This is a genomic window from Flagellimonas flava, assembly GCF_900129665.1.
In the GTDB taxonomy this organism is placed as follows: domain Bacteria; phylum Bacteroidota; class Bacteroidia; order Flavobacteriales; family Flavobacteriaceae; genus Flagellimonas; species Flagellimonas flava.
In genome coordinates this window covers 1210140-1267810 of record NZ_FQWL01000001.1, presented here as the reverse complement: position 1 = coordinate 1267810, position 57671 = coordinate 1210140, and the positions used below count along the sequence as shown (strand labels likewise).

The window sequence follows — 57671 nt, the reverse complement described above, 5'->3', positions numbered from 1 at the left end:
ATCCAAAAATGATGTACTTGTTTTTCTGGAATCCAAAAGAATGGTGGTTTTGCACTTGTCAAAGCCGTATAATCTCACCAGATTTTTAAAATTTTCCAGGTATTCTTGCTCCATATCAGGAGTTATCTCGTACTCATCTTCTGGTTCTGGGTCTTCGGAAGTATTTTCAGAGCCTTGACCTGTAATCAATTTCTTAACAGGTTCAAGAATTCCAATTTTAGAACCGTAAGCCAATAACTTGATATTATCCCGTATTTTAAACACGGTTGATGATAGCATGGTTATTCTTCCAAAGTTTGGCTCGTATTCAGCTCGCTCCAGGTCGCTTTCATAATTTAGGTAAACTATGATTTCGTCAATGAGCTCAAATTCATCTTTATAGGAGTGCATCAAATGCAGTTGGTTAGCCAGATCGTACCCCGCGTAGCCATATTCATAAACTTCAACGCCATTCAGTTGTTGCTCTATTTTCTTTCCGGTAGAGTCATAGTAGTCTTGATGGAACCCTTCGATAAACGAATCGCCGATAAGGGCAATTTCATATTTGACTTTTGAGGGAGTAAATTCCCGGTGGGAATTAAATCCGGCCTCATTGATATTGAATTCGGAAAAATTCTGATTTCGATTTCCAGTTACGGCATAACCCTTATGCCCTGGAACACGTTTTTCAACATCAAGTTTATCAATGAATCTTGGAGGATCTTCGGTATATAAATGAAAGACCCTGACCAAAACCTCTATCACCACCAAAATAAGGAAGATATACGCTACTATTCTTATCAAAAACTTTTTCATATCCTAAAATTGGAAGTAGATAAATGACCGGTTTACACCATCATCAAAGAATAAGAGCATGGTCAAAATAACTGCGGTATATAATAAAAAGCGAACAATTTTTGATTTGAATTTGAACGGATTTCGCTCATCTTTTCGAATCAAATATTCGTAAACAACAAAAAGGGCCAATAAGATATAAAAATCCAACATTCTATAGCCCATGGGATGAGCATAGGGTTCATAGGTAAAGTTGGTTGCAATTCTGTTCATATATTGAAACGAATCTGTAAGCGAGGGAGATCTAAAGAATATTCTAGAAAAAGTTACCAGCGCAAACGTTAAGAGCACTTGTAAGATTTCAACGGGGGTAGGGAAGAGGCTTTTTTCCCCAACAACATTATTCGCATACATTCGGTTTCTCCCCATTAAAAAAACTGGGATATAGAATAAGGCGTGCAGCCCACCCCAAAAAATAAATGTCCAGTTGGCCCCATGCCAAAAACCACTCACTAAAAAAATCACAATAATGTTTCTTACCGACTTGGCTTTACTAACCCTCGAACCTCCCATGGGTATGTATAGGTAATGTCTGAACCAAGTGGATAGTGATACATGCCATCTTTGCCAATATTCCGCTACATTTCTTGAAAAGTTTGGAAACTTAAAATTGGACATGAGCTCTATCCCAAAAAGTTTTGCTGTACCGATTGCTATATCTGAATATCCACTGAAATCCCCATAGACCTGAAAACTGAAAAGGCAAACACCAAGAATAAGGGTAGAAGCCGGATAAGTACCGTAATTGGCAAAAATATCGTCGACAATAGGTGCCAGGGAATCGGCTATGACCATCTTTTTAAAAAGACCCCATAAAATAAGTTTAATGCCTCCCGAAGCCTGGACATAGCTAAAAGAACGTCTATTGATAATTTGAGACAATAGATTGGAAGCTCTTTCTATTGGTCCCGCCACCAATTGTGGAAAGAAAGAAACAAAAGCGGTAAATGCTATAAAATTCTTACTTGGGGTTAATTTTTTATAGTAAATGTCGAAGGAGTAGGACATGGTCTGGAAGGTATAAAAGGAAATACCCACCGGTAAGATCACCTTTAAGGTCCATGTGCTTTTTATGTCATAGCCAATGGCATGGAACATATCGATAAAGGAATCAACGAAGAAATTACTGTACTTGAAAAAACCAAGCATGCCAATATTGAACGCCATACTTGCCCATAACCAATATCTCGCTTTCTTTCTGTCATCTATATTTTTATAAATCCTCTGGCCTACAAAAAAATCGACAAGGGTACTGAGGAAAATCAACAATAGAAACCGCCAATCCCACCAACCATAAAAAAGATAACTGGCAAAAATCAGGAAGATGTTTTGTACTCTAACATTCTGTTTGAATACAAACCAATACAGTCCAAAAACCAGTGGAAGAAAAAAAAGAAATTCTATGGAATTAAAAAGCATGTGCTAATCGTTTTCTGGATTTATAAGAATAGCTTTTGTTTTGTTTTTGCCTTTTAAGACATACAAGTTTTTGCTTTTTAAATAGTGTAGTGTTACATTTTTTGAATGTTCCTTGGTCAAGAAAAGAAAATCATTGATCATTTGATCTGTTACTGGTAGTTGGTTCCTTTGGTTTAAATAAGTTTCTTTCAATGCATCCATTTCTGAAATTGACATGTCTTCGAGTCTATAAGTCGGGGTCCGCATCAATATTTTTGTATCTCCTTTTAACTTCAGCTTGAATTTGTTCCAATGATCATTGACCCCTTTGGAAATAAGAAACGCCAAAACTCGAGATGTGTTGCCTTTCCAGAAGGCATATAGAAAACCGGGAAAGGAATGTTTGGGGTAAATTATACGATGGTTAAAGCGGTATATTTTATTGGACCACCACCTTTTGTATTCCATGTCGCCCCAACCCATATCAAATTGGGAATAATTATTTTCTATGCACCACTGAAGCTGTTTATATATTAAGAGCTGACCCAGGCTAAATTTACTATAGGCAATATCATAAGAAGATATATAGCCAAATAATAAAGAAGGAAAATTGTAATTAAATGAAATGGCTATTGGATGATTGTTGTTATAAATTGCAAATATTGAAGCCTTTCCTTTTTTGATTAGCTCCAAGGAGGTGGAAAGTATTTTATCCCAGTTGGCAATGTTTTCACTTTTTTTACCCTTCTGTTGAAATCTTTTTACGATCAAACCCTTCATTTCACCCATTAAAAATAGGTACTCATCTTCCCTTATGTCATTTTGGAACATTTTGTAAGTAATGTCAAAACAAGTTTCTAATCTTTTGGCCGCACGTTTAATGTTTTCGCGCCTTTTTTTAAGATGCTTTTTTAGGTAATCGTCCACGTCTGTGAAGTCATCTAGTTCAATAGCGTATCCCTTAACGGAGGGAAAAACCTTTTCTGTCCATAATGCAGGTTCTGAAACAATAGTTTCCATGTACTCAGGGACATAACTGAAAGAGAAAAACTTGTTACCGGGGCTTTTCTTGTCTGTTGTTTTAATTAGGCCCTCTGAACTGGTCCGATGCCCCACATACGAATATACCTGCGATATAAGCTCTTGTTTGAGGTAAATTTCAGTGAACAGAGTGATATTTGCAGTGTCCATAAAGGCCATTACATATGAATTTAGAGTTTGTTCCTTGAGATGGAAATTGCATCATTTTTACCGATGACAACATAATTCCCTGTCTTATTTGTCAACTCATATACCGCAACGTCGTTTGAATGCTGAACATTCAGATACTGGAAATCGTACACCAGTGGTATTAACCAATGGTTTGAATCATGATGAATGTTGGTTTCTTTTAGAAGTGAACCTTGTATATGATCCTTATTTATTTGAAGTATTTCAATATGCTGTTTCGTATTTGTAGTTCCCAGTTTTTTTCTTCCTTTGGCTCTATTCTTTCTAGCGGTATAATAATCTTTAAGACCATACAAATAGACTCTGATTGGAACCAGTAATCTATGGAAAATTGATTTCCGATTGTAAAAAATTTGGTGGTTGTATCGGAATACCCCGTTGCACCAAGTATGTTTATAGGGAAGATCTCCCCACATTAGATCGTAAATTTGATAACCGTTTTCAAGACACCATTCCAAATGTTTTATTATTTCAAGGTTACCCAAACCAAATTTGGAATAGTTAATGTCGTAAGAACCAATTGCGCTATTCAGAACATCTTGAAAATGATATGCAATGCCGACATTGATAGGTGTGGTCCCATTGTAAATAACATGTAATGAGGCTTTTTTTTCCAATATCATGGAAAATGTTCTTTTCCTGATAGCGTCTAGATCAATGGTTGGGTCAAAGGGCACTCCTTTTTGCTCAAATCGAGTGTTTATAAATTCCTGCATTTTGCCAAACAGAAATTCATAATTGTCTTTTTTGATTTCACCAAAATACACCTTGTAGTTTATGTCAAAACAACTTTCAAGTCGTCTGAGTTGTCTTTTTAAGGATTTTCGTTTGGAGCCAAGTTCTGTCCGCATGTAGTCGTCCACTGATGTGTATCCTGTTAAATCAATATAATACCCATTAAATCTTTGGATATTTCGCATTTTGATTTGCTGATCTATTTGATGGGTAACGGGAGTTAGGAATTCTGGAATACACTTAACCTCTATGATTCCTGAAAAGTCGAACTTTCCTTTGTTGGCAATAATATTTGAATCTTGCTGCGGAGTGCGTTCATTTTGCACAGCGCAGTATATCGGTGGCACTCTCCCTTCTTCGAAAAGATCAAGGACGAAATTGTAGTTTCTGATTTTCAAAGTTCCCATACCGGCTTGGTTAAGTGGTTAATTTGACACAGGTTTTAGCTTTTTGGCCCACCAAAAAGAAAATGTTTTCAGGACCATCGACTTTAAAAACTTTAAGATCTTTTTGTTGCTCTTGGTACAGATACAGAAAGTCAAAGCATATACCTTTTAATGTGCAGAATTCAGATTTGCATATATCCACTTGATTCATAATAGTCTCGGGGCTTACCGATTCATGCTCTACAAATGAATAATTAGTCGGGTTCTCTTTATTGTTTTTAAGGGCATACGTAAACCGGTGAAAACTGTCATTAAGCTTTTTCTCCCGTAAATACTGCTTAAATGTCAAAAGATTTTTTAATGTGAAAGACAACAGTTGAGCTCTGGGAGATTTTTTGTCGTATAGAATGTGATACGCAAAGTCAAATTTTTCGTTGGACCATCTGGTTTTGTAATCAAAGTAGCCTTTTGAGAAATCAAGTATGGGCCAATTGTTTGAAATACACCATTCTATGAGGTACATTATTTTTATACTTCCCAAATGGAATTTAGCATAATCAATATCAAAAACGGTAATGGCATCAAAAACCCTGTCTTCCGATAAATATGCCAAAGTTAAGCTTATGGGCTCATTGTTGTTTTTTAGGACAAACAAGGCGGCTTTCTTTTCCAATATCATTGGATACGCAACATCCTTGTAAAAATTCCATTCCTCAATATCTAAGTTGTTATTGCTTATTTTCTTTTCTGCAAAGCGTTTTTCTAGTAGCAATCGGAATTGGTCAAAAGTGGTACCGAACTCTTCTTCGGACATTTCCCCGTGATAGACCTTAAATGAGATAGGAAAACATTCTTCAAGCCTCTTTTTGTATTTACGCAGCTTATACCGACTACTTTTTTTAAATGACCGCGTCATAAAATCCTCCAAGGAACCAAAGGAGTCGAGTTTTATCATGAATCCAGGATACTGCTTCACAGTATAAAGACCCAAAGCCTTATTTTTACTGCTTTCCTCGGTTCTTGAAAAATCAATGACATCATGAATAAGCAAAGTTTTGCCTTTCTCCTCACCATCACATGGAGGGTTCAGCTCATAGTCAATCCCCTTGGTTAGGTTTTTACCGGCATTCAAATAAAGCCCTGGGATTTTTGATTGATAAAATGAAAGGTTTTTGGCAAAATTGAAAGTATGCTTTTCTTTACCATGCAAGAAATGCTTGGACCAATAAGAGATAAAAGTCTCGGATGTAAAAGGGTTGGATTTTATCATACCATGTTATTGGTTATACTCCATTACATCTATAGAGTGGAAAATAGTCCCCTTTTGTACCGTTGTTGTTTTTCGCAATGAGTTGCTTATAAATCTCTGGTCGGACAACCAGTTTCCAAACACAAAAATCTACCATTTCTTTAGAGAAGGAGGATTTAAACTGAAGCAATGTATCGTTGGCACCGGCAAGCCCGCCACCAAGGTTAAACCAAGATAGGCCAAGTTGGGTTGCTTTTATTCTCATCTCATCAATAAGCAGTTTAGTAGGCATCAAAGGCAGGAATTCATTTCTGGTTCCTGAAAGATGATAATGCACCACCGAATTTTTATAAACAAAGAGGCTAGCGCCAATTACTTCATTTGTTTCATTGTGAACTGCTAGTAGTGTTTCGGTACTAAAATCGTTGCTTTCAACCAAAGTTTTAAAATAGCTATCGTTGAAGTAGTACATGGGTTTGGCATTTACACGATCCATATTTTCATGGTAGATTTTGACAAATTCCTGAAAATCTTCATCGCTACTTACCTTTTTAACGGTACAATGTCTTCTGGCCTTATTCAGTTGCCCCTTTAATCTTCTCCCAAATTCTTTTCGTTGTAATTCTATGTTCTTTTTCAGGTCTATTGTGACAACCGGCCCGGTTTTTTCAATAGTACCTATTAGTTCTAGCACTTTATGTTGTAGAGGCAAAAATGGATTTAGTCTCGAAAATACCGCTACAATATTTTTTTCCACAAAATAGTCGAACAGTTCATGCGCAAAATGTTTGTTATCAAAACTGAGGGAAATATTCTTGTACAATGGTCCTGGATAACCATATACCGATGTGGCGTCGTAAAAGGGGGAATCGGGAATCTTTCTAATTAACAATGGTAGACCAATACAGACATCACCATTTGAGTATTTTAGAAGCAAAGGCTTTCCCTCGCCCTTCTCTATCATATGGTAGTCAAAGGAGTGATAAAAGTCTGAGTCGTTAAAGGTTGAAACGAACTCATCCCAACCTTCTTTTTCTTCTATTACTTCAATCATTTATTGCATGGTAATTATCACTTGAACCTTATAAACTGAAAAAATGTGGATACATATACTTTTAAGGGCCATAATCTAAATTTTAGCTGGTTTTGTTTAAGCGGCGTACTATGCAAAATTATTGGATATGAAAGAATGACTAAAGAAAAATAGGCTTGGTGCAGTTTTAATGGATAAAATACTTCTTATCAAACTTTAAGAAAAAGTTTTTAAATTTTCATCGGATAAAGTATGTGACTCATCTTCCTAAATAGCCCCCGTCCACCGGTATATTGGTGCCAGTTACATAATCACTGGCCGACGAGGCTAAAAAAACGGTTAATCCTTTTAAATCCTCCGCAGTTCCCCATCTTTTCATTGGAACTCGAATAAAAACCTCATCTGTTCTTTTTTTATCATTAATTAATGCGGTGTTTAATTGTGTATCCATGTAACCGGGGGCAATTGCATTGACACAAATGCCTTTGGCGGCCCAATCATTGGAAAGAGCCTTGGTCAATTGGCCTACACCACCTTTGGAAGCCGCATATGCTGGTATGGTTATTCCACCTAAATAACTCATAATGGAGGCGACGTTTATTATTTTCCCTCCACCATTTTCCAACATAGTGTTACCCGCATATTTACAATAATAAAATGTTGCGTCTAAGTTTATTGCAATGACTTTTTGCCATTCTTCATCAGGAAAATCTTCACTTGGATATCTTCGTTGAATACCCGCCGCGTTTATTAAAATATCTACGGTACCTCCCAAAAACTCTAGAGCAGCCTTATAAGAGCTTTTAATCTCTGAAATTTTACTAATATCCGCTTTTATCGGATTTACGCTAAATCCATTGTTTTTAAAGTCTTCACAAATTTTAAATAAACGATCGTCGATGTCAATTACAACCGTCTGTGCCCCGGCTTGGAGGATGGCTTCTACCATTGCCTTGCCCAGATCACCTGCACCTCCCACAACAATTGCCTTTTTACCCGCCAAGCTGAATTTTTCTAAAATGCTGTCCATCATAAAATTATTTTGTCTAATGGTTGTTACTCTGCGTATGTAACGCTGTTCCAAATCATTACATTATTGTTCAAATCAATCGGATTTTAGTTAGGAGTACTATCTTAAGCATCCCATGGTTCCAACCATTCAATAATCATGTTCTCCCCTTTATTGTCGGTAACTTTTAAAGTATCCTTTATATCCTCGATTGTTTCATTGATTTCGGAAATGGAATCTGCTGCGGTATAAATTCTACATAATATTTGCCTTTCCGTTCCTACCCATTCATCCTTAACGGTATCCCCGGTTTTAAATCGTTCAACAACAAAATGGACATTCTTATGGGACTTAATTGTTTCCAGCCCTTCAATGTTGGCAATTGTACCACCATGGAGTAAAACCCACACTGAGCTGGCAACTTTTCCCTTCATCATGTAGTCATTTTTGTTGGCAAAATCATCTTCCCCAAATACACCGGTAAGTGCATAGTTTATTAGCATTTTTCTATGGTCAAAACCATTGATGTGCACTAAGTGTAAATGAGGGGCTTCACCTTGTAACCGAAAACCGGGATCATAACTGTAAAACTCACCATTCTCAACAAAAAACTGAATATTGATAACTCCCGTTTGTACATTGGTGCTTTTAAACAATTGTGATAATTTGGGATGGACCTTGTCTATAAAGCTTTTGGTATATTTTGAAGGGTATTTGGTGCCTAGAGCAATCGGACTCGAATCACCTTGTTTTCTGGTTAAGGTTCTATCAAAAGTGGCTGAAAGATGAGGAACACCATCTTTAAAGGTGTAGTAGGCGCACATATCATCGCAATTCTCATCCATATATTTTTCTACAAGAACTACTCCTTTTTTAGAAAATTTTAGTGCTTTTTCTATCGTTGCGTTATAGTCCTCTTCATCACGACATATTTTCATTCCTACTCCACCTCCACGGTCTACAGGTTTCACCATCAATGGTAGTTCCAGGCCTTTTGGCTTTCTAATCTTGTCATCTTTAGTTATATAAATACCAGGAATGTCTTGAACTCCATTTTCCGCACAGTATTTCTTATAACCATCTTTGCTGCAAAAGGCTTCAACGGCATTTTCAGTTGCATAGCAGGGCAAACCTAGTTTGAGACAAATTTCCCTATAGGGTTTTACCAATATATCTACAACTCCGACCAGAACTCCATCTACTTCTTTTTCCCTCGCAAGATTTACAATGGAATCCACATCAAAGCCATCTATGTCGTAAGATTCAGTGGCATTTTTTTTTGCTGGCTCGTTTGGGTTTGGCCCAACAACAATGGTATGGATTCCCATAGATACCGCGATATCTACTAGAACAGCGGTCTCTGGATTTCCACCCAGAATAATAAGCTTTTTGGCCATAGTTTGTATTTAAATAATTTCGGTCCTCTTTGAGGAAACGTTTAAGTTCCGTGAAAAATCGCTGTTAAAGCCTAAATTGTCAAGTAGTTTTAGAACTTCGGTTTCATCGTGACCTATTTGAACAATTTTATTTGCGTTTATACCAACAAGTTCCAAATTTGATTTTATTTGCTCGTAATAGGTAGGGTTAGTTGTACCAATGATCAAAAAATCAAATTCGTTATTATCTATTGCGCCGATAGGTTGCACAGAATTACCATCGATTGTCATACTATGAAAGTCGATATCTATCCATCGGACTATTTGAAAAAATTTCAATCTGGCGTTTGTGCTCAAAATGTGCTGTCCAAAAGAACCAGAACTGTATACCACAATCCTTGATTTTTTTTCTGTACCCAAAAACGGATTGAAAACCGTATTGTTGGAGTTATTTGCTATCAATCCTCCGGATCGCACCAGTATAAGTGAATAGAGATAATAAGTGAGTTGGGACTTCAGGTTTTCTTCACTTAAATAAGGACTAAGTCGTTCTCTCAAAAAGACCAAAAGAAGACTTAAGCGCCTGTATTCCATCTCTGGATCTTCAATGGATTTAACAATGGAATCTGGTCTTTGTCTATAGTAGTAAATGGGAATGTCACAAATGGTAATACGCTTGCTTAGTGTAAGGTAGGTATAAGTAATGGCCGCATCCTCACCCATTATAATATCGTTTGGAATATCCAGAACATATGTAATAAGTAGCTCCCTTTTAAAGAGTTTGTTCCATACGTAGGTGGAGATGTTGTGTTCACAAAACCTACCATTATAAATGGCATTGGGTAAGATTGAAGATTCAATATCGGATTGATCAAAATTACCCGTAAATAAAGGTTTGATGGTCTCTATTTTTCCGTCAAACTCCCTAAAATGACCCGTTACCACCATATCCGAATCGTTGGCCTTTGCCATTTTATACAAGGTGTCCAAATAGAAAATATCTACCCAGTCATCACCATCGACATAAGCTATATACTTACCTTGTGCCTTTTCTAATCCAGCTTTTCTAGCACTTAGAAGACCTTCATTTACTTTATGTATTACTTTAATTCTATCATCGGTAGAAGCATATCTGTCGCAAATCTCAGGGCAATTATCAGGACTGCCATTGTCTACCAAGATTAACTCAAAATTAGTAAAGGATTGAACCAATAAGCTATCGATACACTTGGGTAAATAAGGTTCTATATTGTGAATAGGGACTATTACACTAATCTCAACTTCTTTCATTCGCTTAATTTTTGACCAAATTAACATAAAACAGGCCTCCCCCAAGAATATCTTGCGGGCTATCCGATTTTGCTGTAGTTACAAAAAGATTGCCCAAGTTGTCCAAACAGCAAGAACTGACATTTCTACAGGGTAATTCTATTTGATTGATTATTTTTCCATTTTTTGGATCCCATTTTGATACTTGACCTCCACCCCATTCCGCAATCCACAACATTCCTTCTTCATCCATACACATACCGTCAGGCATTCCATCTCCATTGAACTCAATTACGTTAGAATCAAATGTGGCACTTCCGCTCTTGATGTCGTACTTGTATTTGGCTACTTTTTTGGTTGGTGTGTCGATGAAGTAAAGGGTGTTGCCATCTTTTGAAAAGGCCAATCCGTTGGAGATGGTGGTACCCTCAATAAGGACATTATAATTTCCCCTATGGTAAGAATACACCTTTCCAATACGGTCCTTTACCTGAGGATAGCCCATGGTACCTATGAGATACCTCCCCAATGGATCTAGTGTACCATCGTTGTACCGTACGGTGTCTGGTATGTCCAATTGGAAGGCAAAGTTGTTTTTTCCCGTGTTGAAATCAATCTGATAAAATCCATTTTTAGAGGCAGCCAATACTGTTTTTTTGCCCGATACAAAAATACACCCAACTGGTGAATTCAGTTTTATGCTTACAATTTCTTTGGTGTTAAGGTCCATGCAATAGGCCATTCCATCAAGAATAGATACAAAATAGAGGAAATTGTGTATAGTATCGTACACGGGGCCCTCTAGAAGTTCTGAGTTGTTGTGAAATATGAGCTTCCAATCCATGTTTCCTAAATATAGTGTCCTCCCGTAATTCGGATTGTCGATCCAGTTGTCATGGCGGAGTCCTCGGAAATGAGGTACATAATGGCAGCGACCGGGTCCGTAGGGCTTAGCATACGGCCCATTGGAATAACTTTGGAAGCAATATCCATTAATTCTCCTTCATCTGTTCCTTCGCTTGCCCTTAAATTAAGTTCGCCCTCTGTATTGGTCCATCCCATGACCACATAATTAGATCGTATCTTGAATTTTGAGTAATGGTGGGCTATATGGGTGGAAAGTGTATAAAGACTCGCTTTTGTAAGGGCATATGCGGCCCTATCCTCGTGTCCATAATCCATGTGGGGAGAACCAATAAAAACAATAGATCCGGATTGGTTTTCTTTCATATGACTTAGCACATGCTGCATTAAAAAATAAGGGGCTTTAAGGTTAATGTTAAATACATTATCAAACACTTCCTCAGAGGTGTCCAGGAGAGAAGCGACTGGAGTAATACCGGCATATAGTATTAGCGCATTAATTTTTTTGAACCTTTTAATGGTTTCTAAGTAGTAATTCTCAAGACCAGCTATGTTGCTTAAATCCAAATTGTGGAAATAAAGGTTTTTTTCTCCCTTTAAGTCATTGATTATTTTATCACCCAGCTCACTATTTCGGCCACAAAATGCAACTTGGTACCCTTTTCGGTGACAAGCTTTTAAAACTTCCAGCCCGACTCCCTTCGCCCCGCCAAGTATCATAACGGTATACATGGAAAACTACTTTTTTGCATTGATATTTCAGTTAAAGTATTTAGCATTGAATGGCCATTTATTTTATTGATAATTCGAACAGGCTCTATACTGATTATCTAGCAACGCCATTCGGGTATATTTATTTCTTAGAATGTACTTGGGATTTTATATGTTTATTCGAGCAATATAAACAGAAAAGTTACAGGATAATTGAATTTTAGGTCTAAGTAAAGTTTTTGTCGTTAATCGAAATAATTTAATAACAATCTGCCAGTATATTTATCTCCAAACGAGGTTTTGGAATAAGAGAATTTTATGCTCTTCAATAAATGTTAATGACATTGCCCATTACCAAGAAATAGTTAAAAGGTCTTTGTCGATGGTTTGGTCCACACGGGCACATTCATAGGCACTTTGGAAGGATTGGAACCGACATTATGGATTCTTTTCATTTTCGTAAACATATCAATAAATTTTCACTCTTAATGCTTCTCTTTTTTCTTATTGAAGAATATTTTGAAATAAGTTAATCAACTAACATTCAAATACTTATAGAGTACTTAGTTGATAGGCTTCTACTAAGAAAAAAAATCTCCTGAGCATTTTTCAATTCTCAACCCGCATATTATGTTAATTAATGCGTTTATCTTTGTATTAAACTCAAAGATATTATGAAAGTTGTTTTGTTGGCCGGAGGTTTTGGAACAAGACTCAGTGAAGAGACCCAAAATATACCTAAACCAATGGTGCCCATTGGAAATAAACCTATCCTGTGGCATATTATGAAAATTTATTCCACCTATGGATACAATGATTTTGTTGTTTTATTGGGGTATAAGGGATATGTAATAAAAGAATACTTTTCAAATTATTTCCTACATCAATGCGATGTAAGTATTGATATTCAGAATAACAAGTTGGAGATAATAAACAATGAGGCAGAGCCATGGAAGGTAACCCTTGTTGATACCGGACTGCATACCATGACCGGTGGAAGAATCAAGAGGATACAGGAACTTATAGGTGACAATAGATTTATGCTGACTTATGGGGATGGTGTAGCCAATGTTAATATAGACGAATTGGTTCAAAGTCATGAGAAACATGGAAAAGCGCTTACCATGACCGCAGTACAACCGGAAGGTAGGTTTGGCTCCCTAAAATTTGTCGGGGACGAACAGATTGCCTCCTTCCAAGAAAAGCCTAAGGGTGACGGGTCATGGATCAATGGAGGTTTTTTTGTCTGTGAGCCTAAGGTTTTTGACTATTTAAATGACGGAGATTCAACAATATTTGAAAGGAGTCCACTAGAAAATATGGCCAAAGAAGGAGAGTTATTTTCCTATAAACATTATGGATTTTGGAAACCAATGGACACACTTCGGGACAATAAAACGCTTAACGAAATGTGGCAAGAAGGGAAAGCTGACTGGAAAATATGGAAATAAGTGAACTATTTAGCGGTGCCTACAAAGGCAGAAAGTGTTTAGTAACCGGAGATAGTGGTTTCAAGGGATCTTGGTTGGTGGCATGGCTTACCCAAATGGGCGCAGAGGTAAAGGGATATGCCCTAGCTCCTGTCACCACTAAAAACCATAAAGAATTACTGCAGACCGATTATGAGTTCGTTGAAGACAATATTTTGAACTATGATTCTTTAAAGTCGGTCTTCGAGGAATTTCAACCGGAAATTGTTTTCCATCTGGCTGCCCAGGCTCTAGTGAAATATTCTTATGACAACCCTATAGAGACCTACCAAACCAATGTGATTGGTACGCTCAATATATTTGAAATATCCAGGCAGACAGCATCGGTCAAAGCGATTGTTAATGTTACTAGTGACAAGTGTTACGAAAATAGGGAATGGATTTGGGGATACAGGGAAAATGACGCAATGGGCGGACATGATCCCTATAGTTCATCAAAGGGCTGTGCAGAACTTTTAACACAATCTTATCGAAAATCCTTTTTTGATGGAAAAGGGAAAACCTTATTGGCCAGTGGAAGGGCTGGTAATGTTATTGGTGGAGGAGACTGGTCCCAAGATAGATTGATTCCTGACCTTGTCAAAGCAGCTGCCATTGAGGGCACAACCGAGATTCGGAACCCTTTGGCAACAAGGCCATGGCAACATGTTCTGGATCCCATATCCGGTTATCTCATGTTAGGATGGAAATTACTTCGTGGAGAAAAAGAATTTGCGGAAGGTTGGAATTTTGGCCCCGATCTTTCCAGTAATCTATCAGTCAGGGAGATTGCAGATGAAGCTAGGTCGGTTTGGTCGAAAATCGAGTATACCGTAAGCTCAGATAAAAATAATCACCATGAAGCAAACCTCTTGATGTTGGATTGTTCCAAATCCAATAAATTACTGAAGTGGACACCGGTTTGGGATAGGTCAGAAACAATTCGGAAAACCATCATGTGGTATAAGGACTTTTATGAGAGTGGGGTAGTCAACACCGAAGAAGATATTACTCAGTATGTAAGGGATGCAGTAACAAAAAATAAGGTGTGGACCCTGTGATAGCCCTTAAGGAAGCTAGGGTCTTGGTGACCGGCGGAGCCGGGTATTTGGGGAGAAACCTTATTTCCGAATTGATACGACTCGGTTGTAAAGAAGTACATTCCATTGATTTACAAAACACGCAGGAAAATAGTCCAAATATTACTTTCCATCAAGCAAACCTCTTGGATGCTTCCTCCCTTTCAGATTTGATTGAAAAGATTAAACCCACATTGATATATCATCTGGCTGCAAATTTGAATCGTTCTAGGGATTTTTCCAATGTAAAGCAGCTAATGGATGTAAATTTTACGGGGACAGTAAACCTGTTGACAGCTTTAGAGGACATATCCTATGATAATTTTGTTTATACTAGCACCAGCGAGGTTTATGGTGGTAAAAGCATGATTCCCCCCTTTAAGGAAACGGATGATTTTACCCCAGCTTCCCCATATTCAATGTCAAAGTATTGTGCGGAGGTTGCGCTAAAAACCTTTTCAGAAATAAAAGAAAAAAAGTATACGATACTTCGTATGTTTAATTTCTTAGGGGCCAATATGCCAACAAATTTTTTTCCTTCTCAACTCAAGGAAAAACTAAGCCGCAATGAAGATTTTCCCATGACTTTGGGAGAACAGGTTAGAGATTATCTTTATTTGAGTGATGTCATCGAAGCCCTATTACTAGCAGGTGTTACAGAAAAAGCCAACCAACTCTATAATGTCTGTTCAGGCCAGGGTATTTCAATTCGTGAATTGGCCGAGAAAGCTAAGATTAAATTGGAGAGTAAATCAAATATTCAATTTGGTGCCATACCCTACAGGAGCAATGAAGTCTGGAATATGGTGGGTGATAACTCCAAAATCAAAACTAATTTAGGCTGGAGCCAAAAGGATTCGATTTGGAAATATTTTGAGGAAAAGTAGGCATAAAAGTGGCTTTGGATCAGTAATTTGTACTTTCCTTATACCTTGATGAACGAACTTGGTTTTGTTTGAATAGGCAGAATGAGGATTTTTATTTTCCAATCTACCTTATTGGTTATTTCCATCCCAAAGTGCAAACGAAGCTTGTTCAATAGAGGACATGGCCTCTCGATTGAATAATTTTTGAACGGTTTTCAACAAGATTCTTACATCGTTCTTGAAACTTAAATGGTCAACATACCATACATCATGCTCAAATTTTTCTTGCCATGATATGGCTGTACGGCCATTTACCTGTGCCCATCCGGTAATACCTGGCTTGACCAAGTGTCTTCTTGCCTGTTCTTCATTATATAACGGAAGATATTCAATTAATAGGGGTCTTGGACCTATAAGCGACATATCGCCTTTCAAAACATTGACCAATTGTAATAGTTCATCTAATGAGGTCTTTCTGATAATTGCACCAACTTTTGTAATACGTTGTTCTTGATTAATTAGCTCACTTTCATTTTTTTTGGGGTCTTTCATGGTTTTGAACTTTATGATGGTAAATATTTTTGTGTTCTTTCCAGGTCTTTTTTGGAAGAAGAATGGTTGACCCTTATTCGACCACATCAACAGAATGATCAATGTAATAATCAATGGGGAAAATAAGATCAACGCCACTAGCGATATTGAAAAGTCCAAAAATCTTTTGAAAAACGTCCTATACATAATCAGTTCATCATTTTGGCAACATTTTTTATAAAACCTTCAAGGTTTAGGTTCTAAAAGTCTTGAAGATTAGTTTTGCCCCCCACTAAAAGGTGAGCATACAATCCTATGAAAAAACAAAAAGCTAGGTAAATTATCTCCAGTCTTAAGTTGAGCATATCATAAATTATACGGAGCCAATTGCATGTCAAAGGAGATTTAACAGATTAATCTAAGTTAGTTTGTTCCCTAGTATATTGAAAAAGATGAAATCGAATCACCGTAGAGAAGTTAGTTGGATCCCAAATAATGCTCCGGAATGGGAAACTCTGGAGAAACACCATGCCAAAACATGTTAATAATCCACCATCTGTCCCTGTAATAGGCCAATTGGATACTTTTTACATCTTGCTTATATGGTTTGTTATTTGCCATATCTTCCTTGCTTGGAAAAGCCTCGCAGACACTTAGCACGTGAGCCATATTCCCATAAATCTCCTGAACTCTGCCGATTTCTCTTTCATAAAAAGCTGTTTCACGCTTCGAGTCCAACCAGTACCCCGTTCTTTCCACATATTCATTAGGCGAAATGAATTGAGGTCTTATGTTGCCATTTATATCTTTTTCATATCCAATCTTATTCGCTTGAGGATGAAATAGGAATCTAAAAAAATCCCAATCTCTTGGTTCGCCTGGTTCACCACCAAGACAATCATAAAATGACTTTATTAAAGTATCTACAGATTGTACTCTTTTCAAATATTCCTTTTTCATTTAAACTTGTTATTTGGGTTATCGTTTTGTTAAGACCAGTGGATACTATTTCTCTGAGGTCAGAGGAATTCAGTAGCCTAAATTAAAGATATTAATTTTAAGATTTTAGTTACTAAAGTTCATATTCGACATATTGCCGCTTTATTGGATGGGTGGCTAATTTCCCTTTTTATAATGATTTACATGATTTTTACAGAAAAACCGATTTTTGAGAACTGCTGCTAGAACATACCTTTACAAATACATTATGAAAAGTCTAACGCTCCTGGATTCAAAGTATGTACAATTGATGGTATAAAGTAGACTGCAACTAGTAGTATACCGTTAAAACTGAACTAGGTCGCGAGTTTGACTACGTAACCGAATAGGAAAATTTGTTTTACATCCCTTTTATTATTAGGATATCCTACATTACGATTTGATAAAAAAGCATTAGATTCGCTGCTTAAAAATTTGTTATTTAACCAAATCGGTGAATTTTATCGAAACCTACGGACCTAGGCATGCGAATTATGGTCTTCATCGAACACCGACAAACTAAGCCCTAACGAGTTTGGTTATAAATTTTAAGAAAATTGGGATGAAGAATCATATTTCAAATTTATCTGGCACCTTTACCTTGATTAATGGAGTAGAAATGCCTTATTTGGGTCTAGGAGTGTACCTTTCCAAGAATGGACAAGAAGTTGCCAATGCTGTGCGGTGGGCCCTAGAAACCGGATATCGCCATATAGATACGGCAGCAATATATCGAAACGAAAGTGGTGTTGGTCAAGGTATCAAGACCAGTAGCGTACCGAGAGAGGATATTTTTGTGGTGAATAAGGTATGGAATAGTGATCATGGCTATGATCGGACCTTAAGAGCTTTTGATAGAAGCCTAGAACAACTTCAACTGGATTATTTGGACCTTTATTTAGTGCATTGGCCGGTGCCTGGGGAATACAGGGATACTTGGCGGGCGCTGGAGGAGCTGTACAAACAGAAAAAAGTACGGGCCATAGGTGTAAGCAATTTCCTAAAGCATCAACTAGAGGACCTGATGGAGAGTGCTGAGATCAACCCAATGGTAAACCAGATGGAATTTCATCCCTATCTGGTTCAACAAGACTTGATTGATTTTTGCCAGCAGCACCAAATCCAATATGAGGCTTGGTCACCTTTAATGCAAGGAAAAGTCTTTGAGCTGCCGGAATTTCAACAATTGGCTGACAAATACCATAAGAGCATTGCCCAAATAGTGCTAAGGTATGATCTGCAGAAAGGGGTAATCACAATTCCCAAATCGGCAAAAAGAGAACGTATTATTTCGAATGCCGATATATTTGATTTTGAACTGTCTGCATCAGATATGGACTTCCTTGATGCCATGGATCGGAACCATCGTTATGGGCCTGACCCTGATAACTTTGAGTGGTCAGTTGTTCTATAGGAAAAGTTTAGAATTTCGTCATTTCCCAACGCCAAGACAGCTGCCAGACTTTATATCATCGTGTTCTGCCAAAATTAGCTCATGGAAGAATCACATCGATTTTAGGTTTTAAAACGGAATTTCTTAGACTTTTTAAGAAAACTAACCGTCGATTTAACCGTTCCGCATTTAAAATCCAAATAACCACAATCTTGGCTTATAGACTTTTAAGGATTATACACCAGGAAAATCAATGGGATAGCTGTTTCTCCATGAATCAAGACATACTCTTAAACCATAAGCTGTTCTTTTTATATCATTTGTCCATTGCAGATGTATTTTCAAAAATTGTGAAATGACTTAAAGGTTGTGATATATCTTATAAATAGGCATCTTATCGTCTAAACTGGTACTGAAGAAATTATTTCTTTTTTTTTGTATAAAGGATCAAGGCTAACTTATTGTTAAATCTATTACTTGATGTCCAACAATTTATACCATACCTATTTCAAACGCTTTTTTGACTTCAGTGCTTCTTTGTTAGGAGTTATAGCACTGTCTCCAGTATTTATTATCCTAACTATAGTTCTTTGGATTGATTTTAAGGGATCTCCATTTTTCTTTCAAGAACGGCCGGGAAAGGATGAAAAGATTTTTAAGATCATCAAGTTCAAATCCATGAACAATAAAAAGGATGCCAATGGTAATTTACTCTCAAACAGAGTTCGCACAACAAAGGCCGGCAGGTTTATTCGGAAGTATTCCTTGGATGAGATTCCTCAGTTGCTGAATGTCATCAAAGGGGATATGAGTTTAGTAGGCCCTAGGCCGCTTGCCGTTCAATATCTCCCATACTACAATGAAATAGAACGAAAAAGACACATGGTTAGGCCTGGTATCACTGGCGCAGCGCAAGTAGCTGGCCGTAATAGTCTAGTATGGGAAGAGCGGTTTTCATTGGATGTCGATTATGTTGAGAACTCCAGTCTAGCACTAGATGTAAAAATCCTATATAAGACGGTACTGAAAATAATATCAAAATCAGAAGTTGCAATTGATCAAGATGAATTCTTGGACATTTTTGATGTTTACCGTAAAAAACAATGGGAACGTGCCAATGCTTCCTAAAAGTTAGTTCAAACTGGAACGAAACCATCGGAAAGTTCAGCTTTAAATAGCTGTTTAAACCGTACCTCACCATACTTTTTTAGACAAGCAAAAACACAAGATGGTGTTCCTCCGACACAAAAAATACTGGAGTTGATAGCCGAAGCGATTGCTTTTCCTCGGGAATATTATTCTTGGAGTTTCAAAGAGGTCCTGCGAGGAATATTTTAAGGACTAAAAGCTTTTGTAGTGCCATATTTATCCAGTTGCCCCTATCACTTAAATTTTGCAAATCCCTTAAAATTAAACACTCCAGGTCAGTAATGTTTTATCTGATTCAAAACAGTTCTAAAGGCCTGATCGGTTGATAGTTCACTTTTCATATACTCATAACCATTTTCCCCCATTTCCTTTCTTAGATCTGGATCATTATAAAGCACCAACAATTGTTCTTTAAGGGCATTAACATCTCCAGCTTTTGCCCAAACACCCGTACGATTCTCTTCAAGAATATTTCCAAAGTCCGTATTTAAATCAATGGAGGCCAGAATGGGTATCTTGGCATTATAATAGGATAATGATTTTGAAGGTATATTGGGAATGGTAAAATCCTCGCTTAAAGAGATTAAACCAACCTGACAAAGACTAAGAACCTTAATAAATTCGTTATAAGGAAGTTCTTTACCAAATTGGACGTTTTTTGCACCACGCTGTTTAGTGTACGCCTTTAAGTTTTTGTATTCGGCTCCATAACCGTAAATTAAAAAAAGAACATCGTCCATGTCCTCGCAGGCGATAGCGAGTTCAATAATATTCTCCATTTTTTGAGGCCTGCCAATGTTTCCACCAAAAATGATTACAAATTTATCTTTAATGGCCTCTCGTTGAACAATATTGAATATTTCTTGCTTGTTCATTTCCAAGGGCAACATATCCGACCAGTTGGGGAGAAGATGTAATTTTGAAGTGTCGACTTCGGGATTATGTTTCTTTACATACTCCATGTTTCCAGGTGACATACAGCCTATAGCATCAGAAATCTTATATAGTTTTCGTTCTTGGTTACGGAAAAAATGATAAAAAGGACCATTTTTTTTCATAATGCCTAAATCCACTGCATTTTGAGGAAAAATATCGCGAAGAATAAGGTATATTTTACCGTTGGACTTCTTTTTGAGCCAATAGGCCAGATTGTATAGAGTAATGGGAGGGGTAGGCATAAAGATAAGGTCAAAATTGGAATCCTCCTCCAATGCCCTTAACGCTTTTTTGTATTGGTATGGCAGCAACAAGTTTGCTAGTCCCTTCTTGACAAAGTTTACTCCAAACTGCGGTAACGTCTTTACACGAAGTACCCTGAAATTGTTCTCTTGTTGAAGACCAGGAACGGTTCCTTTGTGGGCAGGGGCAATTATTGTAACCTCATGTCCCTCGCTATGGAACCTGTCCATCAAGGTCATATAAAAGTTTCCAGGTTCTTTTTTATGCGGGAAACCCAATGCCAAAAAGACTACCTTCATATGTTTATTTTTGTTGTTTTCAAAGATTCTTGGTTGTTGGGTGTCGATAAAAACTACTTTTCTGGAAATTAATGCTTAGACCAAACTACCCTGTTCACGTAATCCACATATGAGATTATGATCCGTACCACTTTTTCACTTACATTCGGCATGGAATAGTCTCCAACTTCCCTAAAGTTTCTCTCCGGGTTTCTTTTTTGCAAATCTAGAGCCTCAAGGGCCTGTAAAATTCTTTCGGGACTTAGTCCAACCATCATTACCGAAGCCTCTTCCATGGCTTCAGGTCGTTCATGGGCCTCTCTTATATTTAAAGCCCTAAAGTTGAGAATAGATGACTCTTCTGAAATAGTGCCGCTATCAGAAAGAACAGCGAAGGAGTGATATTGCAGGGCATTATAGTCTGAAAAGCCCAAAGGTTTTAAAAACTGAATGTTTTTGTGTGCTTTGACTTTTTTTGAATTCAGCATATTCCGAGTCCGTGGATGTGTGGATACGATTACTGGATACTCATATTTTTCGGCAATTTGATTTAGAGAATCCATCAGACCCTCAAAATTTTTCGGATTGTTGATGTTCTCTTCTCGATGGGAGGAAACCACAAAATATTTTTGTTTTTCTAAATTAAGGTCTTTTAATACCGTTGAAGCCTCTATTTTGGCCTTGAACTGTCCCAATACCTCAAACATGGGGCTTCCTGTTTTGATAATCCTATCGGGTGGTAACCCCTCCCTTAATAAATATTCGCGAGCAATGTCACTGTAAGTCAGATTAATATCGGCGACATGGTCAACAATCTTCCTATTGGTTTCTTCAGGAACTCTCTGGTCAAAGCAACGGTTACCGGCTTCCATATGGAAAACAGGAATTTTACGTTTTTTTGCAGGAATAGCACAAAGACAGGAATTGGTATCTCCCAGTACCAAAAAAGCGTCTGGTTGAATTTGCTCTAACAGTGGGTCAATTTTAATAAGTATCTGACCCACAGTTTCGGAAGCATTTTTTCCAGCGGCATTCAAAAAGTGGTCGGGTCGGCGTATGCCCATATCTTCAAAGAAAATCTCATTTAGCTCATAGTCATAGTTCTGACCAGTATGAACCAAGGTATGTGCAATGGCTGGATTTGCATCCAATGCTTTTAGGACGCAGGCCAATCGAATGATCTCAGGGCGCGTACCCACAACTGTCAATACTTTTAGTTTCTTCAACATATGGTTTATCAGGTTAGTGGTTCAACATCTTGAAAATAGGTGTCAGCATCTTCGGGATTATAGGGTTCATTGATCCAAAATAATGTGATCAACTCATTGTCCCCAATATTGGTAATATTATGGGTATACCAAATAGGCATATCAACATATGAAGGTTCGTTCCCATCCAGTGTATAATTGATGATTTCATCCGAACCTATTTTACGCAGCTGTATACGGGCTTTTCCTTGGATGACCGCAAATCGTTCCGCCTTCCGAGTATGGAAATGATTACCTCTGGTAATACCTGGAACGGTAGTGGAGAAAGAGAATTGTCCACTGGTTTGGGTTCTGGCAATTTCCACAAAACTTCCTCTTGGATCCACATGTTTAGTATACTTAACAGGGTAGTGCGAGCTTGGTACGTAACATCTAAAGGTATTGAATAAGGCTTTTTCAAATTGATTTTCAAGATTAGGAAAAACACCATCTTCCATATAATCTTCGCGGTACTTTTTAAGCAGACGCAAAAGCTCTGAGACCTTTACGTGGTGATTGGGAGGGATAAATACTTCAGTGCTGATTTTATTGCTTTTATCTTCGTTGATACCATTAAAAATAGTATGAACAAAAATTTCAACTAATTCGTTAATATAGATTAGCCCAACCTCACCATCATTGATAATCTTAGTTTCCTCGTCCCGAGATACTTTATGACAGAATGTGGCAACCACTGAATTGTAGTTTGGCTTTCCAAAGGGCCCAAAAACATTAGGTATGGTTAAGGACGTAAACCGTCCACCATTACTTTTGCTCCACTCCATAAATAGTTCTTTACCCTCTTTTTTTGACTTACCGTAAAGATTGTCTTTAAGTTCTTGGGAAGATGAGGAAAAAATAATGTGCGGAGTGACCTTTTGTGATTCGCATGCGGCAATGATTTTTTTTACAAGCCCTATGTTCGTCTGATATATCACATTTGGATCGTCATGACGATTCATAGCTGCCAAATGAACTATGGTATCGCATGAGGTCACGAAGTCTTCCAATTTTTCACTATCATCAAAATATGAGCGCTCAAAATTGATGAGTTCGATTTGCTCATCAAGTGAAAGCGTGGTGTAAAGGTGATATCCTACGAAACCAGCTTGACCGGTAATTCCTATCTTTAATTTCTGTTTTTCCATAGTTTATGTTTTCCAATCAGCGGGCCATTCTTCCAAATCAAACCTATAGTCATCGTTTTTTGATTCTTCTAAGGTAAAATTTGAATAAACCTGAAGTCTGGCATTTTTCTCCATAGCCCTAATAGCAGTTGCATGTCCTTGGGGAACAAGAAGCACCTCGGGAAAGGTATCATTGAGGATATACTTGGAGGTCACCAAGCTTTTGGAAGGTTTATCAAAATTATCTATTAAAACCGTATTGATGATAAAGCTGCCCTTTGTGCAATAGAACCATTTTTTTTCTGTGCGATGCCCCTGCCATCCTCGAATCAGTTTGGGATCTGAAGGGAAAATTTCGTAAAATCGCACAATTTCACGCATATCTAGCTGGTTGAAAAAAAGTAAGCTTCCGCGGTGGTCCTTAAAATATTCGCCATTAATTCTCTGAATTTCAGCCATTCAAAGATTCTTTTATAAAATCTAAGTTCAGTAAAGTTTGCTTAAGTTCATCATTTGTCAATTGATCTGTATTATGGGAATGGTAGTCTTCAATCTCGCTCATGTCTGTTTCACCTTCTGAAAAATACCGATTGTAGTTTAAGTCCCTATTATCCGCTGGAATCCTGTAAAATTCACCCATATCCTGAGCTTTTTGCATTTCTTCTCGGGTGCAAAGTGTCTCATACAGTTTTTCACCATGTCTGGTTCCAATGACCTTTATTTCATTATCGGCGTTGAAGATATCTTTAATTGCCTCTGCCAGGTCACCAATTGTGCTAGCTGGCGCTTTGTTTACAAAAAGATCCCCCTGATTACCATGCTGAAAGGCAAAGAGTACCAAATCGACAGCATCTTCCAATGACATCAGAAAGCGAGTCATCTTCGGATCCGTAACTGTCAACGGGGCGCTCTCTGTAATTTGTTTTACAAATAATGGTATAACTGAACCTCTGGAAGCCATTACGTTGCCATATCTAGTAAGGCACACTATAGTTTCATCCTCCGAAATATTTCTGGACGCTGCAACTGCGACTTTTTCCATTAATGCCTTGCTAATTCCCATGGCGTTAATAGGATAGGCAGCTTTATCCGTACTGAGACAGATAATCCGTTTTACCCTATTGGCCACCGCCGCATCTATGGTGTTTTGAGTGCCAAAAACGTTGGTTTTTGCCGCTTCAAGAGGGAAAAACTCACAAGAAGGTACTTGTTTTAAAGCTGCAGCATGAAATACATAGTCAACTCCGCGCATAGCTTTTTCTATACTTTCGTAATTGCGGACATCTCCAATGTAAAATTTCACTTTCTTGTTCTTTAACCGTGTGCGCATGTCGTCCTGCTTTTTTTCATCACGGCTAAAAATTCTTATTTCCTTAATATTGGTCTTTAAAAAGCGGTTGAGCACGGCATTTCCGAAGGATCCCGTACCACCTGTAATCAATAATGTTTTACCATCAAACATAATAGAGGTTGTTTTATTTTATAGGCTTAGCAGTGAAATAACGACTTATCTAGCAGTTTTATTCTCTCATGGCGATCTAATATTTCACTTAACGTCAATGAATTTAGGAATGTTGATATTGCATCATATTTTGCATCTACGATCCATCCCATATTCTGTTCCAATACACGTTCACCTACATAGGTGTTTGTTGCACATGCAATGGGAACATTAAAAAAACCAGACTCATAGAATTTATTGGGCATGGCTACTTTTTCATTGTCAAGGGTATTATCATAAACCACGAAGTTTAAATTGTTTTCTTCATAGATTCGTTCGAGATCATCTGGATTCTTAAATGCACCATTGTATGTAATGTTTTCAGAACTGGCGGCATTGCTTTTTATGGTTTCAACAATATGCTGATTTCCATCACCATAGAAATTAAGTTGTAATTCCGCATTATTGGCAACAGTCTTCAATAAATACTCAATTATTTTGGAGTATCTAAAAGCACCTATGTAAGCAATACGAATTTTATCGCTTTTAATTTGCTCTATAGATGTTACTTTATCATAAGATTTAAACTTATTTTCTTTAATAAGCACCTTATCCGGTTTAACATGTTTAGCATAATAGGAATTGTAAAAGCCCTTGGAGGTGAAAATGACTTTGTTGGAGCGTTTGGCCAAAAAAATATCATTTGCACTTAAGATTTTCCGTTGGGCTCCAGTTTTGTAAAGCCACATGATATCGCTTATTTCATATTCTATTTTGGCATTGGGAATCACACCTGCAATTCCTCTTAAATCCAAACCAAAGGCATAAATTCGTTTTTGACCAAATCCATGGTTCTTGTATAGCAGGCGGATTAGCTTGAGATACATAAAAGCACGGCTTGCATATTTACTATTTGCCATTGAACCTACTATGGTTATGTCAATATTGTCATAATCCTGTAGAACACTGTAATTGTGAACAGCGTGTATCTTTCTAGTAAAACCATACACTTTCACCGAATCAAATTCCGAGGATTTTTCAATGATTCTTTTCACTATTCTTGGTTGCTCCAAGGATTGTGCTAAAACTATGATTTGGTTTTTTTTCTTTGGCATGGATAGAAATTACTATTTGAAGACTCCGCAAAAATCCAAAATGATTTTTTGCGCATTAGCCTTTAGCGTAGAAAATTCTTTGTGGGCCACTAAAAAAACCACGATATCTGCCTCTTTGTAGGCTTCTTGGTAAGCGGTCAGCTTAAAAACATTGTGTTCCTTAATATTGGGCTCTACAATGTAATATTCTTCATTATTGGCGTTCTGAAGTACCTTTTGGGCGATATACTTGGCGGGAGATTCCCGAAGATCATCAATATTGGGCTTAAATGCCAATCCCATAAGTGCTATTTTGGGCTTACGGCCGTGCTCCAGTTCAAATTGCAATTTTGCATTTTGAACCTTTTCGGCACACCAGAATGATTTATAGTTGTTGACCTCTCTAGCTGTGCCAATAATCTTAGATTCCATGGGATAGTCCGATACAATAAAATATGGGTCAACTGCAATGCAATGTCCTCCCACACCAGAACCAGGTTGCAGAATATTTACCCTAGGGTGCCTATTGGCCAGTGATATTAACTCCCAGACATTAATATTGGCCTTGTCACAAATTAACGAGAGCTCATTGGCAAAGGCAATTTGGACATCTCTGGAAGAGTTTTCCACCAACTTGCACATTTCTGCTGTTCTGGCATTGGTCTTGTGCAATTCCCCCTTAACATATTGCGAATAAAAGTTAACAGCTTTTTCCGTGGAAACATCATCAATGCCCCCTATCACACGATCGTTGTGTACCAATTCATGCATTACGTTCCCAGGCAAAACCCTTTCCGGGCAATACGCAATATGTAAACTACCATTCAAATCAGGGCGTTCTTCATAGATATAATGCATCATTTTTTCTGTGGTACCCACAGGTGAGGTAGATTCAATGATGTACATGTCTCCTTTTTTTAGAAAAGGCATTATCGCTTTTGTGGCGGATTTCACAAAGGAGATGTCTGGTTCGTTTTTATCCTTAAACGGAGTTGGCACAACTATTAGATAGACATTTGCCTCCACTGGCTTAGTGGCCGCCTTCAACATTCCGTTTTCCACTGCTCGGGCCACAGATTCTCCTAAGTCAGGCTCTACAATGTGTATTTTTCCTTTGTTAATTGTATCTACGACACTTTGATTGATGTCGACTCCATGAACTTGCGTTCCGCCTTGGGCAATCAAAGCTGCCGTGGGAAGGCCTATATAGCCAAGTCCCATCATTACCACTTCTGGTTGATTCATTTTGATAAATTTTCTATGTATGTTACGATTCTTTCACAAGCTTTTCCATCTCCGTAAGGATTATGAAGTTTGCTCATTAACTTGTATCGTTCGGAATTGTTTAAAAGATCTATGGCCTCGTGAACTATTTTTTCGGGATCCGTTCCAACCAAAATCACGGTTCCAGCCTCAACAGCCTCTGGCCTTTCCGTAGTATCTCTCATAACCAAAACAGGCTTGCCCAAGCTGGGTGCCTCTTCTTGAACTCCTCCACTATCCGTGATTACCAATTCCGCTTTGTTCATTAACCAAACAAATGCGGGATAGGCAAGAGGTGCAATTAATTTTATGTTTTCTTGACTACCTAAGATCTCATATACAGGTTTCTGAACTTTAGGGTTCAGGTGGACTGGGTAAACAATTTGGACATCCTCCTCTGATATTGATATTTGTTTCAGTGCTTCACAAATATTGATAAAACCCTGTCCATGATTTTCACGCCGATGACCAGTAACTAAAATTATTCTTTTAGAAAAATCCAGTTCTTTTTTGAGATAGTCAACTTCTTTATCTTCTATTAGGTCGGCCCTTGGGACACTTTCTAGAAGTGCATCAATCACTGTGTTTCCAGTAATTGAAATATTATTTTCTTTAATCCCTTCGTTCTTCAGATTATCAAAGGAAGTTTGAGTAGGGGCAAAATGGTAATCAGCAACATGTCCGGTGACTGTTCTGTTGATTTCTTCTGGGAACGGAGAATGCTTATTAAATGTTCTAAGACCAGCTTCAACATGACAAATTTTTGCGCCGGAATAAAAAGCGGCAATGCTAGCACTCATTGTCGTAGTTGTATCACCGTGAACATAAACAAAGTCCGGTTGAAATTCTTCTAAAATTGGTTGAAGGTTTGTAATTATAGTTGCTGTTAGACCATATAGATTTTGACCAGGTTTCATTAAATCTAGATCGTAGTCTGGTGTGATTTCAAAAAAATCAAGAACCTGATCTAACATTTCACGATGTTGCGCGGTAACGCAAACCCTTGTATCAAATGTATCCGTCTTTTTAAAGGCTTTGACCAAGGGGGCCATTTTTATGGCTTCAGGTCTGGTACCAAATATTATGAGGTTTTTCTTTTTCATTTAATAAGGGCGTTTGTTTGAATCATTGTCATATACAATGTTATTTTTTTATTTATTAGTTTAAAAGAGCATTTATATGTCAAGAAACTGTCTTTCTCGTTAACGAATTTTGATAGTTTTCCAAATCCATCGGTAACTTAAAATGAAGGTTACTTTACGAATCATGAATAAAAACCCAGACAAACAGGGAACTTTATCCGCGACTATAAATCTAAACTTATGGTTGTTCATTTGTTAGATGGACAAAACTAGATTAATCACAAAAAAAAAAAATGCAAATTAGCTATAATACCAACATTTTTGGTTTATCTGTCAAAAGTACTGAGATTTACAGCGGTTATTATTTTTTAAAAGTGAAAACGCCCATAGTTTGAGGGGAAACTTTTCTTGTTTTCAGGAACATTTAAACTTCAACTTTATGAGTCTTCATATTCTAAATATGGTAAGGATTTAACAAGATGATTATCAATCATTATTATTTGCGAGACTAAACACTAATGCTATAGGGACAAATAGTATGGTAGAAGTGTATATACCTGCTGAAAAAAAGTGTTGTATGAACCCTTGTATAATTATTAATAGGACGAACAAATTTTGTCTGTCATTTTTGGTATGAAAAAAACTAAGTTTAAAACCCTTAAAAATTACCGGTATGATTAAAAAAAAGCCAATGATTCCGGTGGACATTAATATTTCAAGAATTAAATTATGGGGATAGATATAGTCAAGCTCAATCCTACCTCCTATTAGAGGGTATTCCACAAAATGATCGAATGCGTTAATCCATAAATCTTGCCTACCACTTCCTTGATCTTCCTTTGTATTGCCAATTCTTTCAAATATGTTACTTCCACTTGCTTCAATGGCCCATATTACAATTGGGGTTGAAATAATTGTCAATACTATTAAAGATATCTTTTGTTTGAGCGGACTATACAAAATAAACAAGGGCAAAGTTAGCATTAAGGCAATTACAGAACCTCTGGAAGAGCCCAATAGAAACATTACAAAAGCGAAAACAATAGTGGCGTATAGATATAGTTTTTGATACTTGCTTGTTTCTTTGATAACCACCAATCGGTGAATACATAAAACAATTGTCAAAGCACCGGCATACGACAGCGCTAGCGGACTTAGCACGTTTTCACCAGTTTCGTAAGTAAGCATGCTAAGTCTTCCAACACCCGTAATTAGTAAAGCTCCGTAAATGTAGGTGCTGACTATTCCCATTACAAAACCTGAGAATATCATGGCGTCCAAAATTACATTCTTATAAGCTTTAAAATCTACCGATAAAAAGGCAATGAATGGAACAACCACATAAGTAAGTGCAAAAAAGATATACTCAAACCACGAGTTGTTTAATTGGTTGCCAAAAGAAACATTTTCAGTGTAAAGCACTTTTAGAATGTAAAAAATCCAAAAAACAACAAAGAGAAATATATAAATTGAAAGCTTATGCGCAAGTAAATTTCTCCAATTCTTACGTATTATATATAACATTACGAGAACTACTATTATCCTTAAAGGGATGGTATAAAATCTTGATAACTCATCCATTTTTAATGAAAAGATAATAGCTAAACCTGCGTAATAACCACTATATATAAAGAAAGAAATAAAGAAAACTAGCTTTTTCATTGTCAAACTCGTGTTCTTTTAATTTTGAATTCATACACGACTCCCATCAAAATTAAGAAAAGAATATTGGCCCAAAGTGAACTAGTTGCTAAAGATAATGCACCATTGACTCCATTGTTTTTTACAATTAAGAAATAGGAAATGACCAAGATAGAACCATCTCTCAATATTCTAAACATTAACATGATCCAGTTCTTGTTTTCTGACATATAAGCTTGGGCATAAACATTGCTCATGCTAACAAAAATTGTTGTAAACACAGAAATATTGATAATGTCCTTTAAACCAAGAAAATCATCGCCATAAGTTGATACTATGAAATCTGATAAGGCATAGATAATTAATGATAGCATAGCAGTAACACAAAAATTGAATAGGAGTATAGTTTTTAGTATCCTATGGCGTTTTTGATCATGGTCCAAGTTGGCGGATAAATGAGATAGTATTACGTTCCTCAAAATCCCAGGAATAAATAGGATGATTGCACTCCAGTAAACGGCGGCCGCGTTAAGTCCTACTTCCCCGTAAGTAGAAAACCGTACTAGCAACAAGCCGAATGAATATGTGATTATTGAGTAAAACGCTTCTTGCAAAGCCACGGGAACCGAGAACTTTATAATTTCATTCAGAGATATTTTCTTCTCGGTTCTTATAGATTTTGAATCTATATGCTTACGGATGAAATATCTGTTTAAAAAGAAATTTAAAATCTGTACTACTATTAGCGCAATTAAGGCACCTATTAAATTGTAAAAATATGTTAGGATTACACTTGACAAAAATGTTGCAATACCTACATACGCGTTTATTATTGCCAAATCCTTAAACTTTCCTAGACCAGCAAGTATACCTACTTGGGTCCTGCATAAAGACCCAATCAATACATTAATGGCAAGTAGGCGAAGAGGAAGTGTCAGACTTGGCGATTTAAGCACATATATGGCTATATGTTCTGACATGAAAAACAGCAAAATGGAAGCTATTCCGCTTAAGACCGTTGATATTCTAAGGCATGTTCGAACTATTTGCGCTAGCAGCTCTGACCTGGAAGCATTGTTTTCCGCAATATATTTCGTAGCTGTAAAGTTAATTCCAAAATTGGAAAAAATTAAAATGGATCCAATGGTTCCACCTACGATTCCCAATTCTCCATAAACTTCTTTACCTAAAATCCTTGCGACCAAGATCGCTGTTAGCAAAGAAAGCCCTTTACCAAGGACATTACCGAAAATGGCCCACAAAGAGTCATTTGCTAATTTGCTATTCTTTAGGCGATGTTTAAGGTCATATAAATTTATCATCAGATAAAAAGAACGTTATTTCATGTTAATTATTACTTTCTGTTTAGGTGTCAAGCACACCGTAACATCTCCTTTATGGGCGCACAGAGGAACCGATGGTGCTAGTCCTTTGCTTTATTAGAAAACACCTTTGTTTTGTTGAGTAGAATTTAGTAACACCTGATTGGGGGGTGTATTCCACCCGTATTTTATTGACCATCCATATCTTGCTTTTGGGACGACTTTAGAATATTTTTGCAAACCGTTGACAAAATCTAATTCTCCAAACCCAAATTCGTTTTAAGCTTTTCAATTCCCAATGTTTTCTTCTGATGTTGTTCAACCATGTGGAATTCTGGAATCACAAAATGATTATGTTCCTTCTTCAATTTATAGGAAGCGCCCCCCTGAACCCTAATCTTTCCCGCCCGGGATATTTGTAACAGTCTTAGTCCATTTAACGTTACAAAACATTCTGAATTTCGGTAGATTTTAATTGTTTCGTAGGGTTAACATTCTGCTATTTCTATCATCTGTTTACCTGTGAAACATAGGTTTATATATATCCCATCTACTTGAAGGAACTTAAATTACTACCAAAGCTTTTTTGGGGAGATTTATAGTTGAAACATACTCGTTTAAGAGTTTCTTACTTTGAAAAAACCAAATGAAAAGGTTCCGCATATTGCATCCCTACCATATTGCCAAAATATTTAGCGGAATTTCGAATCCCATCCAGACTTCGTGGATGCGGGTAATCCCGCAATTCTGTCTTGTACTCGGCCATTGCATTGAGCTTGTCTTCAATGGTATCTGAAATGTCTATAAAAATGTTAGGATTAAAGGGCTTCTTTTTCAACATGTTGCCCCATTCTGTGGAGGAATTTACGTAATAAGAAAGTAGATGTTTCACCTTTTGCCCAGGATAGGGGCGGCATGAAACCAAAGTACTTTCGAACAATTCGTTGTGATCTTTGTTAATATCTGTTCTGTCTTGCACAAAAACAGTATCATAACCGCCTTTGCTTATGATATTTCCCAAAGCAATATTCTTGTCTGCATGGGCTACGGTATCCAATCGCATATCAGGAAAATCTTCTCGAGGAAGTAAGGTTGTGCCCAGGATATCATTGGCCCTTTTGGCTTCACCAAATTTACTCTCTAAAATGGCATTGTCATTGGAATATTGTGTGCTACTTCCATCAGTAAATACCAAAACATCTACCTTTTTTCCCATTTTTACCAGTTTAGGAATTGTGCCGCCAACACCTAAGACCTCATCATCCGGATGTGCTGCGATTACAAGAATATTTTCAAAAAGTTGCAACATTATTTCAATAAATTTTTGAGTTTATGGATTTCATCTTGGATACTATAACCAAGCTTATCACCGATTTTAAAAAACTTCATTTCTACGGGATTGTTAAGCTCATCGGTAGGATTGTTCAACCACAGATTACCATCTGAAAACTGTACAAGAATACCATTGGCGACTTTCTTTAGGATTTGACCCCTAGTGCCGGAAAATATCCGGTCATAATCAGGATTCACCTCCCAAAAAACAATCTTTTTGTCCTTATAATAGCAATAGGCCCCTGGATAGGGCTCACTAACAGCTCGGACCAATCTGTCAATTTCTTCTGTACTACGGTGAAACTCTATCAATCCATCAGTAGGTGTGCGCTTTCCTCTCACGGTAGCGCCTTCATCCATTTGCGCCTTGAAGGTTATTTCTTCATTGTTAAAAATCTTTTTATAAATGGCGTAGAACCCTTCACCTAATTCTCTACTAACAGTGGAGTATAAATCTTTCACATAAGTACGAGATGGAATTTCAAACTCGCGCTGAAAGATGATGCTGCCCGTATCTACCCCCGTATCGATTTTAAAAAAACTCAAAGCCGAGACCCTCAAATCTTCAATAATTGTCCATGGCAGTGGTGCCCGCCCTCTTCCGTAAGGCAACTTTGACGGATGGGTACCCACGACAAATTTGGAGAAACAATTGATGAAATCTTCTTTAAAGATTTGACTCCAGCCTAAAGTGAAAAGGTAATCCAATTTCAATTTTCTCAATTCGCTGATGGTTTCAGTATCATTAACATTTGTTGTGTCAACTACATGAATGTTATTCCTGGAACACAAATCATGAAGATCATAATAATCGGAAACATTTTTATTTTCACCGCTGGGTAAGGTTATTAAGGTATCAATAACACAGTTATTTTGTAAGAGAAAATTAAGGCAGTCGTATGACTCTAAATTTGAACCAATGCAGCAAATTTTAGGTTTTCTTATTTCCAATTTATATTTTTTGTTCTTTTTTGGCTCAAAAATAGGCAAACTTGAAGATACCCCAAAGATTAGAGCAGTAAGTTTGGTCATTATATTAAGGGATAATGACAAGAAGGAAGTTAGTCATAAAGTTCAGAGCTTAAATAATCTTGGAAATATGACCTCTTCGGACTTACATAAAAAGGGAAGGATGTCCTCTGTACACCAATTAGTGTAAATGTTGGTTCCCAAATGGTACTCAACAGGCATTCAATGCAGGAGGGAAAGACATATGAGTTGTTAGTGCATGGAAAACATCAGTAGCTGAAGACCAGACAAGGTTGAAGGTGAGAAGCAGTTCTAAAGGACTCCTTGAACAATGGCAAATGGCCCATAACTAATATAAGATGAAATGGGGCACATCTAATTACATTAATACCAAGTGTTACCGGAGAATTTTGTCTGAGGACATCACCTGATTGCTAAAAGACCAAAGATTGTCCATACTGATCTAAGGTACGGAATCGTTGACACATCCCATTTGACAAAAACATAAACCGTATTGATACCCAAATATGCTTAATATAAATTTTAGATTATATCAATAAGGTTGCGCAAATGAATTATTGGTCCAAGTGCAATTTTCATAGGTAACATTAAGAGATTTTTTCCCCGATGGAGTTACCCTGGAGGTATTTTGTGCATCTTGATTGTAGATACCAGTATTGTTAACAAAAGAACAGTTTCTTAAAACAGTTCCACTATTTGGCCTTTCCGTCCTGAATATCTCACTTTTAATGTTTTTGAAGGTACAATTCTCAAAAACGTTATTTACGGCACTTCCAGGTCCATACCAATGCCAAGCAAATTCTATGGCCGAAAGTGTTCCATCAAAGACGCAGTTTGTTATCGTGTTATCATGCCCTGCACTCACAGCGTCTGTATCTGGGCTTGGGGTCCATCCATCGTTCCAATCAGAAAAGCGTATTCCGGAATCACCGGTAAAAGTAATCCCATCCACGTTATTATGGTGTGCTCCATTTGCTATTAGTACGAAAGCATATTTTACATTGCCACCATCACCTGTTGCGCCTGTTCCAGAAACACTTCCTCCTCGTACGGTATTGTACGCAACTTCTTCAAAAGAGAGCTCTATCGGACAATTCTGGAGTTTGTTATTGATTAAACTATTGTATTGACCACTTCCTTTAATGATCAAACCATGTCCTTGATGAAATTGCCCAGGTTCTCGGTAAATCGTGTTGTTGCTTACGGTATTATTGTCTGCACCGTTACCTCCACTACCTGTTAAAAGCAAATAGTAATCCGTGCTGTATTCACTATTTACATCTTGATCACAGCCCAGCCAATTATGGTCAATTACTTGATTGTCCCCACGTGTGTTCGTAAAAAGCTGTACCCCGTTTAGTATGAATGAATTTCTTAATTCGCTATACGAACCATTCATAATCACTCCGGTCCCGCTATATCCACTATGGTTGCCCATATCGTGGATAACAACATTTATTAATTTGTTGTTGGAGCCATAACTTGATATTCCTCGTTCCTTGTCTTTTATCTGAATATTGTGCAATTCGACAAAATTCCCAGTTATATTAAAAGCGGTACCTGAAACATTACCTCCGGTTCTTGAACCCATCAAAGTAGGATAATCGTCCACATTGAATGAATCGGTCCCATACTTAAATGTAGAGCCATTATCAGAAACGATATCACCTGGATTTGCTCTATACCCAACAAATCTAATAGGGTCGCTCGATGTACCAGAATTAGAAATACTAAGATTTATCGAACCGTAGTTCCCAGCTTTTATATATATTATGTCTCCAGCTCTTGCAGTTGAAAAAGCATACCTTATGTCCCAGGAATTTGCTTCGGTCTTACCGTTGTTGCCGCTGTTTCCATTGGCTGTTACGTAATATATGTTTTCGCCACTTGTTGGAAGTTTACTCTCTGGAGCGGGAGTTTCATCTTCGACGGGAGTTTCATCTTCGTTTGAGGTTTCGTTACTATTATTTCCATTATTTCTGTTCTCAATTTCATCCAAAGAATCGGCCAGAACATATTCTGAAAACAAATCGGAGTCTTTAGAACAGGAGAGGCTTAAACTTAGATAAAATAATAATAGAAACACTTTGTGTGGGGAATAAGCATTTAAATTCATGGGGAATTTAGGTTAAGTATTTGAATAACTGATATATTTAGGCTTTTTAAAATTATTTAAAAATTTAAATATTTCGGTGAAAACTCTGATATATTCGATAAACTGCACGTCTATCGTTTTTTTACAATGCAAATATTACGATGGTAAAGCATGATATGGACGTTCGTCGATTAACTTTTCGATAAACGGTAATTTTTTTTAACACTACCTTCACAGATTTCGAATTGCCCACAAAGGGGGGGGAAGATTCCATTCACTTATCAAAGACCAACTCTTCCCTTTGTTCAAGGGATAGGTTTATGTATGAACAGGGCTAATAACCATTGCATGATTTAAATGGGCAATAGAATGCATTATTGACGTATTGGAAAATAAAACATCTGTGTTCTTGTTAAGCCTGTATTCGGATTTGGATGGAGGCCCACCCAAACATGATTCATAGATATTCATCCCCCAGGTGCAAACATGTAGGTTTTTTTACCATGGAATATGTGAGGGATTAGTTAGAGCGAACTAAGGCTGGTTTAAATAGTAGTCCTTATACCAATTCACAAAATGTTCGATTCCCGTTTCTATGGCAGTATTTGGCCTATAGTCGTAGTCGTTGATAAGATTGTCCACATTGGCCATTGTTCTTGTTACATCTCCAGGCTGCATGGGTAATTTTTGCATCTTCGCCTTAATTCCCAAACATTTTTCCAAAGATTTTATAAAATCTAGGAGTTTGACGGGCTTGTTGTTTCCGATATTGTAAATTTTGTAAGGTATATCCTCTGGGTTTTTGTTATCGGTACCGGACTCAATAATTTGAACTACTCCTTTCACAATATCGTCTATATAGGTAAAGTCGCGCTCTAGTTCACCATGATTGAACACTTTGATGGATTTGCCATTTAGGATGGCATCCGTAAAAAGAAACATTGCCATATCCGGTCTTCCCCAAGGGCCATACACGGTAAAAAAGCGAAGACCAGTGGTATTCAGTTTGAATAAATGGCTATAAGTGTGCGCCATCAACTCGTTGCTCTTTTTTGTTGCCGCATAAAGACTTATTGGATGGTCAACTCTATCTGTTGTCTCAAAAGGAATTTTCTTATTCAAACCATAAACACTTGAACTACTCGCATAAACCAAATGTTTTACCTCATGATGTCGGCAGGCCTCCAATATATTGATAAACCCTACCAAATTACTGTCTACGTAAGCATGGGGATTTTCCAAGCTATAGCGCACCCCTGCCTGCGCTGCGAGATTACAAACCGAATCGAAGGATTGTGCAGCGAACAATTTCGGAAGGTTTTCACGGTCTTCCAACCCTAGCCTAATAAACTGAAAATTTTTGTATAAAGCACTCTTGCTTAGTAAATTCCACTCCTCCGCCTCTCTTTGTGAAATACCAAGCTGTTCCAATCTGTCAAACTTCAATTTAGCCGCATAGTAATCATTAATATTGTCTAGGCCCACCACCTCATGTCCTCTTTCCAAAAGACTTTTGGAAACATGGAAACCTATAAATCCAGCTGCTCCGGTGATCAATACTTTCATTGCTGCCCCATTTTAATGTATGTAAACTCTATGACTTTCATTTTTTGGTTTTCTGGTAATTACCTTCCAATGCACATATGGACTGGTTTTACACTAACATGCTTAAAAAATCCTTTGCTAATCCAAATATCTGAATTCATCCCATTTGGGCAAGATAGTGATCCCTTGAGCTTTTTTTGTTTGCCTTCACAGGTTCTTTGGTGGTATTTAACAGTTTTCGGTTTAAATCTGACTCAGAGGTTTTTAAGTAATCATATCTTCTGTTTTTTTGGAAACCGTGGTGGTGTATGTGGTAATTCCCTGCCTTTTCACCCAATAAATTATTGGTCATAAAAATTGAATTTGTTTCTGAGGAGTGTTGGGTGTTTTTTTTAATGTCAAATTGTAAATTACAATTTTCTTTCCGAAAAACATTACTGCAGAGTGATGGCTCTAGGTCTTCCAAATAGTAGTAACTTGGGTTGATGTCAATTTCAGCGAAATTTATTTTTTGAAGATGATTTGCAATAACAGATGCAGTGCCCCCTCCCAAGCATTTCGCTCTAACATAACGGGTTTTGACAACTTTATTCATAACCTGCATTTATGGTTTCAAAGCACAAATATTACCAAATAACTCAATATCCTATGGTCACGAATGAGTTTTTATTTGATTATGGGGATGGGTGAAGGATTTAGGTCTTATGATTTTGGACATTTCAATCTCAAAAAGCCCTTTAGCCGATGTTTTTCAATTCTTAAACGAATTATCCCCAATTTTTGACCCTTGGATTAAAACTATAGCTACTTTTGATTCGACAAGAATTAAATAAATCTTACAGAATAACAACCTCGTGGAAACACAAACCAAAATTTGGCTTTCCTCTCCTCATATGGGAAGCACAGAACAAGGCTATGTTGATGAAGCTTTTAGGACCAATTGGATAGCTCCTTTGGGACCTAATGTTACCAGTTTTGAAGATGCTATAGCCGACTACTTAGAAAATAATGTCCACGTGGCAGCGTTGAGTTCTGGTACAGCTGCGATTCACCTTGGGCTAAAATTAATGGGGGTGGGCCATGGCGACGAGGTGCTTTGTCAAAGCTTCACTTTTTCCGCTTCGGCCAATCCAATTTTTTACTTGGGAGCTCGACCAATTTTCGTTGATAGTGAGCGTGATACTTGGAATTTATCTCCTGAACTTTTGGAAGAAGCTATTCAGCATAGACTGAATGCAGGGAAAAAGCCAAAGGCAATCATTGCCGTACATCTTTATGGGATGCCCTATAAGGTGGACAAAATTCATGCTTTGGGCAGAAAGTACTCAATTCCTGTACTGGAGGACAGTGCTGAGGCTCTTGGCAGTTCTTGGGAAGGAGTGAAATGCGGTACGTTTGGGGACATAGCCATATTTTCATTTAATGGAAACAAAATTATAACTACCTCCGGTGGAGGAGCTTTAGTATCCAATAATAAGGAATATAGGAACAAAGCTGTCTTTTTAGCTACTCAAGCCAGAGACAATGCTCCGCATTACCAACATTCCGAGATAGGTCACAATTATCGTATGAGCAATGTACTTGCTGGTATTGGAAGGGGGCAAATGGAGGTATTGGAGGATAGGGTGCAGGCCAGGCGCCGGAATTTCAGGTACTATACTGAAGCACTTAAAGATTTGAAAAACCTATCTTTTCTACCTGAACCAGAGGGTCTATTTTCTAACAGGTGGCTAAGCTGTCTTCTTACTCCTTCTTTTGAGACCAGGGAGAAGATACGTATGGCTTTGGCAGACGAAAATATTGAATCAAGGCCGTTGTGGAAGCCTATGCACTTGCAGCCGGTTTTTGAAAATGAGCTTCATTTCACTGATGGGACTTCAGAAGATTTGTTCGAAAGGGGATTGTGTTTGCCGAGCGGGTCTAATTTATCTACTTCAGATTTAGATCGCGTAGTACAAATTATTAAATCAACAGGATTATGATACAAAACTACCTTAATTCAAAAGTTGAAAGGTATGCATCAAAGTGGCTCGTGTTAGCTATAGATGTTGCAATCGTAGCCATATCATTTGTTCTATCATATTTCATTCGGTTCAATCTCACCTTCAATTTTGATGTTGAAAAACTGTTTGTGCAGATTCCCTGGATATCAACAATAGCACTGCTCTCGTTTTTGGTGGTTGGCTCGTACAAGGGGGTTGTAAGGCATACAGGAGTAAGGGATGTTTACAACATTTTTAATGCCATCTGTTTGGCAAGTATTTTAACCATATTCTTGGTGATCACCAATAAAAAAGTTGAGTTGGTGGAAAATTTCACAATTCCACTTTCCATAATAATTATCAATAGCTTGATCAGTTTTATTGCGTTGGTAACATCACGATATATTTTCAAATCCATTTTCTTGAACATGTTCAATGAAAATGGGGTCAATACTTCTAAGAATGTATTGATTTATGGTGCAGGAGAATCAGGAATATTGACATATGGTGCAATTACCAATCATTCTAAGACCAATGTTAAGGTTATAGGATATGTGGATAATGATAAGAAAAAGATTGGAAAACTGATCAATGGTGTAACGGTTTATGCGCCTGAAATCTTGACAGAGGATTTTATTCTCAAAAAAGGTATCTCTGAAGTGATTTTCTGTATCCAAAACATTACCCACAAACGTTTGAAGGAATTGGTTGAGGGATTGGTAGATTTCCCTGTGTTGGTTAAAATTGTCCCTCCTGTAGAAGATTGGATAAATGGAGAACTTAAAGCTTCACAAATAAAAAATGTTCAAATTGAGGATCTTTTGAATAGAGTTCCAATTAACATCGCCAACTCAAAAATCTCCAAAGAAGTTAATGATAAGAGTATAGTGGTCACGGGAGGTGCCGGATCCATTGGAAGCGAAATAGTTAGGCAAATCTGTAGCTATGACTATCGTTCTTTGGTAATTATAGATCAGGCGGAATCTGCATTATATGATTTGCAGCAAGAACTTAAGCAGAAAGGCTTCCATAATTTTGTTCCCATTGTTGGTGATGTTCGTGACAAAAATCGCATGAATCTAATCTTTCAGGAGCATAAACCTGATATGGTTTTTCATGCTGCCGCCTACAAACATGTGCCCTTAATGGAGTATAATTCCTATGAGGCGATTAAAATTAATATTGCCGGTACAAAGGTAATTGCTGACTTGTCTATAATGCATGAAGTTGAAAAGTTTGTTTTAATTTCTACGGACAAGGCTGTAAATCCGACAAATGTGATGGGGGCCAGCAAGCGCATAGCCGAAATTTATGTTAGTTGTATGCAACAGCAAAGTGGGACAAAATTTATTACCACTCGTTTCGGTAATGTTTTAGGCTCAAATGGGTCGGTTATACCATTATTTAGAAAGCAAATTGAACAAGGTGGCCCCTTGACAGTTACCCATAAGGATATAACCAGATATTTTATGACCATACCTGAAGCTTCCCAATTGGTTTTGGAGGCCGGAGCCATGGGTGAAGGAGGGGAGATTTTTATTTTCGATATGGGCGAGTCTGTAAAAATATATGATTTGGCAAAGAACATGATAAAGCTATCGGGATTGCAATATCCTGAGGACATCAAGATAAAATTTACAGGCTTGAGGCCAGGTGAAAAACTCTATGAAGAATTACTGGCCGATGGGGAAAATACCTTGCCAACCTACCATAAAAAGATTAAGATCAGTAAGACAAGAGAACTTGATTATTCGGATCTAAGGTCGAAGATCGATCAGCTTTGTATTAGCAATATGTTTTTTAATGAAGATACTGTTCAACTTATGAAGAGTATAGTTCCTGAGTATATTTCGAAAAATTCCGAACTCTGCAAATTGGATAAAAAAGAAAACGTTAATTTTGAATCAAAGGCTTCATTGAATCCCGTTAAATCCTAATATACTTCGTATTTAAATTCATAAAATCTACTCCTGATATGACAAGAGCAAACCATTTTTTACGATTCAATCTATACTTCATATTACCCCTTTTGATCCTTTCTTCATGCGCATCTCGAAAAGACGTGGTGTATTTTCAGGACACTAGTAGTTTTGAAACTTTGGTGGACAATAACACTTTTGTATCAAAATTTAAGGTAGATGATTTGGTTTCCATTCACGTTTCATCCCTAAATCCTGAGGCAAGTGCTCCATTTAACCTTATGAGAGGAGCAGCAGAGGGTGGATTTAGGCCTGAGCAAGTGGATTATCTTGTGGATCAGGCCGGGGAAATTGATTTCCCTGTTATTGGAAAACTTAAAATAGCCGGTCTTTCTCCAGACGAGCTACGCCTGCTTCTGCGTGATAGGCTATCCGATTATTTAAAAGACCCTATTATCAACATTAGACTTCGGAATTTCACGGTCACTGTTCTCGGTGCTGTCAATCAACCCGGAACTTATCCCGTGAATGGAGAGCAGGTGACGATTTTGGAAGCTTTAGGTTTTGCCGGTGATCTTACCATAAGAGGAATGCGCAACAATGTTCTTGTGATACGTGACTTTAGTGGCACTAAGGTATATAACCGCATTGATTTGACTTCTAAGGACATGGTCAAGTCTCCAGTGTATTACCTTACTCAAAATGATGTGGTCTATGTAGAGCCCAACAAATCTGGAATTAAGGAGACATCTCTTGATCAAAGAGCAGGAATATATGTTTCAATAGCATCAGTATTGATTACCTCGACAGTCCTTATTTTAACCCGAAATTAATCCATTCCCATTCCAAAGATTATTTCATGAGTTCTACAACTTCAAAAAGCACCTTGGATTACAAGGCTTTGGTAAAACCTTATTTTAAAAACTGGAAATGGTTTTTAATATGTGTGATTATTGCTTTATCTCTTGGTTTTCTCCAAATACGATATGAGACGCCGCGGTATGAAATAAAGTCAAAGATTCAGATTCTTGACGACCAGACTTCCAACTCTGAACTAGCAGCCTTTAAGGATTTACAATTTTTAAGCGGCGGAGGTGGTGGAGAAATTAGTGATGAAATTGAAATACTAGGTTCTCGCGCGAATATTATTGAGATAGTTAAAAAATTGGAGTTAAACAGGAGCATAATTGAAGTAGGAAACATAAGAAATACCGAAACTTACCTTAATTCACCATTTAACGTTAATTTCCTCGCGTCAGACTCAATTGTGAACAACACGGACACAGAGTTTTTTATTAGCTTAAAATCTGACTCTTCCTTTGAGTATGCTTCAACAGAAGATGGCCCCTTAGATATATACCCTTATGGCAAACCATTTAATACGGCGGCAGGTGAAGTTATAGTAACACCAAATCTCACAAGTTTTGATAATCTTAAGGACAGAACATATAGGGTTAGTGTTAAACCATTGGCAATGGTTGCTGAAATTTACCAAGAAAGGATTGAAATCTTTGTTATGGACGAGTTATCGTCAAATATCATCACAATTTCTTTGCAGGATCCCATAAAACAAAAGGGGAAGGACATATTAAATATGATGGTAGCAAATTATAATGAAGGTGCAATTCAGGATAAGAAAGCAATAGCTGATAGAACCTCTAACTTTATAAACGATCGGATTGCGGATATTTATGGTGATTTATCTACTGTTGATCAGAGTGCAGAGGATTTTAAGGCTGGGAGAGGAATAGCTGATATTTCAACGCAAACTAGCGTAAATCTTAATATTGGTGCTACTAGCCAACAAGAACTTCAAAATGCTTCCGTTCAACTAGATATTGCGTCGTCCATGAAAGACCTTATCGACGGTCAAAATGGATATGAATTGTTACCTGCCAATGTTGGCTTGGCAGACCCAACGATAGCAACTACAACAGCTAGATTCAACGATTTGGCTTTAGAACGCAAGCGATTATTGGAAAGTTCTAATGAAAAGAACCCAATAATAGTTAATCTGGACCAACAATTGGATGGTCTAAAGCGTAGTATGAGGTCAAGTTTGAACAGTGTCACAAATAATTTGGCACTTCAGGTCAATAGCTTAAGCAGTCAATTGTCAAGAATAAATTCAAGAATATATTCTGCGCCTAGAAATGAACGTGCCCTTAGGGATATCACCAGGCAACAACAAACAACGGAATCGCTTTATTTGTACTTATTGCAGAAAAGAGAAGAAGCTCAGATAACTTTTGCGTCGGCCTCTCCCAAATCCAAAATTATTGATGACGCATATTTGGTAAGTGAATTACCGGTTTCTCCAAAGAAACCTATCATTATGTTGGCTTCCCTGATTCTAGGGTTATTGCTTCCATTTTCTGTTATTTACATTAAAAATTTGGTGAATAACAAAGTTCAGAATAAGATTGGATTGGAGAGATTGGTTGGAAATATTCCTGTACTGGCTGAGTTGCCCAAAATCCCAAGAAAGGAAAATGTGCTGGTCAAAACCAATGAACGAACCGTACTGGCTGAATCTTTGCGGATTCTTCGCACAAATCTGGATTACATTTTAAAATCAAAGAAAAAGACCTCCGATGCCGGGGGAAATACCATATTCATCACCTCAAGCGTACCAGGAGAAGGTAAAACATTGGTAGCTTCCAATTTGGCCATGATCTATGCCAACACAAATAAAAAGGTATTACTATTAGGGGCTGATATTCGAAATCCAAAGATTAATCGCTTTTATTCAGATAAAAACAGGAATAAGCTTGGGAAATCTTCTGGAAATCATGAACTAGGTCTAACGGATTTCTTGGTTGATGGGAATGTGGAGTCTAAAGACATCATTACATCCATGTTAAGTCACAATCAGGCAATCGATGTGATTTATTCGGGGAAGATTCCTCCTAATCCCGCCGAGTTATTGATGAGTGAACGAATGGCCGAGCTTATTACTTACGTGAGGCAACGTTACGACTATATTATAGTGGATACAGCACCTATTATGGTGGTCTCCGACACTCTTATGATAAGTAAATATGCGGATCAAACCCTGTATGTCACTAGGGCAGGTATGACGGAGAGAAAAGTAATAGAATTTCCTTTAAAATTGAATGAAGAAGGAAAGTTAAAGAATTTGTCTTTTATCGTTAACGGAGTCGATGAAACTAACCTTGGCTATGGAGGAAAATACGGCTACGGCTATGGCAAATCAGTTAAGAAATGGTGGAAATTTACCTAATCAATAAAAGCTGTCAATAGTATTTTCTAGTATCGGAAGAATTAGATTCAATTCCGTATTGGATAGTTTTATGTCTTTTAGTTTTTGAAGTTGGCGACTGTTGTGAATATCAGAGGAAACAAAATTTACTAACCCTTTTTCCAATAGCCTTAGGGCACATTTTTGAACACTACTCCCATATGCTTCCGAGGTTAGGGAAAGCAAATTTAATTGAAACAAAATCCCCTGATTTTTAAGAGTTTCGTATATGCCGCTTTCTTGATGAAAATAGGCATATCTTTCTGGGTGTGCTAAAATGGGATAGAAGCGTTGAGCGGTAATTTCAGAAATCGCATTGTTAAAGTTTATGGAAGGCTGCAAGTAAGACATTTCGATAAGTAAATATTCTTTCCTCAAAGGAATGACTTCATGATTTTCCAGGATATGCTCAAAGTTATCATCTATCATATGCTCAGCAGCAAAGTCTATGTTGATATGGGTCATTCCAAGCTTCTCCAGCTCATTTTCCAGAGCTTTAAAAGATTGAACTATAGTTTCTCGGGTATTTGGGTAGTAGTTGTGCATAATATGGGGTGTGCAGATAAAATTGGTTACCCCAAATTCCGAGAATCCCTTTATTAAATCAATTGAGTCTTCAATGGTTTTCGCTCCATCATCAATTCCATGCAAGATATGGTTGTGCATATCCACAAACCCATGTAGATAATCTACCAAATAGATTTTCCTTTGAAAAAAGCTGAACATGACTAAAATTTGGATGGTAAATATAAGGGATATCTTTGCGACATATGTCCCTTATTTCCCGATGCAAAAATTAGAAAAAATATTTCCCAATAGATCATCCGTGGTGACCGAGCCCGTAATTTCTCCCAAATGGAAAAGTGCTTGTCTAATATCGATGGCCATAAGGTCTGAAGAAATCCCTAGATCCATACCTTCCTTCACTTTTTGAATTTCTTCCAAAGCCCTTACAAGTGCCTGGTAATGACGACTATTTGTTACAATGGTCCCGTCTCCATCCAGTCCACCGGATACTACCAATGAAGTCAGCTTTTGTTCCAATTCGGCAACCCCAACTTTCTCTTTAGCGGAAAGAAAAATCAAATCTGTAACCCGGTTTTGCAATTCAAATTTTTGATCTTTGGTCAAAAGGTCCACTTTATTGCAAATGGGTAGAACCTCTTTTTCCGGAAATTTCTCATTAATCTTTTTCAATTCTGACAGATCAATTTCGATACCGTCAAACAAAAACAGGACAAGCTTGGCCTTTTCGATTTTATCAAAGGTCCTTTCGATTCCAATCTGCTCAACTTCATCTCGTGTCTCCCGGATTCCAGCAGTATCTATAAACCGAAAATTAATTCCTTCGATAGTGATTTGGTCTTCCACGGTATCCCGGGTGGTTCCCGGAATATTGCTGACTATTGCACGTTCTTCGTTAAGCAGGGCATTGAGCAAGGTCGACTTCCCAACATTGGGCTTCCCCACTATGGCAATGGGAATTCCATTTTTAATGACATTTCCAAGTGCAAAAGAATCTATAAGCCTTTTTAAAACGTCACTTATTCTTGTAAGTAATTCCGAAAATTGAGTACGGTCGGCGAATTCAACATCTTCCTGGGAAAAATCCAGCTCAAGTTCGATTAAAGACGCAAAATTTAGTAGCTCCTCACGCAATTTTTGGATTTCATGACTGAAACCACCACGCATTTGCTGTATTGCTACCTCATGAGAAGCCTTACTATCGCTCGCGATAAGGTCCGCAACGGCCTCGGCTTGACTAAGGTCCATTTTTCCGTTTAAGAAGGCTCTTAGGGTGAATTCCCCAGGGGCTGCCATCCTACAACCGGAAGACATAAACAGTTGCAAAATTTGTTGCTGGATGTAAGGTGAACCATGACATGAAATCTCAACAACATTTTCTCCCGTATACGAATTGGGCCCCTTAAAGATGGACACTAAAACTTCATCCAAAACTCTACCCTCGGAAATGATATGCCCCAAATGAATGGTATGGCTTTTTTGCTTTCTAATATCCTTGCTCTTTTTGGGTTGAAAGCACTTATGGGCGATATCAATCGCATCAGTTCCCGAAATCCGTATTACCGCAATGGCTCCTTTGCCAGGAGCAGTGGCCATGGCCACAATGGTGTCTGAATAAACCATAAGCGCAAAAATACGAAATACCCCAATGTTGTAACATTTTGTCTTAAATCAATACATATATGGTACATCATTAAAATCAATCAAAAATGGAAGTCATCAATCAAAACGTAGTTAGAAAAGACAACACTTTGTTGTCTGTAGCGCACCTCACACAGCTGTTGCATTATGTGACAGGCTTTGGGGGATTCATTGTACCGTTAATTATTTGGTTATCCGCCAGAAAATCGGTAGAGGGAATGAATGAACATGGAAAGGCCATTATTAACCTTCAGCTAAGCCTGTTGTTGTACATCATTGTTAGTGTTCCGGCAATTCTGCTCCTAGGTCTGGGAATACTTGGACTTATAAGTGTGGCGATTTTGGGATTCGTTCTTCCCATCGTAAATGCCATCAAAGCAGCCAATGGCGAGGCACCCTCTTATTTTATGACCATACCTTTTATATAAACGAAAAGCGGGAATCTAGATTCCCGCTTTTGCTATTTTAGGTTGGTATTGAGTTAGTTGTTCAGCATTACCGGCATGACAAGCATGGTTACATGCTCACCCTCATCCAATCCATCTATCGGGGTCAATATTCCAGCCCGATTGGGGAGACTCATTTCCAAGGAAACCTCATCAGACGAAAGGTTGTTCAGCATTTCCACCAAAAACCTGGAATTAAAGCCAATCTGCATATCGTCACCCTGATAAGCGCAGGAAAGTCGTTCTTCGGCCTTATTGCTGTAATCAACATCTTCCGCAGAAATATTCAATTCCGCTCCAGCAATTTTTAACCTGATTTGATGCGTGGTTTTATTTGAAAAAATGGAAACCCTTCGCACGGAACTCAAAAACTGATTCCTTGAAATGGATAATTTATTTGGATTTTCCTTTGGAATAACCGCCTCATAGTTGGGATACTTCCCATCGATAAGTCTGCAGATCAATTCAGAATTATCAAAAACAAACTTGGCATTGCTATCGTTGTATTCAATGGTTACCTCCGATTCTGAACCGGCGAGAATGCCTTTTAAAAGGTTCAAAGGTTTTTTGGGCATGATGAACTCGGCCACTTGCGAAGCCGTTACATCATTTCGTTGATACTTTACCAGTTTATGGGCATCCGTGGCTACAAAAGTCAAGTTCTCTGTGGAAAACTGAAAAAACACACCGCTCATCACCGGTCTCAGATCATCATTGCCTGCAGCAAAAATGGTCTTGGTGATAGCCGTGGCCAAAATATCTCCCAAAAGGGTAGTGGAACTAGGGTTGGAAACTTCAACCGCTTTCGGGAACTCGGCTCCATCTGCATACGCTAATGCATATTTTCCATGGTTGGAGCTGATCTCCACCGTATTGTTATCCTCAACAACAAAAGTCAAGGGTTGTTCCGGGAAAGTCTTCAACGTATCCAATAAAAGTCTTGCGGGAACGGCAATGGTTCCCTCAGCATCCGAATCCACTTCTAGGACGGAACTCATTGTAGTCTCCAAATCCGACGCGGAAACGGTTAACTGGTTTTGTTTTAGGTCGAACAAAAAATTATCAAGGATGGGTAGCGTGTTACTGTTGTTGATAACACCACCTAAAACCTGTAATTGCTTTAATAAATATGTACTTGATACGATAAACTTCATTCAAGAAATTCTTTTAGAATTAGGCCTCTTTGTTCATAATCGTCAAAGACCATTAAATGGATAAAAACAAATATATCTTAAAAGCTTCAAGCAAAGAAACAAATTTATCAACACTTAGACCGTGTATTTCCGCTTTCTGTATAGGCTGAACCCAATTCCGAGCAAAAGCGTGATCAACACGGGAATCCCTATGTTTATAAGTTGCCATTTTGTTCGCTGTTCAGCTATTTTTTCAACATCGAGTAAAGGAATGGAAACTCGTTTATTCCTTATGTTTACGAGTCCCCTGTCATCCAAAAGATAGTTGATACAATTCACCAAAAATTCCTTGTTGCCATAAGAACTATTCGTCCACTTATCGTAGCCCAACTCCAAGGGTAGCCCATTTCTTACTTGGTTTTTGATGACATCTCCGTCCGAAATTACAATCATCTTGTTCTCCGGACCTTCTTCTAAATAAGCATTTAGGTCGACTGGTTTCACCCTATTCTTAAAAACAGAGGTAAACTGACCTTCAATCAATACCGCTAACGGTTGCTCTCCGTTGTTGTAGGTTGTCTTGTCCGGAGGGGTGTTCAAAATATCAAGTCCTATTTGCTTCGGCACGACCTCTGTTTTAGAGAGTGGCGAGCTTTGCATCAGCACCGTGTGCTTGTAGTTGTCTTGAAGTACGTCCATAGTACTGGTAAACTGATAGCGGACCGCTTCAATATTGGTGTTTATAGGATGGTTGTTCTGTGAAAAAACCATGGGGTTGTAGTACCAAGGCACAGGATTGTATTGGGAATTGTTCCCATCTCCGGAGGCCAACACAATCTGTGTAAAATAAAGGTCGTTTACCAAAACCGGATTGATCCGAATGCCATATTTGAAGAAGAAATCCTTCAGGTTTAGTTCTCTTGGTAAGGCGAGTGCACTGCCTCCGCCCTTAAATATGCTGTCCACTTCCATGGCAACCTGATCGATCATCCATATAGACCTACCTCCATTGACCATAAATTGATCCATGACATATTTTTCCTCATCGGAGAAAGCTTCGGTGGGTTTGGCAATCAAGGCGAGGTCAAAATTTTGCAACTGATCCAAAACCTTTTGAGGGTTGGAAGCCACTGAATCCAATGTAATGGCTCCAATATTATAATAATCCCTAATGGTGGTGAGATAATCAGCAATATGTAAATCCTCTAACTCTCCATTACCTTTGATAACTGCTACTCTCTTTTTTTCGGTTATGGAAAGTTTCGTAAAAGCATCTGCGAAGGCATATTCCAATTGCTGGACGGAATTGTTGATGCGCTCTTCCATTGATGCACCGAGCTTGTTTTTCAGTAAGGGTACCTTAACCGTTTGGTTTTGATAGTTCACCATGGCCCAAGGAAAGACAAGTTCCTGGGAGATTTTCCCATTTTCTTCGACCGTAACGTTGGCCGGGGTCAGACCAATTTGTTGTAAATCGGCTATGGTTTGCTGCCTTTGCGCCTCATCCTCAAGGGGATTTACCAAATTAAACTGGATATTTTGGTTTTCAGAACGAAAAGAAGTCAACAATTGTGCGGTTTCTATCTTCAATCGGTTGAACTCAGCGGGTATGTTTCCGTCCAAAAGAATATCCACGATTACCGGAGCATCCAACTTTTTGGCAATCCGTACGGATGGTTCGGAAAGCGTAAATCTTTTGTCCTCGGTAAGATCTAATCGTGTGTAGAGATATTGGGCCGCAACATTAATAATAATGACCGCGCTCAGGGCTTTCAAAACTGACACCAAGAATTTCATCATTTCGGCAGTTGTTTTAGGCGTTCATTTGTCAGGAACAGAAACAGGAGGGTGATTGATATAAAATAAACCAAATCTCTAGTATCCAGAATACCTCTCCCAATACTGTCAAAATGAGCTTTAGCCCCCATGGTTTTAACAAGACGGAGTGTTTCCCCCGAACTAAACAGGGTGGAAAGAGCTTCGAATCCATTAAAAAAAACAAAACAAATAAGTACCCCCAGAATGAAGGCGATAATTTGGTTTTCGGAAAGAGTAGAGGTAAATATCCCAATTGCGGTGTAGGAGGCCATCAAAAATAAAAGCCCGAAATAAGAGCCGATAACAACACCCAGGTCATAATTTCCTTCAGAAATTCCCAGTTTTGAAATGGCCCAAACATAAATTAAGGTCGGTACTACCGCTATAACACATAATAGAAATGCTCCCCAAAACTTTCCCAGAACAAGTTTCCACGTAGAAATGGGTTTTATCAACAACAACTCCAAGGTTCCCACTTTACGTTCTTCGGAAAAGCTCTTCATGGTAATTGCCGGGACCAAAAAGATAAAAATCCAGGGTGCCAAAAGAAACAGATTGCCCAAATCTGCAAACCCGTAATCTAATATGTTGTAATCTCCTTTGAAGACCCAAAGAAAGAGTCCGTTAAGGAGCAAAAACAGACCAACGATCAAGTACCCGATGGGGGAGGTGAAAAATGATTGTACTTCTCTTTTAAAAATAGCGAACACGGTATTGCTTATTATTTAGTGGTCATTGGTAATTGCTGTACGCTCCATGCCTCAGGTTTTTCCGAAAACAGAAGTTTGGTCTTGCTCCATACCTCCTTGAAAAAATCAGAATTACGATAATTTTCCAAATCGTTTTCCTCTTTCCAGTGACTGTAGGTGAAAAACACACAAGGGTTTTTAACATCTTGGTATCCTTCAACCAATCTACAACCCTTGAACGCTAAAATTCCGGGTTGTGAGGTCTCAAAGAGCCGCTCAAAACTAGGAATATTTTCGGGTTTAAAAGTCAGCTTTACAATCCGTATCAGCATTTATAAAAAATTTATGGTTACCGTATCCCTGTAGTTCAGCCCTAATAGAGTAGAGGCACCGCCAACGGTTTTCAAATCACTTTTGTAGATGGCCAGTTCCACGTAACCCGCACTGTTAAACAATGCCAGTGCATCTCCGGGGCCTTTGCGTTGCGTCCTGTCCAGCTCGTAATTGATGATGCCGTTATAACTGTTATGGATATTCCTGATTTTATTGGTTCTTGCAATAATCTCAAATTCCCTTCCGTTCCGGTATGCCTCAACAAGCCCACGCTGAATATTTGTGATAACATTTCCGTAGTTGTCGATGTAAATCACATTACCAACGATGCTGTTGCCATTATTGGTAATTCTTGGTTCAAATTCTTTAAGCTCTTTTAGTTGTTCAAAGGGCTTCCCTATGACCTCCAGTTTACCTCCCCTGGAGATATGGCAGGCTACCTCCACAAAAACATTTAAGACTGGAAATGAACTTAAGTTAAGTTTGGGAATATCAATTTCCATTATTTTATCTGGGGTAGATTCGGAAGTGATCAACGAAATGACCCCATTGTTGGCACTAATGATAAATTGCCCATTTACCTGTACAACAATATGTTGGTTTTCAGGGGATAATTCAGAGTCCACCCCTACAATATGTACCGTGCCTTCTGGAAAATTTTGATAAGCATTTTTAAGGATATAAGCGCACTCTTGGATATTAAATGGACTCACCGCGTGGGAAATATCAACAACATTGACCTCGGGGAGATTGTTCAGGATTGTTCCTTTAATAGCACCTACAAAGTGATCTTTATGTCCAAAATCCGTAGTTAACGTTATGATTGCCATGCAATACTGTTGATATGTTTTTCGGTGCTCAAATTGATTTTTGGTTAAGTTTGTGGGATAAAATTAAATAAAAAAGAAAGAATACTTTTCTTCAAAAATAACCTTAAAACAGCCCACTTTTTTTGAACGAACTTATTATTGAATTGACGGAGATAAGCCCACAGGACTTTTTTGGGCAGCGGAATGAGAATATTGAACTACTTAAAAAATACTTCCCAAAACTAAAAATAGTTGCGAGGGGCAGCAAAATAAAGGTCTACGGTGATGAAGAACTCCTAGAGGAGTTCGATAGACGCTTTGATATGCTCACCAATCATTTTGCCAAATACAACAAGTTGGATGAGAATATGATTGAACGTGTGCTCACAAGCAATGGCCAGGAAGAACTTACTTCCTCCAAAAGTAGCGGTGAAGTTTTGGTACATGGGGTCAGCGGAAGGCTAATAAAAGCTCAAACCGTGAACCAACGGAGATTGGTGGATGCCTGTAAGAAGGATGATATGGTTTTTGCTATCGGACCAGCAGGAACAGGGAAGACCTACACTGGGGTGGCGTTGGCAGTCAAGGCCTTGAAGGAAAAACAGGTACGGCGAATTATTTTAACCCGCCCAGCTGTGGAAGCAGGGGAAAATCTTGGTTTTTTACCAGGAGATCTAAAAGAAAAGCTTGATCCTTATATGCAACCCTTGTACGATGCACTTCGCGATATGATCGCTCCAGAAAAACTGGAAAAGTACATCGAGGATGGGACGATACAAATAGCTCCCATGGCATTTATGCGAGGGAGAACGCTCGATAATGCTTTTGTAATTCTTGATGAGGCCCAGAACACTACCCACGCCCAGATGAAGATGTTCTTGACCCGTATGGGAAAAAATGCCAAATTTTTATTGACTGGTGATCCTGGACAGATTGATTTACCAAGACGGGTTATTTCGGGTCTTAAGGAGGCGCTCCTTATTCTTAAGAATGTTGAGGGCATCAGTATCGTCTATCTCGATGATAAGGATGTCATTCGACATAAACTGGTGAAAAAAGTAATAGACGCCTATAAAAATATAGAGCACCAAAACTAGCGCCCATGTCCAATACCCTAATGGATACCAATTTTCAGTTCCCGGGACAGCAACAAGTCTATAAAGGAAAGGTTAGGGAAGTATATACCCTTCAAAATGATATTTTGGTAATGATTGCCACAGACCGCCTTTCTGCCTTTGACGTGGTTATGCCCAAAGGAATACCCTTTAAAGGGCAGATTCTAAACCAGATTGCCACCAAAATGATGCAGGCCACCGAGGATATTGTTCCCAATTGGCTATTGGCAACACCAGACCCGAATGTGGCGGTTGGAAAAGCTTGCGAACCTTTTAAGGTGGAGATGGTGATTCGAGGCTATATGTCGGGTCACGCGGCTCGAGAATACAAGGCTGGAAAACGTATGTTGTGTGGAATGCCAATGCCCGAGGGAATGCAAGAGAACGATAAGTTTCCAGAACCTATAATCACGCCGGCAACCAAAGCGGAACAGGGTGACCATGACGAAGATATTTCCAGAGAGGAAATTTTGGAGCGTGGAATTGTGGCAAAAGAGGACTATGAAGTGCTTGAAAAATATACCAAGGCCCTTTTTCAAAGAGGAACCGAGCTTGCTGCCAAAAGGGGACTGATTTTGGTGGACACCAAATACGAGTTCGGGAAAACTAAACAAGGGGAGATTGTACTAATTGATGAAATCCATACACCTGATTCTTCCCGTTATTTTTATGCGGACGGTTATGAGGAAAGGCAGTCCAATGGAGAACCTCAAAAACAGCTGTCCAAAGAATTTGTTCGTCAGTGGTTGATTTCCAATAACTTTCAAGGTTTGGAGGGACAGACGGTGCCGCCCATGAGCGATACGTATATTGAATCTGTTTCTGAGCGCTACATCGAATTGTACGAGAGCATTACTGGTGAAGACTTCGTTAGGGCGGATCTTTCCAGTATTCAGGAACGTATCGGAAACAACGTTGCCCAGTACCTTAATACACTTGCGTAAATTTCAATATTCCCATGCTTTTTGTGTGATGCTCTAATTTAACTGGGGTCTTCTTTTCAGATTTCATATATTTCAAGAATAAACCAACCTTGAAATGGACAAACAGCAACGCATCAAATATTGGCGGGAAAACTTACGATACCTCGCCATACTTCTTCTAATCTGGTTTTTGGTCTCCTATGGATTCGGCATTCTTCTCGTGGATGAACTGAATACGATTCGCTTGGGAGGTTTTAAACTAGGTTTCTGGTTTGCCCAACAAGGTTCCATTTACGTTTTTGTGGCGCTAATTTTTATCTATGTCCGATTGATGAACAAATTGGACAAAAAATACAAGGTAAACGAGTAGGCTATGGGAATACAAACTTGGACGTTTATCATCGTTGGAATCACATTTGCCCTATATATTGGAATAGCCATTTGGTCTCGAGCCGGTTCAACCAAGGAGTTTTATGTGGCTGGGGGAGGGGTCTCGCCATTGGCGAACGGATTGGCCACGGCCGCTGACTGGATGTCCGCTGCTTCCTTCTTGGGCATGGCTGGGATTATTGCATTTTCTGGATACGACGGTTCCGTATACTTGATGGGGTGGACCGGAGGTTATGTATTGCTCGCCTTGCTGTTGGCACCTTACCTTAGGAAATTCGGAAAATTTACAGTACCAGATTTTATAGGTGACCGATATTATAGTAATGTAGCCCGAACAGTTGCTGTGGTCGCAGCTCTTTTTGTGTCCTTTACTTATGTGGCAGGTCAGATGCGCGGAGTTGGGGTTGTTTTTTCCAGGTTCTTGGATGTTGAGGTCAATACGGGAGTATATATTGGAATGGCAGTGGTACTTTTCTATGCTTTTTTGGGAGGGATGAAAGGCATTACCTATACCCAAGTGGCGCAGTATTGCGTTCTCATTTTTGCCTTTATGGTGCCCGCTATTTTTATTTCCATCATGGCTACGGGAAATCCTATACCGCAACTTGGATTTGGTTCTGCTGGGGAAGACGGGGTGTATTTATTGGATAAATTGGATGGGTTGATGACGGATTTAGGATTTACCGCTTATACAGATGGTACCAAGTCCACTACAGATATCTTTTTTATAACCGCAGCGTTGATGTTGGGTACTGCTGGACTGCCCCATGTAATCATTCGGTTTTTTACCGTGCCCAAGGTTCGTGATGCTAGAAAATCGGCAGGTTATGCCCTGTTGTTTATTGCAATTTTATATACCACGGCTCCTGCCATTGCAGTTTTTGCCAGAACCAACTTGATGGAAACTGTTGAGGACAAACCTTATGCTGAAATCCCATCTTGGTTTACCAAATGGGAGGAAACCGGTCTTATCGCTTGGACGGATAAAAATGGAGATGGAAAAATCCAATATCTTCCCGGAACTGCTATCGAGGGCAAAAAACCACTTTTCGAAGTCGGGCGGGGAGCCTCGGGAGAACGGTTGATTTCAAACGCCAGCAGTTCTTCAAACGAACTCTATGTGGACCGAGATATTACGGTATTGGCGAATCCTGAAATAGCTGGATTACCCAACTGGATTATTGCCCTGGTAGCTGCAGGTGGATTGGCTGCAGCATTGTCCACAGCAGCTGGATTGTTGTTGGTGATTTCCACTTCCATTTCCCATGATTTGATCAAAAAACAGTTTGCCAAAGATATTTCGGACAAAAAAGAATTGCTTATTGCCAGACTTTCGGCAGTTTTGGCTGTCATCGTTGCCGGCTATTTCGGAATCAACCCACCCGGTTTTGTAGCTTCTGTGGTGGCGTTGGCGTTCGGTTTGGCAGCCTCGTCATTCTTTCCCGCCATTGTCATGGGCATTTTTAGCAAACGCATGAATAGGGAAGGGGCGATAACGGGTATGATTGCTGGTCTTGGAATCACCACCTATTATATTGCCCGTTTCAAATTGGGTTGGATTGGCAATCCAGAGACTAGTGGTGCAGATAATTGGTGGTTTGGCATCTCCCCGGAAGGATTTGGAACCGTGGGCATGTTGGTGAATTTTGCAGTGGCACTTGCAATTTCCTCATTCACTCCAAAACCCCCGGAAGCAGTGCAACAAATTGTTGAGGACATACGCATCCCCAGTGGTGCGGGCGAAGCAATGGATCATTAGAACCCATCAACCTTTGGTCAATGGGTCCCTTCAAAATTTAGTTTCTTCCAGCCATTACTCCGCCATCAATATCCCAAATGGCTCCGGTGACCCAGGAGCTTTGGTCTGTCAACAAAAAGTGTATGGTGTTGGCAATGTCGGTTGCACGTCCTACCCGTCCAATGGGATGGAAATCATTAAAACCTTGCAGCGTCTCTTCAATTTTATCTTGCTCGATAAAGGCTCCATAAATGGGAGTAACTACAACGGCAGGTGACACTGCATTCACTCGGATATTATGCTCAGCTAATTCCATGGCCAAATGTTGTGTCAAGGCATGTAGACCGGCTTTTGCCATTGAATATGCAGAGGAAGGTGTGGCCTTAATGGCTTGCTTTGCCCACATGGAACCGATATTGACAATGGAACCACCACCGTTAGCTGTCAAAATCTTTCCGGCAGCTTGGGTAATGAAAAAGAAGGCCTTGTTGAAATTGTGATAGGTGTCATAATCACCCTCCTCATGCTCCAAAAATGGTCTTGGACTGAAATAGCCGGCTGCGTTAACCACATATTTTAGATTCGGAGCTTCTGTCTTAAGTTCTTGATTAAATAGGGTAACCGCACCAAAATCGTTAAGATCTAGGGCGATGGTTTTGACCTTACCGTGTACTGCCAACTCCCTAGCGGCGCTGGCAAGGTTGTTCTCATTTCTTCCTATAATGATGACTTCCACGCCATCTTGAAGTAAAAGTTCTGCGGTGGCCTTTCCCATTCCGGTCGTACCACCTACTATCAATGCTTGTTTAGACATTCGTATTTGTTTTTGATGCTACAAAGTTCCGCCCCATTTAAATTAAAAAATGGTAATACTCCGACCAGTTCTGGTAAATTAGCGCAGTCTTTTCTGAAACTCTTTTGGAGTGATGCCTGTCCCTTGTTTAAAATACTTGGTGAAATAGGTAGGGTCTTCAAAACCAAGGGTATAAGCGGTCTCCTTGATACTGGTTTTTTGGTTGGAAAGGATACGTTTGGCCTCCAGTAATTTGGTTTCCTTGATGATTTGACCTGGAGTCCCAAGAAGAAATTTTTTGGATATTCGGGTAAGTGTTTTTGGGTTTGTTCCAAGATTATCAGCATAAGATTCGATAGAGTTGAAAGTGCCTACTTGTTCTTGAATCAATCTTTTAAACTGTGCGGCCAATTTGTAATCAGCATTTGCGTCCAAGTCCAGCTTATCTTCTTTTGCCCTCAAACGTTCGACTTGATACAGGATGGTCTGGAAATGGTGAAACACCTGCTCCTTATAGTTATCTTCCCGTGCTATGATTTCGGACTCAATGTAAGAGCTTATAAGCCCCAATTTTTGCACCTCGGAAGGTGAAAGATTCACGGACCTGTTTCCAATTTCATTGAAAATGGTGGTGGAAAAACGCTGTAATTGTTTTGGTCCGTGCAGATTGATGAACTCTTCGTTAAAGTGAAACAAAAGACCAGTATTGGGCGAATCGGGACAGAAATAATGAATTTGATTTTTATTGACAAAAAAGACCGAGTTGGCATCGTGTTCGACTACTTCAAAATCCACATAATGGCGCCCTTTTTCCTTGAACCAAATAAGTTGGTAAAAGCTATGTCTATGTGGTACTGTGGCATGCTCCCAATTCTTGTCAAGGTAATTTTTGGCATGGTTTACCTCAAAATGAAGCTTGGAAGGGTCGTTTTTATGAAGATCGTATCTTTTAATCTTGGT

52 protein-coding genes (2 of these 52 cut by a window edge) are annotated in these 57671 nt (G+C 38.4%); 15 read left to right on the top strand and 37 right to left on the bottom strand.

Going from position 1 to position 57671, the window contains the following annotated elements; all coding sequences use genetic code 11:
• From BUC10_RS05825 to BUC10_RS05775, 11 genes are all read right to left on the bottom strand, one after another.
• Positions 1–795, bottom strand: partial view of a hypothetical protein gene (locus BUC10_RS05825; RefSeq protein WP_073177005.1) — the 5' portion only. It extends 174 nt beyond the left edge of the window; only the first 795 of its 969 coding nucleotides appear in the window; the start codon lies at positions 793–795; the stop codon falls past the left edge of the window.
• A 3-nt stretch (positions 796–798) separates the two neighbouring features.
• The gene (locus BUC10_RS05820) at positions 799–2253 is read right to left on the bottom strand and encodes an MBOAT family O-acyltransferase (RefSeq protein WP_073177004.1); all 1455 of its coding nucleotides are present in this window, start codon (positions 2251–2253) and stop codon (positions 799–801) included.
• A 3-nt stretch (positions 2254–2256) separates the two neighbouring features.
• Positions 2257–3432 (bottom strand): GNAT family N-acetyltransferase, encoded by a 1176-nt coding sequence (locus BUC10_RS05815; protein WP_073177003.1) that lies wholly within the window; start codon positions 3430–3432, stop codon positions 2257–2259.
• Between the two features lie 11 nt (positions 3433–3443).
• On the bottom strand, positions 3444–4604 hold the full coding sequence (locus BUC10_RS05810; RefSeq protein ID WP_073177002.1) for a GNAT family N-acetyltransferase: 1161 nt from the start codon (positions 4602–4604) through the stop codon (positions 3444–3446).
• Positions 4605–4614: 10 nt separating this feature from the next.
• The gene (locus tag BUC10_RS05805; protein WP_073177001.1) at positions 4615–5853 is read right to left on the bottom strand and encodes a GNAT family N-acetyltransferase; all 1239 of its coding nucleotides are present in this window, start codon (positions 5851–5853) and stop codon (positions 4615–4617) included.
• Between the two features lie 13 nt (positions 5854–5866).
• The gene (locus BUC10_RS05800; protein ID WP_073176999.1) at positions 5867–6886 is read right to left on the bottom strand and encodes a lipid II:glycine glycyltransferase FemX; all 1020 of its coding nucleotides are present in this window, start codon (positions 6884–6886) and stop codon (positions 5867–5869) included.
• 238 nt (positions 6887–7124) lie between these two features.
• Positions 7125–7898 (bottom strand): SDR family oxidoreductase, encoded by a 774-nt coding sequence (locus BUC10_RS05795; RefSeq protein ID WP_073176997.1) that lies wholly within the window; start codon positions 7896–7898, stop codon positions 7125–7127.
• A gap of 101 nt (positions 7899–7999) precedes the next feature.
• Entirely contained in the window at positions 8000–9271 is a 1272-nt protein-coding gene (locus tag BUC10_RS05790) for an ATP-grasp domain-containing protein (protein WP_073176996.1), read from the bottom strand.
• 9 nt (positions 9272–9280) lie between these two features.
• Positions 9281–10540, bottom strand: a complete 1260-nt coding sequence (locus BUC10_RS05785) for a glycosyltransferase family 2 protein (RefSeq protein ID WP_073176994.1) — start codon at positions 10538–10540, stop codon at positions 9281–9283.
• Between the two features lie 4 nt (positions 10541–10544).
• A complete protein-coding gene (locus tag BUC10_RS05780) occupies positions 10545–11363 on the bottom strand; it encodes an SMP-30/gluconolactonase/LRE family protein (protein WP_073176993.1) in 819 nt (272 codons plus the stop codon).
• A 5-nt stretch (positions 11364–11368) separates the two neighbouring features.
• Positions 11369–12115 carry an SDR family NAD(P)-dependent oxidoreductase gene (locus BUC10_RS05775; RefSeq protein WP_073176992.1) on the bottom strand — a complete coding sequence of 249 codons (747 nt, stop codon included), beginning with the start codon at positions 12113–12115 and terminating at the stop codon, positions 11369–11371.
• Between the two features lie 653 nt (positions 12116–12768).
• On the opposite strand from BUC10_RS05775, the gene rfbF reads away from it, so the two are divergent.
• Genes rfbF through BUC10_RS05760 form a run of 3 tightly spaced genes read left to right on the top strand, consistent with a single transcriptional unit; the run spans position 12769 to position 15529 of the window.
• Positions 12769–13545: a glucose-1-phosphate cytidylyltransferase gene (rfbF, locus tag BUC10_RS05770; protein WP_073176991.1), complete on the top strand. Its 777-nt coding sequence runs from the start codon at positions 12769–12771 to the stop codon at positions 13543–13545.
• On the top strand, positions 13536–14624 hold the full coding sequence (rfbG, locus tag BUC10_RS05765; RefSeq protein ID WP_073176990.1) for a CDP-glucose 4,6-dehydratase: 1089 nt from the start codon (positions 13536–13538) through the stop codon (positions 14622–14624). The genes rfbF and rfbG overlap by 10 nt, the downstream gene beginning before the upstream one ends.
• Positions 14612–15529, top strand: coding sequence for an NAD-dependent epimerase/dehydratase family protein (locus tag BUC10_RS05760; protein WP_073176989.1), 918 nt, complete (start codon positions 14612–14614; stop codon positions 15527–15529). Before rfbG ends, BUC10_RS05760 begins: the two co-directional genes overlap by 13 nt.
• Positions 15530–15637: 108 nt before the next feature.
• Here BUC10_RS05760 and BUC10_RS05755 read toward each other — a convergent pair whose 3' ends face one another.
• Positions 15638–16246, bottom strand: coding sequence for a sugar transferase (locus BUC10_RS05755; protein WP_073176988.1), 609 nt, complete (start codon positions 16244–16246; stop codon positions 15638–15640).
• Between the two features lie 270 nt (positions 16247–16516).
• The gene (locus BUC10_RS05750) at positions 16517–16999 is read right to left on the bottom strand and encodes a hypothetical protein (protein ID WP_073176987.1); all 483 of its coding nucleotides are present in this window, start codon (positions 16997–16999) and stop codon (positions 16517–16519) included.
• 580 nt (positions 17000–17579) lie between these two features.
• Between BUC10_RS05750 and BUC10_RS05745 the strand changes: the two genes are divergently transcribed.
• Positions 17580–18431, top strand: coding sequence for an aldo/keto reductase (locus BUC10_RS05745; protein ID WP_073176986.1), 852 nt, complete (start codon positions 17580–17582; stop codon positions 18429–18431).
• Between the two features lie 459 nt (positions 18432–18890).
• The gene (locus tag BUC10_RS05740; protein WP_073176985.1) at positions 18891–19538 is read left to right on the top strand and encodes a sugar transferase; all 648 of its coding nucleotides are present in this window, start codon (positions 18891–18893) and stop codon (positions 19536–19538) included.
• A 296-nt stretch (positions 19539–19834) separates the two neighbouring features.
• Here BUC10_RS05740 and BUC10_RS05735 read toward each other — a convergent pair whose 3' ends face one another.
• From BUC10_RS05735 to BUC10_RS05680, 12 genes are all read right to left on the bottom strand, one after another.
• Positions 19835–21037, bottom strand: a complete 1203-nt coding sequence (locus tag BUC10_RS05735; RefSeq protein ID WP_073176983.1) for a glycosyltransferase family 4 protein — start codon at positions 21035–21037, stop codon at positions 19835–19837.
• A 68-nt stretch (positions 21038–21105) separates the two neighbouring features.
• Positions 21106–22242, bottom strand: coding sequence for a non-hydrolyzing UDP-N-acetylglucosamine 2-epimerase (gene wecB / locus BUC10_RS05730; RefSeq protein WP_073177222.1), 1137 nt, complete (start codon positions 22240–22242; stop codon positions 21106–21108).
• A gap of 11 nt (positions 22243–22253) precedes the next feature.
• Positions 22254–23411 carry a polysaccharide biosynthesis C-terminal domain-containing protein gene (locus tag BUC10_RS05725; protein WP_073176981.1) on the bottom strand — a complete coding sequence of 386 codons (1158 nt, stop codon included), beginning with the start codon at positions 23409–23411 and terminating at the stop codon, positions 22254–22256.
• 3 nt (positions 23412–23414) lie between these two features.
• On the bottom strand, positions 23415–23849 hold the full coding sequence (locus tag BUC10_RS05720) for a WxcM-like domain-containing protein (protein WP_073176979.1): 435 nt from the start codon (positions 23847–23849) through the stop codon (positions 23415–23417).
• The gene (locus BUC10_RS05715; RefSeq protein WP_073176977.1) at positions 23842–24852 is read right to left on the bottom strand and encodes a polysaccharide biosynthesis protein; all 1011 of its coding nucleotides are present in this window, start codon (positions 24850–24852) and stop codon (positions 23842–23844) included. Before BUC10_RS05715 ends, BUC10_RS05720 begins: the two co-directional genes overlap by 8 nt.
• A gap of 26 nt (positions 24853–24878) precedes the next feature.
• The gene (locus BUC10_RS05710; protein ID WP_073176975.1) at positions 24879–25946 is read right to left on the bottom strand and encodes a glycosyltransferase family protein; all 1068 of its coding nucleotides are present in this window, start codon (positions 25944–25946) and stop codon (positions 24879–24881) included.
• Between the two features lie 12 nt (positions 25947–25958).
• Positions 25959–27170 (bottom strand): UDP-N-acetyl-D-mannosamine dehydrogenase, encoded by a 1212-nt coding sequence (gene wecC / locus BUC10_RS05705; protein ID WP_073176974.1) that lies wholly within the window; start codon positions 27168–27170, stop codon positions 25959–25961.
• On the bottom strand, positions 27167–28291 hold the full coding sequence (gene wecB, locus BUC10_RS05700) for a non-hydrolyzing UDP-N-acetylglucosamine 2-epimerase (RefSeq protein ID WP_073176973.1): 1125 nt from the start codon (positions 28289–28291) through the stop codon (positions 27167–27169). Before wecB (BUC10_RS05700) ends, wecC begins: the two co-directional genes overlap by 4 nt.
• Before the next feature lie 465 nt (positions 28292–28756).
• Positions 28757–29932, bottom strand: a complete 1176-nt coding sequence (locus BUC10_RS05695; protein WP_073176972.1) for an O-antigen ligase family protein — start codon at positions 29930–29932, stop codon at positions 28757–28759.
• A gap of 2 nt (positions 29933–29934) precedes the next feature.
• The gene (locus BUC10_RS05690) at positions 29935–31233 is read right to left on the bottom strand and encodes an oligosaccharide flippase family protein (RefSeq protein WP_073176971.1); all 1299 of its coding nucleotides are present in this window, start codon (positions 31231–31233) and stop codon (positions 29935–29937) included.
• Positions 31234–31861: 628 nt separating this feature from the next.
• Entirely contained in the window at positions 31862–32542 is a 681-nt protein-coding gene (locus BUC10_RS05685; RefSeq protein ID WP_073176970.1) for a PIG-L deacetylase family protein, read from the bottom strand.
• Positions 32542–33597, bottom strand: a complete 1056-nt coding sequence (locus BUC10_RS05680) for a methionyl-tRNA formyltransferase (protein WP_073176969.1) — start codon at positions 33595–33597, stop codon at positions 32542–32544. The genes BUC10_RS05685 and BUC10_RS05680 overlap by 1 nt, the downstream gene beginning before the upstream one ends.
• Between BUC10_RS05680 and BUC10_RS17820 the strand changes: the two genes are divergently transcribed.
• On the top strand, positions 33485–33724 hold the full coding sequence (locus BUC10_RS17820) for a hypothetical protein (protein WP_165614858.1): 240 nt from the start codon (positions 33485–33487) through the stop codon (positions 33722–33724). The two genes, BUC10_RS05680 and BUC10_RS17820, sit on opposite strands and share 113 nt — an antisense overlap.
• Positions 33725–34087: 363 nt before the next feature.
• Here BUC10_RS17820 and BUC10_RS05675 read toward each other — a convergent pair whose 3' ends face one another.
• The 3 genes from BUC10_RS05675 to BUC10_RS05665 all read right to left on the bottom strand — a co-directional run bounded on the left by BUC10_RS05675 (position 34088) and on the right by BUC10_RS05665 (position 37790).
• Positions 34088–35671: a hypothetical protein gene (locus tag BUC10_RS05675; RefSeq protein WP_131819051.1), complete on the bottom strand. Its 1584-nt coding sequence runs from the start codon at positions 35669–35671 to the stop codon at positions 34088–34090.
• Between the two features lie 513 nt (positions 35672–36184).
• Entirely contained in the window at positions 36185–37216 is a 1032-nt protein-coding gene (locus tag BUC10_RS05670; RefSeq protein WP_073176967.1) for an NAD-dependent epimerase, read from the bottom strand.
• A gap of 136 nt (positions 37217–37352) precedes the next feature.
• Positions 37353–37790, bottom strand: a complete 438-nt coding sequence (locus tag BUC10_RS05665; protein ID WP_131819050.1) for a hypothetical protein — start codon at positions 37788–37790, stop codon at positions 37353–37355.
• Positions 37791–38049: 259 nt separating this feature from the next.
• On the opposite strand from BUC10_RS05665, the gene BUC10_RS05660 reads away from it, so the two are divergent.
• Genes BUC10_RS05660 through BUC10_RS05645 form a run of 4 tightly spaced genes read left to right on the top strand, consistent with a single transcriptional unit; the run spans position 38050 to position 44340 of the window.
• Complete coding sequence (locus BUC10_RS05660; protein ID WP_313785434.1) at positions 38050–39177, top strand: DegT/DnrJ/EryC1/StrS family aminotransferase; 1128 nt, start codon at positions 38050–38052, stop codon at positions 39175–39177.
• Positions 39174–41114 carry a polysaccharide biosynthesis protein gene (locus BUC10_RS05655; protein WP_073176964.1) on the top strand — a complete coding sequence of 647 codons (1941 nt, stop codon included), beginning with the start codon at positions 39174–39176 and terminating at the stop codon, positions 41112–41114. The genes BUC10_RS05660 and BUC10_RS05655 overlap by 4 nt, the downstream gene beginning before the upstream one ends.
• 38 nt (positions 41115–41152) lie before the next feature.
• A complete protein-coding gene (locus tag BUC10_RS05650) occupies positions 41153–41929 on the top strand; it encodes a polysaccharide biosynthesis/export family protein (protein ID WP_073176963.1) in 777 nt (258 codons plus the stop codon).
• Between the two features lie 26 nt (positions 41930–41955).
• Positions 41956–44340 (top strand): GumC family protein, encoded by a 2385-nt coding sequence (locus BUC10_RS05645; RefSeq protein ID WP_073176962.1) that lies wholly within the window; start codon positions 41956–41958, stop codon positions 44338–44340.
• Here the strand turns inward: BUC10_RS05645 and BUC10_RS05640 are convergent, their stop codons facing one another.
• Complete coding sequence (locus BUC10_RS05640) at positions 44341–45084, bottom strand: tyrosine-protein phosphatase (RefSeq protein ID WP_073176961.1); 744 nt, start codon at positions 45082–45084, stop codon at positions 44341–44343. It abuts the gene before it with no gap.
• Between the two features lie 51 nt (positions 45085–45135).
• Complete coding sequence (gene mnmE, locus BUC10_RS05635) at positions 45136–46506, bottom strand: tRNA uridine-5-carboxymethylaminomethyl(34) synthesis GTPase MnmE (protein ID WP_073176960.1); 1371 nt, start codon at positions 46504–46506, stop codon at positions 45136–45138.
• Between the two features lie 86 nt (positions 46507–46592).
• Between mnmE and BUC10_RS05630 the strand changes: the two genes are divergently transcribed.
• Entirely contained in the window at positions 46593–46952 is a 360-nt protein-coding gene (locus BUC10_RS05630) for a DUF4870 domain-containing protein (protein ID WP_073176959.1), read from the top strand.
• 53 nt (positions 46953–47005) lie between these two features.
• Here the strand turns inward: BUC10_RS05630 and dnaN are convergent, their stop codons facing one another.
• The 5 genes from dnaN to BUC10_RS05605 all read right to left on the bottom strand — a co-directional run bounded on the left by dnaN (position 47006) and on the right by BUC10_RS05605 (position 51773).
• Positions 47006–48124, bottom strand: coding sequence for a DNA polymerase III subunit beta (gene dnaN, locus BUC10_RS05625; RefSeq protein ID WP_073176958.1), 1119 nt, complete (start codon positions 48122–48124; stop codon positions 47006–47008).
• A gap of 114 nt (positions 48125–48238) precedes the next feature.
• Entirely contained in the window at positions 48239–49903 is a 1665-nt protein-coding gene (gldG, locus tag BUC10_RS05620) for a gliding motility-associated ABC transporter substrate-binding protein GldG (RefSeq protein ID WP_073176957.1), read from the bottom strand.
• Complete coding sequence (gene gldF, locus BUC10_RS05615; RefSeq protein WP_073176956.1) at positions 49900–50631, bottom strand: gliding motility-associated ABC transporter permease subunit GldF; 732 nt, start codon at positions 50629–50631, stop codon at positions 49900–49902. The genes gldG and gldF overlap by 4 nt, the downstream gene beginning before the upstream one ends.
• Before the next feature lie 11 nt (positions 50632–50642).
• Positions 50643–50942, bottom strand: a complete 300-nt coding sequence (locus BUC10_RS05610) for a putative quinol monooxygenase (RefSeq protein WP_073176955.1) — start codon at positions 50940–50942, stop codon at positions 50643–50645.
• Complete coding sequence (locus BUC10_RS05605; RefSeq protein WP_073176954.1) at positions 50943–51773, bottom strand: SAM hydrolase/SAM-dependent halogenase family protein; 831 nt, start codon at positions 51771–51773, stop codon at positions 50943–50945.
• 122 nt (positions 51774–51895) lie between these two features.
• Between BUC10_RS05605 and BUC10_RS05600 the strand changes: the two genes are divergently transcribed.
• The 4 genes from BUC10_RS05600 (at position 51896) to BUC10_RS05585 (ending at position 55939) form a co-directional block, all read left to right on the top strand.
• A complete protein-coding gene (locus BUC10_RS05600; RefSeq protein WP_073176953.1) occupies positions 51896–52849 on the top strand; it encodes a PhoH family protein in 954 nt (317 codons plus the stop codon).
• A gap of 5 nt (positions 52850–52854) precedes the next feature.
• Positions 52855–53811 carry a phosphoribosylaminoimidazolesuccinocarboxamide synthase gene (locus tag BUC10_RS05595; protein WP_073176952.1) on the top strand — a complete coding sequence of 319 codons (957 nt, stop codon included), beginning with the start codon at positions 52855–52857 and terminating at the stop codon, positions 53809–53811.
• 94 nt (positions 53812–53905) lie between these two features.
• Complete coding sequence (locus BUC10_RS05590; RefSeq protein WP_073176951.1) at positions 53906–54160, top strand: DUF4212 domain-containing protein; 255 nt, start codon at positions 53906–53908, stop codon at positions 54158–54160.
• Between the two features lie 3 nt (positions 54161–54163).
• Positions 54164–55939, top strand: a complete 1776-nt coding sequence (locus BUC10_RS05585; RefSeq protein WP_073176950.1) for a sodium:solute symporter family protein — start codon at positions 54164–54166, stop codon at positions 55937–55939.
• A 37-nt stretch (positions 55940–55976) separates the two neighbouring features.
• On the opposite strand, the gene BUC10_RS05580 is transcribed toward BUC10_RS05585, so the two are convergent.
• Both BUC10_RS05580 and BUC10_RS05575 read right to left on the bottom strand, forming a co-directional pair.
• The gene (locus BUC10_RS05580; RefSeq protein ID WP_073176949.1) at positions 55977–56732 is read right to left on the bottom strand and encodes an SDR family NAD(P)-dependent oxidoreductase; all 756 of its coding nucleotides are present in this window, start codon (positions 56730–56732) and stop codon (positions 55977–55979) included.
• Between the two features lie 78 nt (positions 56733–56810).
• A protein-coding gene (locus BUC10_RS05575) for an AraC family transcriptional regulator (RefSeq protein WP_073176948.1) crosses the window boundary here: on the bottom strand, positions 56811–57671 show its 3' portion. 3 nt of this gene lie beyond the right edge of the window; only the last 861 of its 864 coding nucleotides appear in the window; its start codon lies beyond the right edge, outside the window; its stop codon occupies positions 56811–56813.

Excerpts from the sequence above, each read along its gene's own strand:
- BUC10_RS05695 (WP_073176972.1), bottom strand. The coding sequence starts at position 29,932 with ATGAAAAAGCTAGTTTTCTTTATTTCTTTCTTTATATATAGTGGTTAT.
- BUC10_RS05745 (WP_073176986.1), top strand. The coding sequence starts at position 17,580 with ATGAAGAATCATATTTCAAATTTATCTGGCACCTTTACCTTGATTAAT.
- BUC10_RS05690 (WP_073176971.1), bottom strand. The coding sequence starts at position 31,233 with ATGATAAATTTATATGACCTTAAACATCGCCTAAAGAATAGCAAATTA.
- BUC10_RS05800 (WP_073176999.1), bottom strand. The coding sequence starts at position 6,886 with ATGATTGAAGTAATAGAAGAAAAAGAAGGTTGGGATGAGTTCGTTTCA.
- rfbF (WP_073176991.1), top strand. The coding sequence starts at position 12,769 with ATGAAAGTTGTTTTGTTGGCCGGAGGTTTTGGAACAAGACTCAGTGAA.
- BUC10_RS05680 (WP_073176969.1), bottom strand. The coding sequence starts at position 33,597 with ATGACCAAACTTACTGCTCTAATCTTTGGGGTATCTTCAAGTTTGCCT.
- BUC10_RS05810 (WP_073177002.1), bottom strand. The coding sequence starts at position 4,604 with ATGGGAACTTTGAAAATCAGAAACTACAATTTCGTCCTTGATCTTTTC.
- BUC10_RS05595 (WP_073176952.1), top strand. The coding sequence starts at position 52,855 with ATGTCCAATACCCTAATGGATACCAATTTTCAGTTCCCGGGACAGCAA.
- BUC10_RS05820 (WP_073177004.1), bottom strand. The coding sequence starts at position 2,253 with ATGCTTTTTAATTCCATAGAATTTCTTTTTTTTCTTCCACTGGTTTTT.
- BUC10_RS05755 (WP_073176988.1), bottom strand. The coding sequence starts at position 16,246 with ATGTATAGGACGTTTTTCAAAAGATTTTTGGACTTTTCAATATCGCTA.
- BUC10_RS05665 (WP_131819050.1), bottom strand. The coding sequence starts at position 37,790 with ATGAATAAAGTTGTCAAAACCCGTTATGTTAGAGCGAAATGCTTGGGA.
- BUC10_RS05710 (WP_073176975.1), bottom strand. The coding sequence starts at position 25,946 with ATGCCAAAGAAAAAAAACCAAATCATAGTTTTAGCACAATCCTTGGAG.
- rfbG (WP_073176990.1), top strand. The coding sequence starts at position 13,536 with ATGGAAATAAGTGAACTATTTAGCGGTGCCTACAAAGGCAGAAAGTGT.
- BUC10_RS05585 (WP_073176950.1), top strand. The coding sequence starts at position 54,164 with ATGGGAATACAAACTTGGACGTTTATCATCGTTGGAATCACATTTGCC.
- BUC10_RS05775 (WP_073176992.1), bottom strand. The coding sequence starts at position 12,115 with ATGTATACCGTTATGATACTTGGCGGGGCGAAGGGAGTCGGGCTGGAA.
- BUC10_RS05780 (WP_073176993.1), bottom strand. The coding sequence starts at position 11,363 with ATGGATTGGAAGCTCATATTTCACAACAACTCAGAACTTCTAGAGGGC.
- BUC10_RS05790 (WP_073176996.1), bottom strand. The coding sequence starts at position 9,271 with ATGGCCAAAAAGCTTATTATTCTGGGTGGAAATCCAGAGACCGCTGTT.
- BUC10_RS05630 (WP_073176959.1), top strand. The coding sequence starts at position 46,593 with ATGGAAGTCATCAATCAAAACGTAGTTAGAAAAGACAACACTTTGTTG.
- BUC10_RS05795 (WP_073176997.1), bottom strand. The coding sequence starts at position 7,898 with ATGATGGACAGCATTTTAGAAAAATTCAGCTTGGCGGGTAAAAAGGCA.
- wecB (WP_073176973.1), bottom strand. The coding sequence starts at position 28,291 with ATGAAAAAGAAAAACCTCATAATATTTGGTACCAGACCTGAAGCCATA.
- BUC10_RS05650 (WP_073176963.1), top strand. The coding sequence starts at position 41,153 with ATGACAAGAGCAAACCATTTTTTACGATTCAATCTATACTTCATATTA.
- BUC10_RS05645 (WP_073176962.1), top strand. The coding sequence starts at position 41,956 with ATGAGTTCTACAACTTCAAAAAGCACCTTGGATTACAAGGCTTTGGTA.
- BUC10_RS05805 (WP_073177001.1), bottom strand. The coding sequence starts at position 5,853 with ATGATAAAATCCAACCCTTTTACATCCGAGACTTTTATCTCTTATTGG.
- BUC10_RS05725 (WP_073176981.1), bottom strand. The coding sequence starts at position 23,411 with ATGGAAAAACAGAAATTAAAGATAGGAATTACCGGTCAAGCTGGTTTC.
- BUC10_RS05715 (WP_073176977.1), bottom strand. The coding sequence starts at position 24,852 with ATGTTTGATGGTAAAACATTATTGATTACAGGTGGTACGGGATCCTTC.
- dnaN (WP_073176958.1), bottom strand. The coding sequence starts at position 48,124 with ATGAAGTTTATCGTATCAAGTACATATTTATTAAAGCAATTACAGGTT.
- BUC10_RS05655 (WP_073176964.1), top strand. The coding sequence starts at position 39,174 with ATGATACAAAACTACCTTAATTCAAAAGTTGAAAGGTATGCATCAAAG.
- BUC10_RS05735 (WP_073176983.1), bottom strand. The coding sequence starts at position 21,037 with ATGAAGGTAGTCTTTTTGGCATTGGGTTTCCCGCATAAAAAAGAACCT.
- BUC10_RS05605 (WP_073176954.1), bottom strand. The coding sequence starts at position 51,773 with ATGGCAATCATAACGTTAACTACGGATTTTGGACATAAAGATCACTTT.
- BUC10_RS05785 (WP_073176994.1), bottom strand. The coding sequence starts at position 10,540 with ATGAAAGAAGTTGAGATTAGTGTAATAGTCCCTATTCACAATATAGAA.
- BUC10_RS05815 (WP_073177003.1), bottom strand. The coding sequence starts at position 3,432 with ATGGCCTTTATGGACACTGCAAATATCACTCTGTTCACTGAAATTTAC.
- BUC10_RS05675 (WP_131819051.1), bottom strand. The coding sequence starts at position 35,671 with ATGAATTTAAATGCTTATTCCCCACACAAAGTGTTTCTATTATTATTT.
- BUC10_RS05740 (WP_073176985.1), top strand. The coding sequence starts at position 18,891 with ATGTCCAACAATTTATACCATACCTATTTCAAACGCTTTTTTGACTTC.
- mnmE (WP_073176960.1), bottom strand. The coding sequence starts at position 46,506 with ATGGTTTATTCAGACACCATTGTGGCCATGGCCACTGCTCCTGGCAAA.
- BUC10_RS05750 (WP_073176987.1), bottom strand. The coding sequence starts at position 16,999 with ATGAAAAAGGAATATTTGAAAAGAGTACAATCTGTAGATACTTTAATA.
- BUC10_RS05590 (WP_073176951.1), top strand. The coding sequence starts at position 53,906 with ATGGACAAACAGCAACGCATCAAATATTGGCGGGAAAACTTACGATAC.
- gldG (WP_073176957.1), bottom strand. The coding sequence starts at position 49,903 with ATGATGAAATTCTTGGTGTCAGTTTTGAAAGCCCTGAGCGCGGTCATT.
- BUC10_RS05685 (WP_073176970.1), bottom strand. The coding sequence starts at position 32,542 with ATGTTGCAACTTTTTGAAAATATTCTTGTAATCGCAGCACATCCGGAT.
- BUC10_RS05640 (WP_073176961.1), bottom strand. The coding sequence starts at position 45,084 with ATGTTCAGCTTTTTTCAAAGGAAAATCTATTTGGTAGATTATCTACAT.
- BUC10_RS17820 (WP_165614858.1), top strand. The coding sequence starts at position 33,485 with ATGCAGCAAATTTTAGGTTTTCTTATTTCCAATTTATATTTTTTGTTC.
- BUC10_RS05720 (WP_073176979.1), bottom strand. The coding sequence starts at position 23,849 with ATGGCTGAAATTCAGAGAATTAATGGCGAATATTTTAAGGACCACCGC.
- BUC10_RS05670 (WP_073176967.1), bottom strand. The coding sequence starts at position 37,216 with ATGAAAGTATTGATCACCGGAGCAGCTGGATTTATAGGTTTCCATGTT.
- BUC10_RS05610 (WP_073176955.1), bottom strand. The coding sequence starts at position 50,942 with ATGCTGATACGGATTGTAAAGCTGACTTTTAAACCCGAAAATATTCCT.
- wecC (WP_073176974.1), bottom strand. The coding sequence starts at position 27,170 with ATGAATCAACCAGAAGTGGTAATGATGGGACTTGGCTATATAGGCCTT.
- BUC10_RS05580 (WP_073176949.1), bottom strand. The coding sequence starts at position 56,732 with ATGTCTAAACAAGCATTGATAGTAGGTGGTACGACCGGAATGGGAAAG.